We start from the raw sequence: 57,671 nt of genomic DNA, 5'->3' as shown, positions 1-57,671 counted from the left end.
CGCCGCCAGACCAGTGACCGCATCGCCCCACAGACCGCCGAGACCGGCCGCCAGAGGCCAGGCGGCAGGCGCGGCCAGGGCGGCCAGGGCGCTGGAGAGCAGCAGCACCCCGCCTGTCGCGGCGATGGCTTTCAGCGGCGAGGGCTTGAGCCTTTGCTGGATCGCATCGCCGACCGCGCGGGCCAGGCCGAAGGCGACCAGCAACAGGACGGCGGGCCAGGCGGCGAGGCCCAGCGACTGCATGAACAGATCGGCGAACAGGGCGCCGTTCGCCCCCAGCCAGTTGGTGGTCGGCAGGCTGGAGGCCGCATTCAGACTGGCGTCCGCCGGATTCCACGACACCAGGGCGACCAGCAGCAGGGTCGCCAGCAAGGCCTGCAACACCCCCCTGAACCGCACCACGAAGGGCGCGTCCCACAGGATGCGGGCGCTGATCCAGGCCTGACGGCCGATGACGAGGGCGGTGGACATGAAAGGCGTGACCTTCCGGGCGGCTGACGTTCGGCCGCCCTTGTCGCACTCTCAGGGTTAAGAGCGCATTTACCAGCTTGGCCTTGGGACCGCGAAGCGGTGGAGGGGCTCTTTAAGTCCCACAGCCGCCTGTGATGCGTTTCAGAACCCCTCCGTCACGGCGCTGAAGACGCGCCGCGCCACCTCCCTGCAAAGCAGGGAAGAGACAAACCGTCCTCTGGACCTTTGGTCTTTCCGGCGCGACAAGCCTGTCATGGCTGACACCGAACGCTACGACATCGTCATCGCCGGCGCAGGCCTGACCGGGGCGGCGTTCGCCCTGGCGGCGGCGCAGGGCGGGTTGAAGGTCGTCATGGTCGATCCCCAGCCGTTCAGCGCCCAGATGGCGCCGACCTTCGACGGGCGTTCAACGGCCGTGGCCTTTTCCACCTTCCGCATGCTGGATGCCCTGGGTCTGGGAGAGACCTTGCGTCCTCACGCCTGTCGGATGGACCATATTCTGGTGACGGATGGTCGTCGGCCGGGCGCCGCCAGCCGCAAGGCCTCGCCCGCCTTCTTGCGCTTCGACGCCGACGAGATCGGCGGCCGCACCGGGGGCGAGCCGCTGGGATATATGGTCGAGAACCGCCGCATCCGCGTCGCTTTAGCCGAGGCCGTCACGCGCGCGGGGATCGAGGTCCGGGCGCCGGCCACCGTCGCCAGCGTCGAGACCGATGCGGGCAAGGCGACCGTGACCTTGATCGACGGATCGACGCTGATCGCCCCGCTGGTCGTCGGCGCCGAGGGCCGGGGCTCGACCGTGCGCCGCGCCGCCGGGATCGAGACGGTTGGCTGGGGATATGGCCAGAGCGGCGTGGTGGCCACGGTCCGGCTGGGCCGCGACCACGGCAATATCGCCCACGAATATTTCCTGCCCAGCGGCCCCTTCGCCATCCTGCCCCTGACGGATCAGCGCGCCAGCCTGGTCTGGACCGAGACGACGCGGCGCGGCGAGGCCTTGCGCGACGCCTCGGACGAAGCCTTCCACGCCCATCTGATGCGCCGGTTCGGAGAGTTTCTGGCCACGCCTGAGCAATCAAGCGCGACGGTCGAGGGGCCGCGCTTCGTCTATCCTCTGGCCCTTAGCCTGGCCGAGAAACTGATCGCCCCGCGCATCGCCCTGATCGGCGACGCGGCGCACGGCGTCCACCCCGTCGCGGGCCAGGGGCTGAACATGGGGCTGAAGGACGCCGCCGCCCTGGCCGAGGTGCTGGCCGAGGCCGCGCGCCTGGGCGAAGACCTGGGCGCCGAGACGGTGCTTGAGCGCTACGCCCGCTGGCGCCGGTTCGACAATGCGGCCTTGGCGGCAGGCTTCGACGCCTTCGTGCGGCTGTTCTCCAACGATATCGCGCCGGTGCGTCTGGCGCGCGATCTGGGCATGGCGGCGGTCAACCGGATCGGCCCCCTGCGCCGCGCCTTCATGCAGGAAGCGGGCGGCGCGACGGGCGACCTGCCCCGCCTGCTGCGTGGCGAGGCGGTCGTCTAGTTCAACTGCATCCGCACGCGTTCGAACGTCGTGAACCGCCGCGCCTCCTCGACCCCGTCCAGGCCGTGGGCGCGCGACAGAGCCTGCAGCGAGCCGGCCAGCGCCCCCTGTTTCTCGCGCGCCGAGGCGACATCGAGCCAGGGCCGGTGGTCTTCGGGGTCCAACAGGGCGCGGCGCAGGGCCGAGCGTTCGGCGGCCTCATAGTCCCGGCCGCGAATGGCGCGGCTGAACAGTACGTTCTGCAACCGGATCAAAGACTGTCGATCCGTCACCGGCGCCATCAGGATGTCCAGCCGATCCGCGACGTGCGGCATCAGCCCGGCGCGAAGCGCACGGCGGGTCAGTTCGCTGGGCAGGATCAGCCGCCCCTGGCTAAACGGGTCCAGCGCCACCGGCCCCTCCGGCGTCTCGACACGGATCATGAAATGGCCGGGGAAGTCTACGCCCGCCGCCGTGATCCCGGCCTCCCGCGCGGCATGCAGATAGAAGACAGCCAGCGCGGCGGACAGGCCGCGCCGCCGCTCGGCCACCGCGATGATGTCGGTGTTTCCGGGATGATCGAAATGGATCAGGTCGCCGTTCAGCCGAAGGTCGGCGCACAGGGTCTCGGACAGGGCCTCGTCGGGGCCTTCGCCGCCGATCCGTTCCTTCAACCGCGCGCAGGCGTTGCGGGCGAGGGCGCGCACAGGTTCGGGATCGCGCAAGGGCTGGTCGTGGATGGCGCAGGCGATCGCAGCCTCCAGCAGGGGGAAGGCGTCGTCCTCGGCCTGACCGGCGGCGGTCAGGATGGCCTCGGCCTCCTCGCGCGTCATGCGATCCCTTCGTCAGCGCCTTTCGACGCCACGAAGATGACGTGGAACGCGCCAGGGAGCCAGCGCCACCATATCAATTCTCAAATCAAGACGTTGCAGGCCCGGCCGATTGCGCCGGATCGCCTCGCCCGCCGCGATCAGTCTGTCGTGCTGGGCCGGCTTCAACGCCAGCATCGCCGCCTCCATCGTCGCCCGGCGCTTGACCTCGACCACGGCCAGCACACGGCCGCGACAGACCAGCAGATCGATCTCGCCGGCCCGGCTCTTGAGCCGAAAGCCCAGCACGCGATACCCGCGCATCATCAGCCACAGGGCCGCGATCCATTCGGCGGCGTGCCCGGCCTTGAACGCCGCCCCGCCCTTCGCCTGACGCCACGCTGCCTTGGGGCGACGGATCGGCGCGGGGCGAGGCAGGCGTTTCACTTGCCCTTCAGCTCCAGCGCGCGGCGATAGAGGATCTTGCGGTTCAGCCCCAGGGCCTTGGCGACCTCCGAGGCGGCGTCGCCGGTCGACAGGGTCTGCAGGGCGTCGATCAGGGCGGCGTCCGCATCGGCCTCCGTCGCCTGAACCTCTTCGCCGGGGCCGACGACCACGACGATCTCGCCCTTGGGACCGTCCAGGCGCGGATCGACGGCTAGCGCATCCAGCGTGCCGCGCACGCACTCTTCATAAAGCTTGGTCAGCTCTCGGGCGACGGCGGCGGGGCGCGGCCCCAGCACGGCGGCCATGTCGGACAGGCTGTCCTTCAGGCGCGGCCCGCTTTCGAAGAAGACCAGGGTCTGGCGCTGGCCTTTCAGCGCTTCCAACGCGGCGGTGCGCCCGGCGGTCTTGGGCGGCAGGAAGCCGGCGAACAGCACCCGGTCGGCGGGCAGACCGGCAATGCACAGGGCCGCCAGCAGGCTGGACGGGCCGGGGATCGGATGGACGGGCAGGCCCTCGGCGATCACCGCACGCGCGACGACGAAGCCGGGATCGCTGACCAGGGGCGTGCCCGCGTCCGACACCAGGGCCACGACCTGGCCCTCGCGCAGGCGTTCGATGGCCTGTTCGGCGGCGCGACTGGACGCATGATCGTCACAGCGTTCCAGCTTGGCCTTCAGCCCATAGGCCGCCAGCAGTTTGGCGGTGACGCGGGTGTCCTCGGCCAGCACCAGGTCGGCGGCGGCCAGAACGTCCAGCGCCCTCAGCGTCATGTCGCGCAGGTTCCCGATCGGGGTGGCGACCAGATACAGGCCCGACTCCACCCGCCGGGGCGGCGGCGCGGCGGGTGGGAAGGGCGAAAGTTCGCTCAACGCTCGACCACGGCCGCCGGCGGGCGCGGCGCCGAGGTCAAACCCGAGCCCTGGAAGGCGGGGCCTGCGTCATAGGCGGCGAAGGTGGCGGCCGTGATGATTTCGCTGACCGATGCGCCCAGGGACACGATCTGAACCGGCTTCTCCAGACCGACCAGCAGCGGGCCGATCACGGTCGCGCCGCCCAGGGCCTGGACCAGCTTGGTCGAGATGGCGGCCGAATGGATGGCGGGCATGACCAGGATGTTGGCCGGCTTGGTCAGGCGGTTGAAGGCGTAGGCCGGATGACCCTTGGGATCCAGCGCGACTTCCGGCGGCATTTCGCCCTCGTATTCGAAGTCGACGCCCTTCTTGTCCAGGATGCGGATCGCCTCGCGGACCTTTTCGGCGCGGTCGCCGGGCGGGTTGCCGAAGGTGGAATAGCTGAGGAAGGCCACGCGCGGGTTGCGGCCCAGTTTGCGCACCGTCTCGGCCGCCTTGACGGCGATGTCGGCCAGTTCCTCGGCGTTGGGCAGTTCGTGGATGGTGGTGTCGGCGACGAACAGGGTCCGGCCCTTGGCCAGCAGGATCGACAGGCCGATCAGGGTGTCCTCGACGTCCAGAACGCGCCCGACCTCCTTCAGCGCCATGTTGAAGTTGCGGGTGACACCGGCGACCATGGCGTCGGCCCGGCCCTTGGCGACCAGGGTGGCGGCGAAATAGTTGCGGTCCTGATTGATCATCCGCGCCACGTCGCGGCGCAGATAGCCACGGCGTTGCAGCTTCTCGTACAGCCAGTCGGTGTCCTCGACATTGTGTTCGGAGACGCGGGCGTTGGTGATCTCGATGCCCAGTTCGTCGAAGTTCAGGCCCGCCTCGGCGGCGTTCTGACGGATCAGATCTTCGCGCCCGACCAGGATCGGCGTGCCCAGGTCGGCCTGTTTGAAGCCCCAGGCGGCGCGGATGACGGCGGGTTCTTCACCCTCGGCGAAGACGACGCGCTTGTTCGGCCCGCCGCGCACGGCCGAGCTGATCTTCTGCATCAGGGCGGCGGACGGATCGACGCGCGAGCGCAGGGCGTTGCGATAGGCGTCCATGTCCTCGATCTGGACGCGGGCCACGCCGGTATCCATCGCCGCCTGGGCGATGAAGGGCGGGATGTACCAGATCAGGCGCGGATCGAACGGGGTCGGAATGATGTAGTCCGGGCCGAACTTCAGCTTGCGCCCGCGATATGCGGCGGCGACCTCGTCCGGTACATCCTCACGTGCCAGGGCGGCCAGGGCCTGGGCGCAGGCGATCTTCATCTCGTGGTTCACGCGGCGCGCGCGCACGTCCAGCGCGCCCCGGAACAGATAGGGGAAGGCCAGGACGTTGTTGACCTGGTTCACATAGTCCGAGCGGCCTGTGGCGATGATGGCGTCCGACCGCACCGACTGGACATCCTCGGGCGTGATCTCGGGATCGGGGTTGGCCATGGCGAAGATGATCGGATTGGGGGCCATCGACGCCACCATCTCCTTGGTGATCGCGCCCTTGGCGGACAGGCCCAGCACCACGTCCGCGCCGACCATGGCCTCGGCCAGGGTGCGCAGCGGCGTGTCGGTCGCATGGGCGGCCTTCCACTGGTCCATGCCGTGTTCGCGGCCCTGATAGACCACGCCGTCGCGGTCGCAGATCACGGTGTTCTCGGCCTTGACGCCCGCCGCCTTCATCAGGGCGATGGACGACAGGCCCGCAGCGCCGGCGCCCGCCAGCACGACCTTGACCTCGTCCAGCTTCTTGCCCGCGACATGGCAGGCGTTGATCAGGCCGGCGGTCGAGATGATGGCCGTGCCGTGCTGGTCGTCATGGAAGACGGGGATGTCCAGCAGGTCCTGCAGCTCGCTTTCGATGACGAAACATTCCGGGGACTTGATGTCCTCCAGATTGATGCCGCCCCAGGTGTCGCCGATGTTCTTGACGACGGTGATGAACTCGTCCGGATCGGTGGTCTTCACCTCGACATCGAAGCTGTCGACGTCGGCGAACCGTTTGAACAGGACCGACTTGCCCTCCATCACCGGCTTGGAGGCCATGTGGCCCAGGTTGCCCAGGCCGAGGATGGCGGTGCCGTTCGAGATCACGGCGACCAGATTGCCCTTGGCCGTGTAATCATAGGCCTTGTCCGCATCGGCGGCGATGGCCAGCACCGGCACGGCCACACCCGGCGAATAGGCCAGCGACAGGTCGCGCTGGGTCGCCATCGGCTTGGTCGGCGCCATGGAGATCTTGCCCGGCGTCGGAATGCGGTGGAAGTCCAGGGCTTCCTGATCGGAGAAGGTCTGTTTTTCGGTTTGATCGGGCATCGGTCGTCCAGGGCGTCGTCGGGGCTGTAACCCTTCGTGTCCTAGAGTGTGGGAACGGCCGCGCCAACCCTTGACGCGGAGGAAGCCTGGCAATCATCCGGGAGGCTTGACGTTGGCGTCAGCGTCAATTCGTCAGATTTGGCCGTCAGATCGACAGCATGCCCGTGCGTTCGATCTCGACCGGCCCGGTCATCAGGACATGATCGGTCTTAGCGTCCCAGTCGATGACCAGTTCGCCGCCGTCCACGACCACGGTCGCCTTGCGGTCGGTCAGGCCGCGCCGGGCCGTAGCGACCAGGGCGGCACAGGCGCCCGTGCCGCACGCCTTGGTCAGGCCTGCCCCGCGCTCCCAGACCCGCAAACGGATGTGGTCGCGGTCCAGCACGTTTGCGAAGCCGACATTGACCCCTTGAGGGAACATGGGGTGATGCTCGACCAGCGACCCGGACCCCGTGACGAAAGCATCGTCCTGGCGGTCGGTGAAGAAGACCACGTGCGGATTGCCCATCGAGACGGCGCCCGGTGTGTGCAGGAGCGGCGCATCGATCGGGCCGACCTGAAGCTCGATCCCGCGCGTGTCCATCTCCTCGGCCAGCGGCACCTGGGTCCAGTCCAGCCGAGGTTTGCCCATGTCCACGGCCACGCGGTGGTCGCCGGCGCGCGTGGCGGTGGTCGGGCCGCCTGCCGTATCGATGACGACGTGATCCGCGCCGTTCGCCTGCATCAACAGCCAGCCGACACAGCGCAGGGCGTTGCCGCAGGTCTCGACCATCGACCCGTCGGCGTTCCAGACCCGCATAAAGGCGTCGGCCGTCTCGGACGGCTCGATTGAAATCAACTGGTCGAAGCCTTCGCCCGTCGCGCGGTCGCCCAGCGCGCGAATCTCATCTACGCCGGGAGCGAACGGCTGTTCCAGCGCATTGACGACGACGAAGTCATTGCCGGCGCCGTTCATCTTTACGAAAGGACGGGTCATACAGGCCATATAGGCCGCGCGCGCGTTTCGCGAAATCTCCCGCTCGGTTCGCCCATGTCGGAACCGTTGGACATGCCGAGCCGTAAGCGGTTGAGTGCCCGGTGCATCAAGCCCCGCTTCGCCGGGACGAGCGGAAGGTTGATTTGTCTCAGACCGACACCGAATCCCGGCAGGACGGCCTGCGCCTGCGGGCGCGGCTGCGCTATCTGTATCATGGCTCGCAGCCTCCGGCGGTGCGGTTCCGGCTGACGGTCATCGTGATCGACCTGGCCATCATCGCGTTCTTCCTGGCGGCGCCGATCCTGAAGAACATGGGTTGGGCCTTCTATGCGCTGGACTATCTGATCGCCACAGTGCTGGCGTTGGACCTCGCCGCGCGCGCCTATGCCTATGCCGACATCAAGGACTGGCTGAAGCGGCCCATCGTCTGGGTCGATCTGTTTGTGCTGGCGACCCTGTTATTCCCGGCCTGGCTGTTCAACCTGGGCTTCCTACGGATGCTGCGGCTGTGGACCTTGCTGAACTCGGATTTTTTCTGGCGAACCATCGGGGCTCGATTCGACGATACGCGGGTCGAGGGGATCGCGCGCGCCCTGGCCAACCTGATCACCTTCGTCTTCGTGGCGACCGGTTTCGTCTATGCGACGTTCAGAGGCCACGACGGCATTTCCGGCTACGTCGACGCCCTGTATTTCACCGTGGCGACCCTGACGACGACGGGCTTCGGAGATGTGACCCTGCCTGGCCCTTGGGGGCGACTGCTGTCGATCGCTGTCATGCTGGTGGGGATCACGCTGTTCCTGCGGCTCGCCCAGGCCCTGATCAAGCCGCACAAAGTGCGCTATCCTTGCGAGCGTTGCGGCCTGCAGACGCACGATCAGGACGCCGTCCACTGCAAGGCCTGCGGCAATCTGCTCTGTATCCCTGACGAAGGATCATGACAAAGCCGTAAGGTTCGGGCGGCGCGCTTGCCGCCCTAGGTCTCGCCGCTAAGGTGCCGGCGTCGTTTTTCGGGGACTGTCCATGATCCGCTTTTCCGCCGTCGCGCTCGCGGCCCTTCTCGCCTCCACCAGCCTGACTTCGGTATCCATGGCCCAGACTCCTGCCTCTTCTCCCGCCCCCGCTTCGGGCGGTTTCGCGACCACCGACGCGACCGATCCCTATCTGTGGCTGGAAGAGGTCGAGGGCGAGCGGGCGATGGAATGGGTCAAGGCCCACAACGACCGCACCTTCGCCGTGCTGCAGGGCGATGCGCGCTATGAGCCGCTGCACCAGCAGGCGCTGGAGATCGTCCAGGCCCAGGACCGCATCCCCTCGCCGGGCTTCACCCACGACGGCCATATCGACAACTTCTGGCAGGACGCCCAGCACGTGCGCGGCGTCTGGCGTCGGACCACGCTGGACAGCTATCGCACCGCGACGCCGGAATGGCAGACCATCCTGGACATCGACGCCCTGGCGGCGGCCGAGGGCCAGAACTGGGTCTACAAGGGCGCGACCTGCCTGGCGCCCGAAGAACGCTATTGCCTGCTCAGCCTTTCGAACGGCGGCAAGGACGCGGTGACCCTGCGCGAGTTCGACAGCGTCGAGCGCAAGTTCGTCGAAGGGGGCATCGTCCTGCCGGAGTCCAAGGGCGGCGCGTCGTGGATCGACAAGGACACCCTGTTGATCTCGCGCGACTTCGGTCCCGGCACCCTGACCGACTCGGGCTATCCGATGGTGGTCAAGCGCCTGAAGCGCGGCCAGGGCCTGGATCAGGCCGAGACCCTGTTCACGGGCAAGCCCACGGACGTCTCGGTGTCCGGCTATACGCTGCGGGACGCCGACGGGGTGGTTAAGGCGACCCTGATCAATCGTTCTGTGGACTTCTATTCGTCCGAGACCTGGCGGCTGACCGACGACGGCGCCCTGACCCAGCTTCAGCTGCCGACGAAGTCCGACATCACCGGTCTGGTGGACGGGCGGCTGCTGGTGTCGCTGAAGCAGGACTGGACCGCGCCGTCGGGCCAGGATTTCAAGACCGGCGACCTGATCGCCTGGCCGCTGGAGGCCTGGCTGGCCAACCAGGCGACCCCGGCCCAGCTGGTGCTGCGCCCGACCGAGCGCCAGGCGATCGAGGGCGTCAACGTCACGCGCAACCGGCTGGTCGTAGCCCTGTACGACAATGTGCGCGGCTCGGTGCGGGTCTATACCCCCGGTGACGGCGAGTGGGCGCACACGACCCTGGACCTGCCGCAGAACGTCTCGGTCGGCATCGGCTCGGCCTCCGAGAAGGACGACAAGGTCTTCGTCAGCGTCACCGGCTATCTGAACCCGTCCAGCCTGTGGCTGGCCGATGCGGCGACCGGCGCGGTCGATCAGGTCAAGTCGATGCCGGCAAAGTTCGATGCGGCCGGCATGACGGTGGACCAGCACGAGGCCCGCTCGGCCGACGGCACGATGATCCCCTATTTCGTGGTCCATAAGGCAGACATGCCGCTGGACGGCTCCAACCCCACCCTGCTGTACGGCTACGGCGGGTTCGAAAGCTCGCTGCTGCCCGGCTATTCGGCCACGGTCGGCAAGCTGTGGCTGGAGCGCGGCGGGGTCTATGTCATCGCCAATACGCGCGGCGGCGGCGAGTTCGGCCCCCGCTGGCACGAGGCGGCCCTGCAGCAGAACCGCCAGCGCGCGCACGAGGACTTCCAGGCCGTGGCCCTGGACCTGACCCAGCGCAACATCACCAGCCAGCCCAAGCTGGGCATCATGGGCGGCTCGCAGGGCGGCCTGTTCATGGGGGCGATGCTGACCCAGCGACCGGATCTGATCAACGCCGCCGTCATCCAGGTGCCCCTGTTCGACATGCTGCGCTTCCACAAGCTGCTGGCCGGCGCCAGCTGGATCGGGGAATACGGCAACCCCGACATCCCCGAACAGCGCGCCTGGATCGAGCGATATTCGCCGTATCAGAATCTGCGCGCCGGCCAGCCCTATCCGGAAGTCTTCATCCACACCTCGACCAAGGACGACCGCGTCCATCCGGGCCATGCCCGCAAGGCGGCGGCGCGGCTTGAGGAACTGGGCTATCCGGTGCTGTTCTACGAGAACGTCGATGGCGGCCATGCGGCCGGGGCCAATCTGCGCGAGACGGCGCGTCGCGTGGCGCTGGAATACACCTATCTGTCGCGCCGGCTGATGGACACGCCGGCGCAGGAATAGGACCTAATCCTCCCCCGTGAGCGCTTGCGAACGGGGGAGGGGGACCACGAAGTGGTGGAGGGGGCGACCTCATGCACCGCGCCTGGTTCCAGCCCCCTCCACCGCCTGCGGCGGTCCCCCTCCCCCGATGGGGGAGGATCAGATTTGCGGAGTTTTCCAATGCGTCACCTGATCCTATCCGCCGCCATTCCGGCCCTTTTGATGGGGGCGACGCCCGTGCTCGCACAGACCACGACGGCTCCGGCGTCGACCGCCGAACGGGCGCCTCCGCCCCACTTCCCCCATGACCTTACCCCCGCCGGCGTGGCGGCGGCGGACGATCATCTGGCGCTGGAACAGGTGGACGGGGCCGAGGCTATGGCCTTCGTCGCCGAGGAGAACCGCAAGTCCCTCGCCGTCCTGACCGCCGACCCGCGCTACGAGACCTTCCGCGCCGAAGCCGAAGCCATCCTGACCGCAACCGATCGCATTCCCACGCCCAGCTTCCTGGGCGACGGGGTCGGCAACTTCTGGCAGGACGCGACCAACCCCAAGGGCGTCTGGCGCCGGACTTCGCTGGACAGCTACCGCACCGCCACGCCCCAGTGGGAGACCCTGCTCGACATCGACGCCCTGTCCAAGGCCGAGGGCAAGGACTGGGTGTTCAAGGGCGCCGACTGCCTGGCGCCCGACGAGACCCGCTGCCTGATCAACCTGTCCGATGGCGGCAAGGATGCGGTGGTCGTGCGCGAGTTCGACCTGACGACCAAGCAGTTCGTGGACGCCGGGTTCAACCTGCCCGAGGGCAAGCATCGCATCGAATGGCTGGACCGTGACACGCTTCTGGTCGCCACCGACTTCGGCGCCGGGACCATGACCGAGTCCGGCTATCCCTTCATCGTCAAGACGTTGAAGCGCGGCCAGACCCTGGCCCAGGCGACCGAGGTGTATCGCGGCGAACAGGGCGACGGCGGCTACGGCGTCAGCCCCGCCGTCTATCGCGACAAGGACGGCAAGGTGACGGCGGTCATTATCAGCCGCCCGCTGGACACCTTCCGGTCGGAGACGTGGAGCCTGCGACATGATGGTAGAACGGCGAAGCTGGATCTCCCGGAACGCGTCAGCGTCTTCGGCGTGGTAGGCGATCAGCTTGTGTTTTCGAACGACGAGCAATGGCGTTGGCTCGCGCACGATTACAAGCCAGGGGCACTTCTCATCGTCGATCTGAGCGCATTGGCCGATGCCTCGACGCCTGGCGGCGTCCCGCCAGTACCGATGACGGGCGGACGCGATCCAAGCGGCATTTTCGTCCCTAACGCCCGCCAATCCCTTCAAGGCGTGGCGGTTCTCGACGACACCATCATCGCCGCTATTGCGGACAATGTTGCGGGCCGTCTGGTTCGTTTCCAACGAACGGGAGCTGACGGGCAGTATTCCTCTTGGGGCGCGACTGACATCGACGTCCCCGACAACCTCGCCGTCGGCCTGGGCGACTCGTCCAAGTCGCGCGGCGAGGTCTTCGTCTCGACCCAGGGCTTCCTGGTTCCGCCCACCCTCAGCCTGGCCGATGCGGATGCGGCGACCCTGACCCCGTTGAAGTCGGCGCCGGCCAAGTTCGACGCCTCGCGCGACGTGACCGAACAGTACGAGGCCACCTCGACCGACGGGACCAAAATCCCCTATTTCATCACCCGCCCGCGCGACATGAAGCTGGACGGGTCGAACCCGACCATCATGCTGGGTTACGGCGGGTTCCAGGTCAGCCTGAACCCGGCCTACAAGCCCGAGATGGGCAAGTTGTGGCTGGAGCGCGGCGGGGTCTTCGTCCAGGCCAATATCCGCGGCGGCGGCGAGTTCGGCCCGACTGGCACCAGGCGGCGCTGGACGGAAATCGCCAGAAGGCCTTCGACGACTTCGCCGCCGTGGCGCGCGACCTGGAACAGCGCGGCGTCACCAGCCCGCGCCGGCTAGGCATCTATGGCCGCTCGAACGGCGGCGTGCTGACCAGCGTGTCGATCACCCAGCACCCCGAACTGTTCAACGCGGCGGTGATCGAAAGCCCGCTGGTGGACATGCTGCGCTATCACGAACTGCCGGCGGGGGCGTCCTGGATCGGCGAATACGGCGACCCGCGCATTCCGGAAGAAGCCGCCTGGATCGCCCGATATTCGGCCTATCAGCAGCTGCGTCCCGACGTGGCCTATCCGCGCGTCTATCTGACCACCAACACCCGCGACGACCGGGTCCACCCCGGCCATGCGCGCAAGTTCGCCGCCCGCCTGGGCGACCAGGGCCACGACCACCTCTATTTCGAGGACACGGCCGGCGGTCACTCCAACGACGCCGACCCGGTGGCCAACGCCCGCCGCTGGGCCAGGCACTATGTCTATCTGTCGCAACAGCTGATGGACTGAGAGCTGAGGAAAGTGGGTCACGCGATTATGAGGCGTTCCGCATCGGGCCTGGGGTAAGAACGACGGCATGAACACCAAGGGCTGGATCATCGCGGGCACGGTCATGGCGGGCGCCCTCATGTCCGTCGCCTCAGCGGCCCAGCCGGTTGCGGGCCGTCTGCCGCTAGCGCCGCGTCACGCGACAGCCAACGGCCCGCCGGTGGTGGTCGAACTGTTCACCGCCCAAGGCTGTGGTGGATGCGTCGAGGCCAATGCGGCGGTCGAGAAGGCGGCGGCCCAGCCCGGCGTTATCGCCCTGACCTATGGCGTCGACTACTGGGACTATCTGGGCTGGACCGATACCTTCGCCCGCCCGGAGTTCGTCCAGCGCCAGCGCGCCTATCGCGTCGCCCTGCGCCAACGTGGCGTGTCCACGCCCCAGGTGGTGATCGACGGCCGTCGTCAGGTGTCGGGCGCCCGTAGCCTCGAACTTGAAACCGCCATTGATCAGGAAGCCGTTCGCCAGGTCTGGCCGCCCCAGATCGAGTTCCGCGAAAGCGGAAACGGCGTCGGCGTCGGCTCGGGCCGCGCCCCCGTCGGCGGCGCCGAGGTGGTGGCGGTGACCTATACGCCCGGCCCCCAGGTGGTCGAGGTTCGCCAGGGCGAGAACCGCGGCCAGTCGATGCGGCACATGAACGTCGTGCGCGGCGTGACCCGCCTGGGCGAATGGCGCGGCCGCCCCATGCTCTACACCCTGCCGCCCGCCCGTCCCGGCGAGGCGGTGGCTGTGCTGGTCCAGGGCAAGACCGACAAACGCATCCTGGGCGCCGCTGTCAGGGACTAGGCTCCGGCCTTCTTCGCGAAACCCCAGGCCGAGTCGCTGAGGGGGCCGACCTGGGCGGCCATGGTCTTGGCATGGGCGCTGGCGGCGGTGCCGTCGCGGACGCGGCCGGCGATGCCCTGGCAGATGGCCGCCAGGCGGAACAGGTTGTAGGCGTAGAGCCAGTCCAGATTGGCGGGCCGCATGCCCGTCGCGGCGGCGTAGCGTTCGACCGTCTCCTCGACGGACGGGATGCCCAGGGCCTCCAGATCGGCGCCGGCGAGGCCGTTGCGCAGGCTGGCCGGAATGGCCCAGGCGATCAGCAGATAGGAGAAGTCGGCCATCGGATCGCCCAAGGTCGACAGCTCCCAGTCCAGCACGGCCCGCACTTCCGCGCGCTCGGGCGCCAGGATCATGTTGTCGAGCCGGAAGTCACCATGGACGATGCGGCTTGGTCCCTCGGGCGGCAGGCTATCGGGCAGGAAGGCGATCAGCCGGTCCATGGCGGCGACGGGTTCGGTCTCCGAGGCGCGATACTGTTTGGTCCAGCGGCCGACCTGGCGCGCGAAATAGTTGCCGGCCTTGCCGTAGTCGCCCAGGCCGATGGCGGCGGGATCGAAGGCGTGCAGACGGGCCAGGGTGTCGGTCTGGGCCTCATAGACGGCGCGGCGTTCGGCAGGCGTCAGGCCGGGCAGTTTCAGGTCCCAGAAGATCCGCCCCTCGACCTTGTCCATCACATAGAAGATCGAGCCGATGACGGCTTCGTCCAGGCACAGGGCGTGGGGTTTCGCCACCGGGAAGCCTTGGGCGGCGAGGGCGGAAATGACCTGAAACTCGCGGTCCACGGCATGGGCGCTGGGCAACAGGACGCCGGGCGGCTTGCGGCGAAGCACATAGCGCTTGGCCGGCGTCGTCAGTTCGTAGGTCGGGTTCGACTGTCCCCCCTTGAACTGACGCACCGCCAGCGGGCCGGCGTAGTCCGCGACATGGGCAGTCATCCAGGCGTCGAGCGCCGTCTCGTCCAGCCGATAGCGGGGATCGACCTCGCGCGTGCCGGAAAAGGCGGCCTGGGCGTCCAGCGCGGGGGCGTCGAGTGAAGCGGCGTCGGTCATGGGCGGCCCAGTCGGTTCGTTTGGCGTTTCCTGGCGCCGCCCGGATCTTAGGCCCGGTCCGGCGCGGCGATGATGGCGGCCTTCACCGCGCGACGCCAGCTGGAAAGCAGACGCTCGCGTTCCTCGGTCTTCATGCGCGGCTTCCAGCAGGCCGGCGCCTCGGCGGGGCGGGCCTCCAGATCGGGCAGCAGGCCGACGCCCAGGGCCGCCAGACGCGCGGCGCCCAGGGCCGTCATCTCCTGAAAGGCCGGGCGTTCGACCTCGACCTCGCAGATGTCGGCGATGAACTGCATGGCGAAACTGTTGGCGGTGACGCCGCCGTCGACCTTCAGCGTCTTCAGCGGTGGGGCGCCGTCCTGGGCCAGGGCGTCCAGCAGGTCCCGCGTTTGATAGGCCAAGGCCTCAAGCGCGGCGCGCACGAAATGGGCAGGGCCGGAATCCCGCGTCAGCCCGACGACGGTCCCGCGCGCCTCCGGCTCCCACCACGGCGCGCCCAGGCCGGTGAAGCCCGGCACCATATAGACCCCGCCGTTGTCGGGAAGTTCCTGCGCCATCGCCTCCGACTGACGCGACTCCGAGATCAGCTTGACCCCGTCCCTCAGCCACTGGATCGCCGATCCGGCCGAGAAGATCGACCCCTCCAGGGCATAGGCGGTCTGGCCGTCGGCCTGATAGCCCAGCGTGCCCAGCAGACGCCGCGTCGAGGCCACCGGCTCGGCGCCGACATTGGCGACCAGGAAGGCGCCGGTGCCATAGGTGATCTTGGCGTCGCCGGCCTTCAGTGCGCCGTGTCCGACCAGGGCCGCCTGCTGATCGCCCGCCGAACCGGCGATGGGCAGGGCGCGGCCGAACAGCGCCGGGTCGCTTTCGCCGATCACGCCCGAGCAGGCCACGATCTCGGGCAGGGCTTCGCGCGGCACATGGAACAGGGCGCACAGATCGTCGCGCCATTCGACCGTCTTCAGATCCATCAGGGCCGTGCGTGATGCATTGGTCGCATCGGTGGCGTGGACCCGACCGCCGGTCAGTTTCCAGATCAGCCAGGCGTCGATCGTACCCAGTTTGACCTCGCCCTTCGCCGCCCGCTCGCGCGATCCCGGCACGGCGTCCAGCAGCCAGGCGAATTTCGTCGCCGAGAAATAGGGGTCCAGAATCAGGCCGGTCGTGGCCTGGACCATGGGCTCATGACCTTCGGCGATCAGGCGGGCTGTGACGTCGGCGGTGCGGCGGTCCTGCCAGACGACGGCGCGGTGCAGGGGCTCGCCGGTCGATGCATCCCAGATCACCGCCGTCTCGCGCTGGTTGGTGATGCCGATGGCGGCGAAACGGGCGACGCCCCCCGCCTTGCGCACGACCTCGCGGCAGGTCTGAAGGGTCGCGGTCCAGATCTCGGCTGCGTCGTGCTCGACCCAGCCGGACTTGGGGAAATGCTGGGCCAGCTCGATTTGGCTGACGGCGACGGGGCGCAAATCTCCCATTCTTTCGCCTACCGCGCTTCGCGCTGCTTGAGGCGCGATCTCGAAGGCGATGGCGCGAGTCGAGGTCGTGCCCTGGTCGATGGCGAGGATCAGGCTCATGCGTTTCTCTCCTTGCCGCGTCTTGGGCGCGCGTTGTGGTTCGCGCTAAGGGGAGCATATGACGACGCACCTGCCCAGCTATGAAGGCGTACTCGACGCCGCCCGCCAGATCGACGGCGTCGCCATCCGCACGCCGCTGATCGAGAGCCCTGCCCTGAACGCCGTCGTCGGCGGTCGGGTCCTGATGAAGGCGGAAAACCTGCAGCGCGCCGGGGCCTTCAAGTTTCGCGGGGCTTACAACCGCATCAGTCGGCTGACGGATGATGAGAAGACGCGCGGCGTCGTCGCCTTCTCGTCCGGCAACCATGCGCAAGGCGTGGCGGCAGCCGCCGCGATGGTCGGGACGCCTGCGATCATCGTCATGCCGTCGGACTCGCCCCAGGTGAAGGTCGAAGGGGTGATTGGTTTCGGCGGAGAAGTGCGTTTCTACGACCGCTGGACCGAGAGCCGCGAAGAGATCGGCGCCGCCATCGCGGCCGAGCGCGGCTCGATCCTGGTTCCGCCGTTCGACGATGCCTTCATTATCGAGGGGCAGGGAACGACGGCGCTGGAGATGCTCGACCAGGCCGATACGCCGTTCGACCAGCTGCTGTGCGGCGCCTCGGGCGGCGGGTTGATGGCCGGGGTCAATCTGGTCATGGCCGAACGCAGCCCTTCGACACAGGTATTCGTTGTCGAACCCGAGGCCTTCGACGATACGGCCCGGTCGCTGGCGACGGGCGAGCGGGTCGGGCATCCGCAAGGCGCACCCTCGATCTGCGACGCCCTGATGTCGCCCATGCCGGGCGTTCTGACCTGGCCGATCAACCGGCGACTGGCCGGTGCGATCACCGTGTCGGACGCCGAGGTGGCCGAGGCGATGCGCTTCGCCTTCCGCCATTTGAAGCTGGTCATCGAGCCCGGCGGCGCGGTGTCGCTGGCTGCTCTGCTTGCCGTAAAGATCGGGACGGAAGGGCTGACGACGGCGATCATCCTGTCGGGCGGCAATGTCGATCCGACGCTCTACGCCGAGATCATCGAGGGCAGGTTCGGCGGCTGAGGGTCTTTCCTTCATCGCGCCGGTCGGCCAACCTCGCCTCAAAGCATAAAGAGGGAGGACGCGATGACCAAAGCCAGTGAACTTCAGGGACTGATCGGCCAGGAGGTCGGGGTGTCGAAATGGTTCGACGTCACCCAGGCCCGGATCGACGCCTTCGCCGACTGCACCGAGGATCACCAGTTCATCCATGTCGATCCCGAGGCGGCCAGGATGACGCCGTTCGGCGGAACCATAGCGCATGGTTTTCTGACACTGAGCCTGGCGTCCGCCATGAGCTACGGCGCGGTCGCGCCGTTGGATGGTGTGACGATGGGTGTCAACTACGGCTTCGACAAGCTGAGGTTCCTGGCGCCGGTTCCGGCAGGGTCACGCATCCGAGGCCGGTTCAAACTCCTGTCCGCCGAAGACAAGGGCGGCGGTCGCTGGTTGTTGAAGCATGAGCTGACCGTCGAGATTCATGGTGGCGACAAGCCGGCGCTCATCGCCGAATGGCTGGGTATGCAGGTCATGGCGGTATGATCCAGCAATCCTGGGTACAGGTTGGCTGCTCGGACAGGTTGGATGGGTGCTCTTTTTGAGATTGTGGCGTTCTACCGGCCGGAAATTAACAAAACATCGACAGACCGATAAATTTACCTGTAGCATCAACGCCACGGTGGGCGCTGCACAGTTGATATTGGTCACGTTTCCGCCTCGACCTTCTACAGCAAGGCTGGTAAGACCGGCCTAGGCGGTAGACCCGCCCCTACTATAACAGAGGCGGAGGGCTACCCCCTATGCGTATGAAGACTTTCGTGCTGGCCTCCAGCGCAGCGGCCGCCTTGGCCCTGTCGGCTGGTGCTGCGTCGGCAGAACCGAATGGTTGGTATGGCGCGATCGACGCCGGTTACCACATGATCGACGACATCAACGCCGAGTCGTCGACGACCGGCGCGTCGTGGAACTATGAAGTGAACGACGGCTGGGCGGCGTTCGCGCGTCTCGGCTATCGCTTCAATCCCAACTGGCGCGTTGAACTCGAAGGCGGCTACCGCTCGGGCGACATCGGCACGGTTCGCGCCGTTTCGGGCACGCAAGGCCTTTGCAATCTGACTCCGGCGACGGGCGGCTGCTTCTCGCCTGAAGGCGACATCGAATCGACGACTCTGATGGCGAACGTCATCTATGACTTCGGTTATGAAGCCTGGGGCATCCGTCCCTTCGTCGGCCTGGGCGCTGGTGTGAACCACGTCTCCACCGACACAATCGGCAACCTGCGCGCCAACCGCGGCGCGACCTTCACTGCTGACGACACCTCGACCAAGTTCGCCGCTCAGGCGATCGCGGGTCTGGCCTGGGCCGTGGGCGACCGCGCCAACATCGACCTGACCTACCGTTACCTGACGGGCGACGCCTCGTTCGCCTCGACCACGGTCGGCACGGGTCCGGGCGCCACGCAGTTCGGCGAATGGGATGGCGACTACGATCAGTCGCACACCGTGACCCTGGGTCTGCGCTACAGCTTCGGTGCGGAAGAAATGGCTCCTCCGCCTCCTCCCCCGCCCCCGCCGCCCCCGCCGCCTCCTCCGCCCCCGCCGCCGGCTCCGGTCGCTCCGCCGGCTCCGGTCGCTCGCCAGTTCGTGGTCTACTTCGACTGGGATCGCTCGGACCTGACGGCGGAAGCCCGTTCGGTGGTGACGCAGGCCGCCAACTACGCCAAGTCGGGTCGTCCGACGCGCGTCGTGATCGTCGGCTACACCGATACCTCGGGTTCGGCCGCCTATAACCTGGGTCTGTCAAACCGCCGTTCGCGCACCGTCGCGGACTCGCTGGTTGCTGCAGGCGTCAACGGCGGCGTCATCGCCCTCGACGGCAAGGGCGAAACCAACCTGGCCAAGCCGACCGCCGACGGTGTGCGCGAACCGCTCAACCGCCGCGCGACCATCGACATCAACTTCTAAGACCTCTGGGGGATCGATCCGGACTTATCTCCGGGTCGATCTTCGGATCTCGAAGTCGTCGAAAAACAGAACGCCGCTTCCGAAAGGAGGCGGCGTTTTTTCTGTGCCGGAGAGGTCTCAAGGATCAGGAGATCAGGATCAGTCGTAAGATGCGTGCGAGACGACGGTTGCTTCCAGCCTGATGACCGGTTCGGAGCCGCGCAAAAGCGACTGGCCGGCGCCGATGACGAGGGTCGCCGTCAAGACGGCGCTGATCACCGCGATTGCGGTCAGCTTCAGACTTTGTCCGAACTCCCGATCCTCAGGCGCCACTGCATTACCCCCCATGATCCGAAGCGATCGAGAACCATGGTGTGCCAGTGCGCGCAAATCACGAAGCCTGTGATTGAATAACGAAAAAGGGCGACGCCTTGCGACGCCGCCCTTCTCCAGGTCTTGAGATGAAGCCGTCGATCAGCCGGTGAACGGACGGATCAGGATTTCCACGCGGCGGTTCTGCGCCTTGCCTTCGGGGGTGGCGTTCGACGCAATGGGATTGCGCGCGCTGTTGCCGGCGACATAGAGCCGCTGGGCGATGACGCCGCGACGCACCAGTTCCGAGGCGACGCTGCCAGCGCGGCGTTCCGACAGGGGCTGGTTGATTGCATCGCCGCCCGAGGAATCGGTGTGACCGATCACGTCCACCGTCGATTGGTCGTACTGCTGCAGCACGCGCGCCACGTCGTCGAGGACGGGCAGGAAGCGCGGATCGATCGAGGACTGGTTGGTGGCGAAGGTCACGTCCGACGGCATGCGCAGAACCAGCACGTCGCCCTGGCGCGCCACGCCGACGCCGGAACCGGACAGTTCGGCCTCCATGGCGCGTTGCTGGCGGTCCATATATTGGCCCACGGCCGCACCGCCCAGGGCGCCGACGCCAGCGCCGATCAGGGCGTTCTTGCGGCCCTGCTCGCCGTTCGAGGTGTTGGTCAGATAGCCCAGAAGCGCGCCGCCCAGAGCGCCGGCGATGGCGCCGGTTCCGGTGTTGTTGCGCACGGGACCCGAGCGATAGGGGTCGGTCGTGGTGCAGGCGGCGGCGCCCAGCAGGGCGGCGATCGAGACGCTGGCGACGATGATCTTGGCGCGCATGGAATGGTCCTTTGGTGAATGGGTCTGGCGCGGAAACGTATGCTTACTGTGAAGGTTCCAAGCTGTATGGCGCGTGAACGGCCTTGGCGACCCCGTTCGACGATGAACTGACAAGGGCGTGGATTAGGCGTATGGGAACCGCCGCACATTCCCAGATCGAGGACGTCCGTGAGCACGACCCTGAACGACAGCCCCGCCGACCGCGCCATCACGCCGGTCTCGATGACCCAGTATGACGCCGATTTTCAGGCGTTCAGCGACGCCCTGGGCGCCTCCTTCTCGCGATACGGCTTTGCTGTGGTGGCCGACCACGGTCTGGACGAGGCGCGCATCACCGCGGCCATCGACGACGCCAAAGCCTTCTTCGCCCTGCCGGAAGAGATGAAGCGCCAGTATCACCAACCGGGCACGGGCGGTGCGCGCGGCCTGACGCCGTTCGGGGTCGAGGCGGCAAAAGGAGCCAATGCCGTTGACCTGAAAGAGTTCTGGCACGTCGGCCGCGAACTGCCTGAAGGGCATCCCTATCGCCGCTACATGCGCGACAACGTCTGGCCGACCGAGGTCGAAGGCTTCAAGCCGCACCTCTATGGCATGTTCGAGGATCTGGACGCCCTGGGCGCCAAGATCCTGCGCGCCATCGCCCGCTATCTGAAGCTGGACGACGATTTCTTCGCGGACAAGGTCGAGATGGGCAACAGCGTCCTGCGCATGCTGCACTATCCGCCGGTTCCGGCCGATGCGCCCGGCGTGCGGGCCGGCGCCCATGAAGACATCAACGTCATCACCCTGCTGCTGGGCGCGGAGGAGGCCGGCCTACAGCTCAAGGAAAAGGACGGCAGCTGGCTGGACATCGCGCCGCCGCCCGGCGCCCTGGTCGTCAATATCGGCGACATGCTGCAGCGCCTGACGAACCACGTCCTGCCCTCGACAACCCACCGCGTGGTCAATCCAGCGCCCGAGCGTCGCGGCTTCGCCCGCTATTCGACGCCCTTCTTCCTGCACTTCAACCCGGACTTCCCCATCGAGACCCTGCCCAGCGCCATCACGCCGGACAATCCCGACCGCTATGCGGGCAAGACCATCTTGGCCGAGGACTATCTGACAGAACGCCTGCGGGAAATCCGCCTGCTGTAAGATGTCAGCGGGAGATCCGAAGTCGGGTGATGTCGCGGCCGATGGCCTGGAAATTGTTGGACAGGTCCGCGCCCGATTGCGGCAGGAAGGCCTTGTCCTTGTCGGTAGCGCAAGTGCTCAGGATCGTCGCGGCCTCGCTGCCGGGCGTGATCGAGAAACCGACCGTATAGACGATGATGCCCTTGGCTTTCATGCTGGTGCAGAGCTGGGCCGCCTGATCGAACGGGTCGCCATTGGTCGCGTCGCAGGCGATCTTGTCATAGAGGTTGCCCGAGCCGGAACCCGCGTCGCGACCGATTACCCCGCCGCAGTAAGGGGTGTTGAACTCGCCGTCCGTCATCAGGATCACGGCCTTCAGCACCTTGTTCGGCGCATAGGCGGCGGCGGTATTGGACGACCACAGGCCGTTGAACTGGTCCGAAACCGTGTACCAGCCCCAAGCTAGGCCGATCTGACCGGCCGTCGATCCGGTGACGTTCAGGCTGTTGACCAGTCCGGTCAGGGTGTCGATGTTTGACGTCAGCGGTTGGATAGTCGCGCCAGGGCAGGGATTGCGCGGTGAGGCGTAGTTGCGACCCACATAGGACGAGCCCGGCGCGGTGTCGGTATAGGCGGACGATCCCGTCCGTTCGCTGACGCAGGACGTGTTGTCGAAGACGGTTAGGCGATTGTACTGCGCATCTCGAAACACCCGTTTGGCGCATCCATCACGCCCGCACTGGACTGTTCCGCTGTTGGTGTAGTCGGCATAGGCGGCGCCGGCGACAGGCAGGACGAAGGCGTCGTTGGAGGTTTTCTCGAAGACTTCGTAGAGGCCGCCGTTCGTGGTGTTCAGCGCCGTCATGCCGTTGACGCCGGCGATCTGGACGCCCTCGTCTTCGGACAGGCCGTGGTTTCGCGAGGTGACGGTGACGAAACAGTCCGACCGCGTGCATTTGCGAATCTGACCACCCGAGCTGTAGCTGCTGTAGCCATTGCCGCTGGTCGTGTTCAGCGTAAGCCAGGTGCCGCCCGACTGGTATTGCAGGGACACCCGGTTCGCGTCGATGTAGACCACGCGATACACGCGGTTGTTGATCTGGGTCATGCCGTTGACGCTGCTGATCCAGACGTAGTCGTTGCTCGCCAGTCCGTGACCGTTTGCGGTGACGACGCCGGGCGAGGCGCGGGTGATGCCGCCGATCGACTTCGCCGCAGCCGCCGCCCAGGAGGCGCCGGTTATGGCCGTGGTTCCCACTGACGCGCCTCTGGCGCCGTCGGCCCAGGATCCCACATTCACGCCGATCGAATAGGGGACGATGGCCATGCGTGAATAGTAGGGGGTCTGTTTGGCGGCCGGCTGGACCACCAGCTTGATCAGCTGGTTCGCCGCATTCTTCAGGTCGCCGATGCGGTTGTTGCTGGCCATCGAGCCGGTGATGTCGAGCACCAGCGAGACCTCGATGTCCTTGGAAGACCGATTGACCTCGGAATGGACGCTGACCGGCAGGGTATCATCCAGAATTTTGCCGTAGGGCGGCAGGAAGACGTTGGCGACCAGGGTCTTCACCTGAACCTGCATGTCGGCGACGATCAGCTGGTCCTTGGTCAGGACGATCTTGACCGCATCGTCGGCGAAAGGCTCGACCGAGGCGTTTCGCAGATTGGCCCGCAAGGCCACCACGGCCACCGCCTGCAGGTCATCAGGATCGGTATAGGACGACCGTGCGGCGGCCAAGGCGGCGGCGTCCAGGGCGTCCTGAACGCGGGCCTTGACCGTGGTGATGCGGTTGATGTCGATCCCGCCCAGCGTGATCATCACGAGGGCCGGCATGACCAGGGCGAAGATCATCACGACGTTTCCGCCCCGGTCGGACGACAGGCGCGCCGCCAGACTGCGCAGGCCCTGAACCGCTTCGCCGATCCGTGTGAAAGCCTTCACGATGATCATCCCCGAGGGCGCAGATCGCCCGAATAGCGCTCAATGTGCCATCGGGCGGTTAAGGGAAGCCTCAAGGGGAAGGGTTAACCAGGCTTTGGCGTCAGTCCCGGCCGACGACGCAGGCGTTCAGCCCTTCGTTGCGCACCGTGCCCATGGCCGCCTGGACGCGCGACGCCCTTCGGCGGACATAGGGACCGGGCGCCGCCGCCTGGTAACGGCGCGGGGCGGGCAGGATGGCGGCCAGACGCGCCGCCTCGCGCGGGCTCAGGTCGCGGGCGTCCTTGCCGAACCAGTGGCGCGAGGCGGCCTGGGCGCCATAGACGCCGGGCGCCCATTCCACCACATTTAGATAGACCTCCATGATCCGGCGCTTGGACCAGACCGTCTCGATCAGGACGGTGTAGCCCGCCTCCAGCCCCTTGCGGACCCAGTCGCGGCCCGGCCACAGGAAGACGTTCTTGGCCGTCTGCTGGCTGATGGTGGAACCGCCCCGAATGCGTCCGCCCTCGGCGTTATGATCCAGCGCCTTCTGGATCGCCTCCATGTCGAAGCCGTGGTGGCTGCAGAAGCGAGCGTCCTCGGCGGCGATGGCGGCATTGACCAGGTTGGGGGAAATCTGGTTCAGGCCGCGCCACTGGTAATCCATGCCCTCGCCGCGGGCGAGCTGGCGTAGCATCAGTATGGTCGGCGGCGGCGGCACGGCGGCGACGATCAGCACCCCGGCGACCGGGAACAGGGCCAGGATCAGAAGGGCGGTCAGCACGACCCGACGCCAGCTCTTGCGACCCTTGGCCATCAGAGAATGATCACGCCGGCGGCGCCGTCCTCGTCGGCCCAGGCGACCTTGTCGATGGCAGGGCTGAGCGACAGGGCGACGATGGCCGGCCCCTTCTCGGCCTTGACGAAGTTCAGCCCTTGGGCGGCTGGATGCGCCACCCAGACCCGACCGTCGGTCAGGCCGGCAGCCAGCAGCCCCTGATCGGCGCGGGCCGAGACCAGATTGACCAGGGTCGTGTCGTCATAGCCGATCTCGGTCGCCTCGCGGCCCATCGGTCCGTTCGATCCGATGAAAGGCCACAGCACCGCGCCCTGTGCGCCCGAGGTCGCCATCAGCTGACCATTGGCCAGGAAGGCCATCGAACGCACCTTGCCCGGATAGCCGCCCATGCGCAGGTTCTTGGCGTCCTTGATGCGCCAGCCGTGCATCTGGTTGTCCCGCATGGTGGTGACGACGAAGGCGCCGTCAGGCGAGAAGGCGACGCCGGTGTGCGATCCGGCCCAGGCCAGCTTAACCGGCTGCTGCTTTTCGATCCGCGCATACCACAGCGCCGCCCCGCCGTAGGTCGAGGTCGCGATGCGCCGGCCCTTGGGCTCGAAGGCGACGCCGGAGACGGTGCGCTCGTGCTCGAAGTCGCGGCGGAAACCGACATCGTTGGGATCGATCACCGACAGGGTGCGGCCGAAGGAGAAGGCGATCAGGCCCGAGGCCGGCGAGGCGTCGATGGCGTCGATCCACTGGTTTTTAGCTGTGGCCAGGACGACCGGATCCTCGTCGCGGCGGCTCCAGACGACCTTGCCGTCGTCTCCGCCGGTGACGATCCCGTGGCCGGACGGATGGACGCAGGCGCACAGCACGGCGCCGTCATGGGCCTCGACCCGCGTCCGGTCCTCGAACCGAACGGAGCCGTCGCCGAGGGCGAAGACGGCGCCGGCGTTGTCGAACAGGGCGGCGGTGACCTGGGCGTCGAAATCGAAGTTCATGGCGCAGGCGTTAGCGGGTTGCGAAGGCGGGGGCAAATGGGGCGGGGATCGCGCTGGCTTCTCCCTCCCCGTTCCGGGGAGGGTTGTCGCGCAGCGACGGGGTGGGGCGGCCCGGCAGGGACGCACGGGCTTTGAGGCAAGACAAATCTGTGGCGCGTTGCCCTGCCGGCCCCACCCGGTCTCGCCTTCGGCTCGACCACCCTCCCCCGCAGGGGGAGGGAGAAAGTCAGTGCTTTGCCCCTAGACCGGGTCGGTCGGCTTGGGTTCCACCGGTGCGGGCGCGGCCTGGGCCTTGGCGGGTTCGTCGGGCAGGGGGATGAACTCCAGGTCGTCGGCGTGGGGCAGGCTCATGCGGCCGGCCTTCCAGTCGGCCTTGGCCTGGTCGATGCGAGCCTGGCTGGAGGCGACGAAGTTCCACCAGATCAGCCGTTCGCCTACCGGTTCTCCGCCCAGCACCATGACGGTTGATTGGACCAGGGCCTTGACGGTCGGTTCGGCCGTCAGCTCCAGCACGATCATCTGACCCTCGTGGAAGGTGCGGTCGCCGACCTCGATGGCGCCCTTGGCCACATAGAGGGCGCGCTCGCTCATGCCGCCCGCCCCCTTGCCGGACGGCGGGGCGGTGCGGACGCCGGGCTGAAGCTCCCAGTGGATGTAGAACAACGGCGACGACACCGGCACGGCCGCCTTGGCGCCATACGCCTCGCCCGCCACCAGACGTGCGAACAGGCCGCCGTTCTCGTATGCGGGTTGTGCGTCCTCGCCCAGGTGGTGGAAGGCCGGATCGATCTCTTCGGCATCGTCGGGCAGGGCGACCCAGGCCTGCATCCCGTGCATCGGCCCGCCGGTGCTCTTTCTCAGCGGATCGGTGCGTTCGGAATGGACGATGCCCTTGCCGGCCGTCATCCAGTTGACCTCGCCCGGTCGGATCGCCTGATCGTAGCCGAGGTTGTCGTGGTGCATGATCTCGCCCTCGAACAGATAGGTCAGGGTCGACAGGCCGATATGCGGATGCGGCCGCACGTCGATGGCCGTGGCGCCTGGCGCGAATTCGACAGGCCCCATCTGGTCCAGGAAGATGAACGGCCCGACCATCCGGCGTGAATGGAAGGGCAGGACGCGCCCGACTTCGAACCCACCCAGGTCCTTGCGGCGCGCGTCGATCACCAGTTCGATCATGACTTTGGTCCCTTGGCGAACGCAGTCGCCTGAGACCTCTTATCCGACGTGAGGCGTGATGATGCCAAGAGGCAGGGCGGTCACATTCTTCACGCCGCGCGTGACGATGTGGCTTTCGCAGTCCGAGACGATGCCCAGGGCCAGCAGCTTCTCGCGCAGGAACAGGTCGAAGGCGTGCATGTCCGAAGTAATGATGCGCAGCACATAATCCTCGCGCCCCGTGATGGTGGCGCACTGGACCACCTCCGGCCATTTGGCCACGGCGGCTTCGAACAGGTTCAGATTGTCGGCGGAAGGCAGCATCAGCTTGACGATGGCGTAGACCTCGAAGTCCAGGCCCAGCAGCTGCGCGTTCAGCAGGGTGACCCGCTTGGTGATCAGGCCGGAATCTTCCAGCCGCTTGATCCGCCGCCAGCAGGGCGAGGCCGACAGTCCGACGCGATCCGCGACCTCCGCGACCGACAGCCCGGCGTCTTGCTGCAGGATATCCAGGATGCGGGCGTCGATGGGGTCGAGTTCGTCGGCCAATGCGTTTCTCCGATTATGATTATCGCGAAATAAAATACCCGATATCGGGATTGTGCAAGGTCAATTTGAGCGAGCACCTGCTTAGGGGCCGTGTTATCACACGTCCAGAGGAAACACGGACGGACCCCGAATGGATATGGACGCCCGCATGAACGACGAAAACGTGAAAAAGAACAGTCAGCCCCTGTCATTGCGCGTGCCGGAACCGTCCGGCCGACCCGGCGATGCGCCGGACTTCAGCCACCTGCTGATGGACCCCGCTGGCGTGGTCGAACGGCCCGAGGTCGGATCGACGCCGTACGAGATGCGCGATCTCGCCTTCCGCCTGATTCGGGTGTTGGACGACGAAGGAAACGCCGTCGGGCCGTGGAACCCGCGCCTGGACGCCGAGACGCTGCGTCGCGGTCTCAAGGCCATGATCCTGACCCGCGCCTTCGACGACCGGATGCACCGCGCCCACCGCCAGGGCAAGACTAGCTTCTATATGAAGTGCACCGGCGAAGAGGCCATCGCGGTCGCCCAGGGCATGATCCTGAGCCGCGAGGACATGGGCTTTCCGACCTATCGCCAGCAGGGTCTGCTGATCGCGCGCGGCTATCCGTTGGTCGAGATGATGAACCAGATCTATTCGAACGCGGCGGACCCGATCAAAGGCCGCCAGCTGCCGATCATGTATTCGGCCAAGGACTATGGCTTCTTCACCATCAGCGGCAATCTGGGCACGCAGGTGCCCCAGGCCGTCGGCTGGGCCATGGCCAGCGCCTATAAGGGCGACGACAAGATCGCCATCAGCTGGATCGGCGACGGCGCCACGGCCGAGGGCGACTTCCACAACGCCCTGACCTTCGCCTCCGTCTATCGCGCCCCAGTCATCCTGAACGTCGTCAATAACCAGTGGGCCATTTCGTCCTTCCAGGGCATCGCCGGCGGGCTGGAGACCACCTTCGCCTCCAAGGCTATCGGCTATGGCCTGCCGGCCCTGCGCGTGGACGGAAACGACTTCCTGGCGGTCTGGGCGGCGACCCAGTGGGCCGAGGAACGCGCGCGCTCGAACCAGGGGGCGACGGTGATCGAACTGTTCACCTATCGCGGCGCACCGCACTCGACCTCCGACGATCCCAGCCGCTATCGCCCCGGCGACGAGCACGAGAAATGGCCGCTGGGCGATCCGCTGGAACGGCTGCGTCAGCACCTGACCGTAATCGGCGAATGGGACGACGAACGTCATGCCACGGCCCTGCGCGAGGCGGTCGAACAGGTCCGCGCTGCCGGCAAAGAATCCGAGGCCATCGGCACCCTGGGTCAGTCGCGCCCCAGCGTGAAGACGATGTTCGAAGAGGTCTATGCGACCGAAGACTGGCGGCTGATCGAACAGCGCCGCGAGGTGGGGGTCTGACCATGGCTGAGCAAACCACCTTCACCGACGCCGATCGCAACGACGGCGTCGAGCCGGACATGGTCGACCAGAACGCAGCCCCCGCCTCGCAGGCGACGGGCTCGGGCGTCGTGCCGATGAACATGATCCAGGCCCTGAACTCGGCCATCGACGTCAAGATGAGCGAGGATTCCAACGTCCTGTCGTTCGGCGAGGACGCGGGCTATTTCGGCGGGGTCTTCCGCGTCACCGACAAGCTGCAGCAGAAGCACGGCCTGACCCGCAGCTTCGATGCCCCGATCAGCGAATGCGGCATCGTCGCCGCCGCCATCGGCATGGGCGCCTATGGTCTGCGCCCCGTCGTCGAGATCCAGTTCGCCGACTACATCTATCCCGCCTACGACCAGATCGTCTCCGAAGCGGCCAAGATGCGCTATCGCTCGGGCGGTCAGTTCACCAGCCCCATCGTGGTGCGTTCGCCCTATGGCGGCGGCATCTTCGGCGGCCAGACCCACAGTCAGTCGCCGGAAAGCCTGTTCACCCATATCGCAGGCCTGAAGGTCATCATTCCCAGCAATCCCTATGACGCCAAGGGCCTGCTGACGGCGGCCATCGAGGACGACGATCCGGTCGTCTTCTTCGAGCCCAAACGCCTCTACAACGGCCCGTTCGACGGCTGGCACGAGAAGCCGGTCTCGCCGTGGAAGGCCCAGGACCTGGCCCAGGTCCCGACCGGCAAATATGTCGAGCCTATCGGCAAGGCGCGCATCATGCGCGAAGGCGCCGACGTCACCATCCTGGCCTATGGCACCATGGTCTGGGTCGCTCTGGCCGGCGCCGAACATGCGGGCGTGGACGCCGAGGTCATCGACCTGCGCACCCTGGTGCCGCTGGACATCGAGACCATTGAGGCCAGCGTGAAGAAGACCGGCCGCTGCGTCATCGTGCACGAGGCGCCCAAGACTTCGGGCTTCGGCGGCGAACTGTCGGCCCTGGTTCAGGAGCGCTGCTTCTATCATCTGGAGGCGCCGATCGCTCGTGTGACCGGCTGGGACACGCCCTATCCCCATGCTTTCGAATGGGAATATTTCCCCGGGCCGCAACGGGTCGCAGACGCCTTGAAGAGCGTCATGACGGGAGGTCGTTAAGATGGGTCGTTTCGTCTTCAAACTGCCCGACGTGGGCGAAGGCACCGCCGAGGCTGAACTGGTCGGCTGGCACGTCAAGGTCGGCGACATGGTCGCCGAAGACCAGATCGTCGCCGACATCATGACTGACAAGGCCACGGTCGAGATCACAGCCCCGGTCAGCGGCAAGGTCGTCGCTCTGCATGGCGAACCCGGCGCGATGGTGCCGGTGCGCGGACCCCTGGTGGAGTTCGAGGTCGAGGGGGCGGGGAATGCGGATGAAGCGCAAAACCCCTCCGTCTCTTCGCTGCGCTCCGAGCCACCTCCCCCCGCTTCGCGGGGGGAGGAGACAGTGGCGGCATCGTCTCCTCCCCACGTCAGTGGGGAGGGGGACCGCGCGAAGCGGGGTGGAGGGGCTCTTGACGCCCCCCAGACCCCGACCGGCAACTACATCTTCAAACTGCCTGACGTCGGCGAAGGCACGGCCGAGGCCGAACTGGTCGGTTGGCACGTCAAGGTCGGGGATACGGTCGAGGAAGACCAGATCATCGCAGACATCATGACCGACAAGGCGACCGTCGAGATCACCTCGCCGGTCGCCGGAACGGTCGTCGCCATCTACGGCGAAGCGGGCAAGTCGGTGCCGGTCGGCGGGCCTCTGGTCGCGTTCGATGTCGAGGGCCGGGGCAATGTCTCGACGCCCGTCGCGGCGTCGAAACCGGCTCCAAAACCGGCAGAGAATTCGACGACGGTTTCCGCTGCGACTTCGACGACTCGGGGTGCGATTTCGACGACTTCGACGACGACACCGTCCAAGCCTGTCCCCGCCCTGACCGGCCGCACCCCCGGCGAGCGGCCGTCCGCCTCGCCGGCCGTTCGCAACCGCGCCCGCGACCTGGGCGTGGACCTGACCTTCGTGCCCGGATCCGGCCCGGCCGGGCGGATCACGCACGAGGATCTGGACGGCTTCATTGCGCGCGGTGGTTCGCAGCCGGCGTCGGCCCCGTCCGGCGGCGGCTCGACCTACGCCAAGGCCGAAGGAACCACCGAGGTCCGCATCATCGGCCTGCGCCGCAAGATCGCGGAGAAGATGGCCGAGAGCGTGCGCCGCATCCCCCACATCACCTATGTGGAGGAGATCGACGTCACGGCGCTGGAGGAGCTTCGCGCCCACCTGAACGCGACGAAGCAAAAGGACCAGCCCAAGCTGAACCTGCTGCCCTTCATCGCTCGCGCCATCGTCGTCGCCCTGCGCGACCAGCCGCAGATCAACGCCACCTATGACGACGAGGCGGGCGTCCTGACCCAGCACGCTCCGGTCCATCTGGGCATCGCCGCCCAGACGCCGAACGGCCTGATGGTGCCGGTGGTCCGCCACGCCGAGGCGCGCGATCCTTACGATACGGCGCTGGAGATCGCCCGCGTCTCGGGCGCGGCCAAGGACGGTTCGGCCAAGCGCGAGGAACTGTCGGGCTCGACCATCACCATCACCTCGCTGGGCACGTTGGGCGGGGTGGTCCACACCCCGATCATCAACCACCCCGAGGTCGCCATCGTCGGCCCCAACAAGATCGCCGAAAGGGTCGTGGTCCGCGACGGCCAGATGGTCGTGCGCAAGATGATGAACCTGTCGTCCAGCTTCGATCACCGTATCGTCGATGGCCACGATGCGGCGGTGTTCGTGCAGCGGATCAAGGGCCTGCTGGAACACCCCGCGACCTTGTGGATAGGCTAGACGACGCCCTTCTCCCGTTGGGAGAAGGTGGCCCGAAGGGCCGGATGAGGGTTCTGCCGGTGGGCCAGTCCGCACCGTCCGACCCTCACCCTTTCGCGCAAGAACGACGCCGGGGCGTCGTGCGCTCAAGCCCTCTCCCAATGGGAGAGGGTCGGCAGGATGAGACGGAACGAACGATGCAACAGCTCAAGACCAAAGTCCTGATCATCGGCGCGGGCACGGGCGGCTATGTCGCCGGCATCCGGTGCGGCCAGTTGGGCCTGGACACCGTGCTGGTGGACGGCGGCGACGGTCTCGGCGGCACCTGCCTGAACGTCGGCTGCATTCCGTCCAAGGCCATCATCCATGCGGCGGGTAAGTTCGAGACGGTGGCCAAGGCGGCCGGCGGCGGGACGCTGGGGATCACGGCGGCGGCGCCCGCCATCGACCTGAAGCAGACGGTCGAGTGGAAGGACGGCATCGTCCGTAAGCTGAACGCCGGGGTCGCGGCCCTGCTGAAGAAGGCCAAGGTGAAGGTCATCAAGGGCTGGGCCGAGTTCGCCGACGCCAAGACCTGCGTGGTGAAGACCGATGACGGCGAGATCCGCATCACCGCCGAACACGTCATCCTGGCTACCGGCTCAGAGCCGGTCGAACTGCCCTTCCTGCCGTTCGGCGGGGACGTGATTTCCTCGACCGAGGCGCTGAGCCTGTCGGAGGTGCCCAAGAAGCTGGTCGTGGTCGGCGGCGGCTATATCGGGCTGGAACTGGGCATCGCCTTCAGGAAGCTGGGCGCCGAGGTGGCCATCGTCGAAATGGCCGAGCGGATTCTGCCGCTCTACGACAAGGCCCTGACCGATCCGGTCGCCAAATGGCTGGAGAAGCATGGGGTCGAGCTGCACCTGGGCGCACGCGCCGGAGGGTTTGGCGACGGCAAACTGTCGATCACGACCAGGGACGGCGAGCCGCTGCAACTAAACGCCGACAAGGTGCTGGTCACCGTCGGCCGCCGTCCGCGCACCCAGGGTTGGGGTCTGGACAACATGGGCGTGGCCATGGCGGGGCCGTTCGTGAAGATCGACCAGCGCTGCGCCACCAGCATGAAGAATGTCTGGGCCGTCGGCGACCTGACCGGCGAACCGATGCTGGCCCACAAGGGCTCGGCCCAGGGCGAGGTGGTCGCGGAGATCATCGCCGGCCATGACCGCGTGTTCGATCCGGTCACCATCGCCGCCGTCTGCTTTACCGAGCCGGAAATCGTCTCGGCCGGTCTGGGGCCGAACGATGTCGCGGGCCGCGACGACGTGATCCAGTCCGTCTTCCCCTTCGCCGCCATCGGCCGCGCCCTGGCCATCGAGGCGGGCGAGGACGGCGGCTTCGTCCGTGTGCTCGCATCCAAGTCCGATCACCGAATCCTGGGCATCCAGGCGGTGGGCCAGCATGTGTCGGAACTGTCCAACAGCTTCGCCCAGATGATGGAGATGGGGGCGGTGCTGGAGGATGTGGCGGGAACGATCCACGTCCACCCGACCCTGGGCGAGGCCTTCCACGAGGCGTCGCTGCGCGCGTTGGGGCACGCGATTCATATTTGACATTGACCGTCACCCTCGGGCTTGTCCCGAGGGCCCACAGCTGACTAGTCACTAGCCGTTGTGGGTGTGCGACATTCCAAAAACTGTGGGACGGAAAAGTGGGTCCTCGGGACAAGCCCGAGGATGACGGGGATGGGGGTCTACAGCCGCTCCAGCCGCTTCGCGTGGTTAGCCACCATGCGTAGCGCCAGGCTGTCCGGCAGGAAGCGGGCCAGGCCGGCCATGATGTTGTTCATGACGCCGGGCGTGACGCTGGGGCGGTTCGCCTCGCAGGCGTCGTAGCCGATCTGCGCCACGCGCGCGGCGTCCATCCACATCCAGGCCGGATAGGCGCTGGACACCTGGTTTCGCGAACCGTTGACGTCGTGGAACTCGGTCAGGGTGTAGCCGGGGTTCAGGACCGTGACGTGGACGCCGGTCCCCAGCGTTTCCAGATACAGCCCCTGCGACGCCTTGATCAGGAAGCTCTTGATCGGCCCATACAGGGTGTCGCCGCCGGTCGCCGGCATCTGGCCGGCGAGAGACGCCACGTTCAGCACGCGGCCAAAGCCGCGCTGGATCATGCCGGGCAGCAGCAGGCGAGACAGCTCGACCGGCGCGGTCAGCATGACCTGGATCATGGCCCGGTGGGCGCCGAGGTCCGTGTCGAGAAAGCCGGTGACGCGGCTGAAGCCGGCATTGTTGACCAGGCCGTCAACGGTCAGGCCGTGGTCTGCGATGGTCGCGACCAGCCGTTCGGGCGCCGCAGGATCGGACAGGTCTTCGGGGATGACAGTCGCGGTCGCGCCGTGCGCGGCGGTCAGTTCGTCGGCCAGAGCCTGAAGCGGGCCTTCACGACGCGCGGTCAGGATCAGGTTCCAGCCCTCGGCCGCATAGGTTCGAGCGAGAGCCGCGCCGATGCCGGCCGAGGCGCCGGTGATCAGGGCGGTTCGGCTCATCCGATCGTCAAGCCGCGACGGGGCACGACTTGTGCGGCGTAAAGGCCGCCAGAGAAATCGGGTTCTCGGCCAACAGGTCCGCGATGGTGATCTTGGACAGGGCCTCGGTCGCGGCCTCGTCGGCGGCGGTCAGGGCCTTGGCCACCTGGCGCGGGATATGTTCGCTGATCGGGCAGCCCTTGGCCCCGGCCGGGGGCGAGCCGATGTGGGCGCAGCCGTTCACGGCCTTCAGCACTTCGTCCAGCCGGATGTCCTCGGGCCGGCGCAGCAGCCACGACCCGCCGGTCGCGCCCGGACGGGTGGCGATCAGCCCGGCCTTGGCCAGCAGAGCCGTCACGCGACGGACCACGACGGGGTTGGTCGGGATCGAGGACGCCAACACCCCGCTGGGTGCGGCCTGCGCAGGTCCATAGGCGCCCTTGTGGGCCATATAGGCCAGGGCGTGGGCGGCGACGGGGAAGCGCTGGCTGTCTGACATGGTTTTGTTCCTGATGTGAAAATAGGCGCTCATGGCCCGAATCACAAATCGATCCGCAGAACGCCGAAACCGAATCCCCCTCGTCACGATTGAAGACCGCGCGGAATGAGCCTAAAGGCTCGCCGCTTTGAAGGGACCGACGCAGCGTCGGAGACCCGGAGGATACGCATGGCCGGGGATACTCCCCACGACGCGAGCGCTCCCTCGCCCGCGTCGAACACGCCGGACACGCCTACCCACGCCACGGGACCCGAGTCCCACGCTCCAGGAGGCCAGGTCGCCAAGCACGGCGGCATGTTTGCCTTGACCCTGGGCGCGATCGGCGTGGTGTTCGGCGATATCGGCACCAGCCCGCTGTACGCCCTGCGCGAAGCGATCGGCCATGCTCAACGCGGCGTAGGCGGGGATCTGGCCGTGGTCGGCGTGGTGTCGCTGGCCTTCTGGGCGCTGATGGTCGTCGTGACGTTCAAATACGTCTTCTTCCTGATGCGCGCCGACAACAAGGGCGAAGGCGGCACCCTGTCTTTGATGGCCCTGGCGCAGTTCGCCGTCGGTCGGCGCAGCGCCTGGATCTTCATCCTGGGCGTCTGCGGCGCGGCGCTGTTTTATGGCGACGGCATCATCACGCCCGCCATTTCGGTGCTGTCGGCGGTCGAGGGGCTACAGGACGCGCCGGGCCTGGCGGGCAAGCTGGACGCCTTCATCGTGCCGATCTCCGCCGGCATCCTCATCGCCCTTTTCATGGTCCAGTCGCGCGGCACGGCCAGCCTGGCCAAATATTTCGGCCCGATCACGGCCGTCTGGTTCCTCAGCCTGGGCGCCCTGGGCCTGGTCCATATCTTCGACGACATCAGCATCCTGCGCGCCCTGTCGCCCTATTACGGCGTCAGCCTGCTGCTGCACGACGGCTTTCTGGGTTTCATCATCCTGGGCAGCGTCTTTTTGGCGGTGACGGGGGCCGAGGCCCTCTATGCCGACATGGGCCATTTCGGAAAGGCGCCGATCCGCATGGGTTGGCTGGCCTTCGTCCTGCCGTGCCTGACGCTGAACTATCTGGGTCAGGGCGCCCTGATCCTGGATAACCCCGCCGCAGCCGAAAATCCGTTCTGGAACATGGTGCCGCAGTTCGCCTATTGGCCCATGCTGATCCTGGCGACGATCTCGACGGTCGTGGCCTCGCAGGCCGTGATCACCGGCGCCTTCTCGGTGACCCAGCAGGCGGTGCAACTGGGCCTTCTGCCTCGCATCGACATCAGGAACACGTCCGAGACCCAGGCCGGCCAGATCTTCGTGCCGGCGGTGAACACCTTCCTGATGATCGGTGTTCTGGTGCTGCTGTTCGTGTTCCAGAGCTCGCACAACCTGACCGCCGCCTATGGCGTTGCGGTGACGGGGACCATGCTGGTCAATACGCTGATGGCCTACTCCGTCATCCGCAAGGGCTGGAAATGGCCGATGTGGGCGGTGGCCGGGACGCTCATCCCGTTCGCCTTCATCGACAGCGTCTTCCTGACTTCCAACCTGCTGAAGATCCCCGACGGGGCCTGGATGCCGCTGGTGCTGGGCGCCTGTCTGGTGGTGATCATGTGGACCTGGGTGCGGGGCACCCAGATCCTGACCGCCAAGACGCGCAAGGACAGCCTGCCGCTGAACGATTTGATCGAGATGCTTCAGGCCCGCCCGCCGCACCGCGCGCCCGGCATGGCGATCTTCCTGACCAGCGACCCCGACGTCGCCCCCGTCGCCCTGATGCACAATCTCAAGCACAACAAGGTGCTGCACGAGAAGAACGTCATCCTGACCGTGCGCACCTCCGAGCGGCCGCGCGTCAAGGAGGCCGACCGGGTCAAGATGGAGCCGATCAACGACGACTTCAAAAAGGTCACGGTCACCTACGGCTTCATGGAGACGCCGAACGTGCCGCGCGCTCTGGGTCTGTGCCGCAAGCAGGGGCTGAAGTTCGACATCATGTCGACCAGCTTCTTCCTGGGCCGGCGCTCGCTGATCCCCTCGGCGCGACAGGGCATGCCGTTGTGGCAGGACCGGCTGTTCATCTTCCTGATGCGCAACGCCGCCAATCCGACCGACTTCTTCCATATTCCCCCCGGCCGCGTGGTCGAGCTGGGCGCGCAGGTGGCCGTATGAGTGCTGAGGGACGAGGCGGACAGAGTTCGCAGGCGCGTGGGCGCCGCATGGCCGTCAAGGGTCGCCCGCGCCCCGCTCCGGCCGTGGACGCCGCCGCCGCCCCGTCCCAGGACGACATCGGCGTCGAGGCCCGCGTGGTCGCCGGCCTCCTGCTGAACGCGGCGCTTGAGAAGCGCAACGGCCTGGACGAGGCCCTGTCCCAGCCCGCCGCCCGCGCGCTGGAGCCCGTGGACCGCGCCTTCGCCCGCGCCGTGGCCATGGCGGCCCTGCGCCGCCTGGGCGAGATCGACCAGATCCTGAACCGCCGCCTCAAGAAGTCGCCGCCCGAGGCCGTCCGCACCCTGATGCGCATCGCCCTGGCCCAGACCCTGGTGCTGGAAACCCCCGCCTTCGCCGCCGTCTCCACGGCGGTGAAACTGGCCGAGCGCGATCCCAAGACCCGGCCCTACAAGAACCTGGTCAACGCCGTGCTGCGCGGCGTGGGCCGTGAAGGCCCCGGTCTGACGACGGCCGAGAGCAATCTGCCCGACTGGATCGCCGCCCGCTGGAAGGCGACCTATGGCGAGGCTGCGCTGGCCGGTCTGGCCCTGGCCGCGCGTGAAGAGCCGGCGACCGATCTCAGCCTGAAGCCCGGCGTCGATCCCGCAGCCGTGGCCGCTGCAGTGGAGGGTGAAGCTCTGGCCGGTGGAACCGTGCGCACCGGCCGTCGTGGCGATGTCGCGTCCTGGCCCGGCTTCGACGACGGGGACTGGTGGGTGCAGGACGCCGCCGCCGCCGTGCCCGGTCGCCTGCTGGACGTGAAATCCGGCGAAACCGCACTGGACATGTGCGCCGCGCCCGGCGGCAAGACCTTGCAACTGGCCGCCGCCGGCGCATCGGTCGTCGCCCTGGACCGTTCGGCCCCGCGCCTGAAGCGCCTGACCCAGAACCTGGAACGCACCGGCCTGACCGCCGAGGTGATCGCCATCCCGGCTGAGGACTGGGAGGACGCCCGCACCTTCGACGCCGTCCTGCTGGACGCCCCCTGCACCGCCACCGGCACCTTCCGCCGCAACCCGGAAGTCCTGCGCGCCACCAAGCCCGCCGAGGTCGCCAAACTGGCCGATGTCCAGCACCGCCTGCTCGACGTCGCCGCCGAACGGGTCAAGCCGGGCGGGCGGATGGTCTATTGCACCTGTTCGCTGGAGCGCGAGGAGGGCGAGACCCAGATCATCGCCTTCCTGCGCCGCAACCCAGCCTTCCGCACCGTCGCCGCCGACCCGGCCGCCCTTGGCGCCCCGCCCGAAGCCCTGACCCCCGAAGGCTGGCTGCGCATCCTGCCCTCCATGTGGGCCGAACACGGCGGTCTCGACGGCTTCTTCGCCGCCAGGCTGGAACGGATCGCCTAGGTTTTTCGAGGTGTGCGTTTCGACGCGGACAGAGCGTCGGCGGCCTTTCGTAGGTCGGCGTACTCCTGCTCAACACTCGCCTTTTCAAGCGATCGTCGTTGGGCGTCGAAAGACTTGTAAGCCGCCTTCGCATGGCGGTCGGCGTCGTCCTTGGACACACGACCGCCGTGTGAAAGAACCACGCGGCCCAACCCTTTCAACTGGGCGTCCAGAAGTTCGGAAGCTTGCGCCATCGTCGTCAGGCGGCCGGTTTCCAACTGGTCTTCAAAGATGGTCAGCAGCAGGTCAGTCAGACGGTTCAACTCGCGGACTTCCGCCGGCGCCAGGAAGTTCTTGGCCACGGTCACGTCGGCCGAAACTATTCGCTCACCCTTCCAGGATCGAAGGCCCATGTCGGCTTCCGCCGCGTCGGCGCGCGTCATCAGCATCTCGGCGGGCGTGTGACTGGTCACCGCGTAGCAGAGCTTGGCCTGGGTGTTCCGGTAGAAGGTGCGCCAGGCGTCCGACCTGGGATCGTAATCCTGGCACAGGCTGCAGATCTGACGGATTTCCGCATAGAGGTTGGCTTCCTCGCTGCGGATGTCGCGAATGATGTCGCGCAGTTCGCGGATGCGATCCTGCTCGCCGCCCGCCTTCATCCGCTCCACATCGATCACGAAGCCGCGCGTGGCGAACCGGATCAGCACGGCGGTGGCCCAGCGACGAAACAGGGTCGCCTGCGCCGAACTGACCCGGTAGCCGACCGAGATCACCATATCGAGGCTGTAGAGGACGCCTGGCCGGCCCCGACCATTTGTTTGCATTTTCTGCAAAGAAATCGACTCGTCGAGTTCGCCCTCCTCCAGAATGCTGCTGATGTGGCGTGAAATCACGGACAAGTCCCGGCCGAACAGGCTCGCGATCTGCGCCTGGCTCATCCACAGCGCATCGCCGTCGAAGCGGATTTCGACCCTGGCTCCGTCATGGGCGCCATAGATCAGGAAGCGGTCGCCGGAGCCGTCCTCGAACACGCGCACGGGCTCGGCGGCAGACGGGTCTTGCATCGACATCAGGACTTCCTGCGCAAGTTTGGCGTGAACAAGAGTAGAACATGTCGGGGCTTCCTCGCCAAGCCGGTTGCTCCCGTCGGCGCCGCGCCTTATCCCGAGGCCATGGCCCTCACCCCTCTGATCTGTCCGTCGATCCTCGCCAGCGATTTCGCGCGGCTGGGTGAAGAAGTCCGCGCGCTGGAGGCGGCGGGCGCCGACTGGATCCACGTCGATGTGATGGACGGGCATTTCGTGCCGAACATCACCCTGGGCCCCGACATCGTGAAGGCGATCCGGCCGCATACGCGCCTGCCGTTCGACGTGCACCTGATGGTCGCGCCGGTCGATCCGTGGCTGGAGGCGTTCCGCGAAGCCGGCGCCGATGTCCTGACCGTCCATCCCGAGAGCGGGCCGCACCTGCACCGCACCCTGGGCCGCATTCGCCAGCTGGGCGCCAAGGCGGGCGTGGTTTTCAATCCGGCGACGCCGCTGTCGATCCTGGAAGAGGTCGTCGATCTGGTCGATCTGGTGCTGATCATGTCGGTCAATCCGGGCTTTGGCGGCCAGAAGTTCATCGACAGTTCGCTGAAGAAGATCGCCGGCGCGCGGGCCATTCTGGACCGGGCCGGTTCGGCGGCGCATCTGCAGGTGGACGGCGGCGTGACCTCGGCCAACGCCGCAGCCTGCGTCGCCGCCGGGGCCGATGCTCTGGTCGCCGGGTCGTTCGTGTTCAAGGGCGATTACGCGACCAATATCGCCGCCCTGAAAGCCGCCCCGGCCACCCCTCAGAACGTGCTGTGAGCCCGCTCGGCCCCTTCGCCCCGCGCGGGCAGGAAACCACGCTGGACGTCGCCTCGGGCCAGATCCCCGGCCTGCCCGGCGCCCCGGTGCGCACGCCGGTGCGCTCGGGCGACACGATCGCGGGGCCAGGCCTGTGGCCCGCCATCGCCGGGCGGGTGGCGACGCGACAGCTGTGGATCGAGCTCTATGGTCTGCCGGGCTATGGACTGACCTTGGGTGGCGGCAAGGTGACGGCCTTCGCCGCCACGCCGCGCGACTTCCGCCCCCACGATCCGGCGCCGGGCCGCAATGTCCTGGCCGGACGCTTCATGCTGGCGGGGGCCTCGATGGAGGTCGAGGCGCCGTCTGATCCGTGGAACCGGCCCAGCCCCTCGCGGCCGTTCGCCGTCGAACTTCACGCCTTCGCCTGGCTGCCGGGCTTGATGGCCCAGGGAGAGCGAGGTGCGCGCGAGGCGCTGCGTCTGACCCTGGCCTGGGCCGACGCCTTCGCGCGGTGGTCGCCTTTCGCCTGGGGGCCGGAAATCTTGGGGCGGCGGGTGGTCAATCTGGCGTGCGGCGCGCGTCGGATGGGCGCCGTCGCCACCGAGGCCGAACGGCTTAAACTGGCCGACAGCCTGGCGCGCCAGACGCGTCAGCTGCTGCGTCCGCCCGGCGGGCTGGCCAGCCGGGCGGAACGGCTGACGGCGGCGGCCATCGGCGGCTGCGTCCTGGCGGGCGCGCCGGGACAGGCCTTGCGTCGTCGCGCGCTGGGGCGGCTGGACGGCGCCTTGAAGGCCACGGTCCAGGACGACGGCGGTCACGCCACGCGCAGTCCCGAGGCGGGGCTTGAGCTTCTGCTCGACTTGCTGACGCTGGACGACGCCCTGTCGCAACTGTCCGAACCGACGCCGGACGGCGTTTCAGCCGCCATCGCGCGGCTGACGCAGGGCTTGCGCCTGCTGACCCTGCCTGACGGCCGTCTGGCCAGCTACCAGGGCGGCGGACCCTCCAGCGCCGAACGCGTCGCGGCGGCCCGCGCCCATGACGACGAGGCCGCCCCGGCCAAGGGCGATCCCGCCCATTCGCCCGCCGGCACGGTCGCCGGCCTGACGCGTATCGCCAGCCCCCTGCTGACCATCATGGCGGATGCGGCCCCGCCGGCGCGCGGCGCGTGGGGCGCGGCCGCCTGCGCCCAGCCGATGGCGCTGGAGATCGCCTGCGGCAAGGACCGACTGGTCACCGGCTCGGGCTGGACCCCGGCTTCGACGGATCGCCAAGCCCTTCGCCTGACGCCCGCCCATTCGACCCTGACCCTGGGCGAACGGTCGCTGAACGAGCCGCTGGGCGGCTGGAAGGGCGACCTGCTGGGCCCGCGCCTGGTCGGGCCGCCGATCCATGTGACCACGGACCTGCGCGACGGCGACGGCGCCGTCTGGCTGGAGATGGAGCACGACGGCTGGAACGAACTGTTCGGCCTGAACCATCAGCGGCGGCTGTATCTCGACCAGCGGCTGGATGAGCTGCGGGCCGAGGAGAAGCTGTTCCCGACGCCGGGCCGCAAGGAGATGGTGCGCCAGATCGCGGCCCCCTACGCCATCCGTTTTCATCTGGAGCCGGGGGTTCAGGCCTCGCTGGCGCGCGACCGCCGCTCGATCCTGCTGCGCGGCGCCTCGGGCCGGGGCTGGTGGTTCAGGACCGACGGCCCCGACGTAGCCATTGAGCCCAGCGTCCACATCGACGCCGGCCTGACGCGCCGCAGCTTGCAGATCGTGGTGCGCGGCTCGGCCCGGACCGACAGCGAGAGCAAGATCCGCTGGAAGCTGAGCCCAGCCGGCGCGAGCGGCGATCCGAGCTGAAACCGTCCGTGGGGTGACGGGGCGACGGATTGGCGCTAGAGGGCGCGCCATCCTCCCCCAGCCTTCACGGACGCCGCCTCATGCCCGCCGCTCCCGACTTTCCGCCCGCGCCCGATCAGGTGAAGCCGCAACGCGCCCTGATCTCCCTGTCCGACAAGGCGGGGCTGGAGGATGCGGCCCGTACCCTGCATGACCTGGGCGTCGAACTGGTCTCGACCGGCGGCACGCGTGCGGCGATCGAGAAACTGGGTCTGCCCGTCAAGGATGTGGCCGACCTTACCGGCTTCCCCGAGATGATGGACGGCCGGGTCAAGACCCTGCACCCCATCGTCCACGGCGGCCTGCTCGGCGTGCGCGATGCGGCCGACCATGCCCAGGCCATGACCGACCACGGCATCGGCGCCATCGATATCGTCTGGATCGACCTCTATCCGTTCGAATCCACCGTCGCGGCTGGCGGATCGTTCGAGGCGGCGGTCGAGAACATCGACATCGGCGGGCCGGCCATGATCCGGTCCGGCTCGAAGAACCACGGCTATGTGTCGGTCGCCGTCGATAGCGAAAGCATCGGCCTGATTCTGGAGGCGCTGAAGGCCGTGGGCTCGACCGACCTCAACTTGCGCAAGCGCCTGGCCGCCCGCGCCTTCGCCCGCACCGCCGCCTATGACGCCGCCGTCTCGGGCTGGTTCGCGAGCCAGGTCGAGGACGTCGCCCCCGCCCGCAAGTCCATCGCCGGGTCGTTGGCCCAGACCCTGCGCTATGGCGAGAACCCGCACCAGACCGGCGCCTTTTATCGCACCGGCGAACGCCGTCCGGGCGTGGCCTATGCGACCCAGGTCCAGGGCAAGGAGCTGGGCTACAACAATATCGCCGACGCCGACGCCGCCTATGAGCTGGTCGCGGAGTTCGAGGCCCCGGCCGTGGTCATCGTCAAACACGCCAACCCCTGCGGCGTCGCCGTGGGCAAGGACCTGTCGGAAGCCTACGCCCGCGCGCTGGAATGCGACGCCGTCTCCGCTTTTGGGGGCGTGATCGCGGTCAACCGCCCGCTGAACGGCGACGACGCCCGCGCCATCACCGGCATTTTCACCGAAGTGGTCATCGCCCCCGGCGCCGACGACGAGGCCAAGGAAGTCTTTGCTTCGAAGAAGAACCTGCGCCTGCTGATCACCGACGGCCTGCCCGATCCGCACGGGCCGGGCGAGGTGTTCCGCTCGGTCGCCGGCGGCTTCCTGATCCAATCTCGCGACCGTTCGCTGATCAAGCCGTCGGACCTGAAGATCGTCACCAAGCGCCAGCCGACGCCGACCGAGATCCAGGACATGCTGTTCGCCTTCACCGTGGCCAAACACGTCAAGTCCAACGCCATCGTCTACGCCAAGGACGGCCAGACCGCCGGCATCGGCGCCGGCCAGATGAACCGCCGCGACAGCGCGCGCATCGCCGCGATCCGCGCCAAGGAGGCGGGCGAGGCCAAGGGTCTGACCCAGTCGCTGGCGGAAGGTTCGGCCTGTGCGTCCGAAGCCTTCTTCCCATTTGCCGACGGTCTGCTGGAAGCGGTCTCGGCCGGCGCCACGGCGGTGATCCAGCCGGGCGGTTCGATGCGCGACGCCGAGGTTATCGCCGCCGCAGACGAGAAGGGCATCGCCATGGCCTTCACTGGCGTGCGGGTCTTCAGGCACTGATGCTGGGAATGAAGCGCGCTACCGCTCGCGACGCGGTCGCTCGCTGCTTGAGCGCTCTTCATTCCGCGTCTTCGTGACTGGACGCGGATAACGGCTGGGGCCACTGTCGATCATCTGACAGATGACCGGAGCCCCCGCCGATGACCGTCCTGATCCGTCCCGAAGGCCAGACCGCCGACGATCTCAAGCTGAGCCGACGAAGCCTGGGGGCGCTTGGGGGGCTGTTGTTCTCCGGATACGCCGTGGCGGCCCTAGCCAAGGAGGCCAAGCCGATCACGACGGACGCGGACGGACTGGCGACCGAGACGGTGACCTATGCCGCGCCCGACGGCTTCGAACTCCCGGCCTATGTGGCGCGGCCGGCAGGCGAGGGGCCCTTCCCGGTCGTCGTCGTGGTGTCCGAGATCTTCGGCGTCCACGAATATATCCGCGACATCTGCCGCCGCCTGGCCAAGCAGGGCTATGCCGCCATCGCACCCGCCTTCTTCAACCGGGTCGAGGATCCCGCGCCCCTGTCGGACATGCAGCGGATCATGCAGATCGTCGGGGCCGCCAACTACGAGCAGGTGATGGGCGACCTGTCGGTGACGCTGGAGTGGGCCAGCCAGCAGTCGTGGGCCAAGGACGGCAAGGTCGGGATCACCGGCTATTGCTGGGGCGGCAAGGTGGTGTGGCAGGCGGCGGCCCGCTTCGCCGCCATCGGCGCCGGCGTGGCTTGGTATGGCCGTCTGGCCCCCGCCGCCGATGCGACGCCGGTGCAGATCTCGTCGGGTCAGCCGTGGCCGGTCGATATCACCGATGACCTCAAGGCGCCGGTGCTGGGCCTGTATGGCGGCAAGGACCAGGGCATTCCGCTGGCCAGCGTGGAGCGTATGCGCGAGGCCCTGGCCCGCGCGGGTCAGACCGGCAGTCAGATCGTCGTCTACCCAGACGCCCAGCACGGTTTCCACGCCGACTACCGCGCCAGCTATTCCGAGACCGACGCCAGGGACGGTTGGTCCAAACTGCTGGCGACCTTCGATAAAGCGTTAAAGAATTAGGGCGTTACTGATGTGAAGGCTGCTGAGGGCGGCCTGAGTGGAGGGTTGGACATGAACGGATTGCGGCGTCGCGGGGCGGTCGTTCTGGGCCTGAGCCTGTTGTTCCTTCCGCTGGCCGCGTGCGGCGGCGGGGGAGGCGGCGGTGGTGGTGGCGGCACGATCACGCCCCCTGTTCCGCCCCCTCCTCCGCCACCTCCTCCTCCTCCTCCTCCGCCACCACCGCCCCCGCCGCCCCCGCCCTCGGTGACATCAAGCGAATATCTGCGGAACTACGGCCTGGCCAATATGAAGGCCCAGGTCGCCTGGCAGGCCGGTGCGACCGGGTCGGGCGTCACCGTGGCCGTCGTCGATTCCGGCATCGCCAACACCCTGCCCGAGCTTGAAGGGCGGATTTCCAGCGCCTCGACCGATGTGGTCGCGGGCCGCAACACCCCCTATGTCGCCTCAAGCAGCCACGGCACACGCGTGTCGGGCGTCATCGCCTCGAACTTCAACGGTTTCGGCACGATCGGCGTGGCCTATCAGTCGACGATCCTGTCGATCCGCACCGACATCTCGGACTGCACGGACAAGAATACCGAGGTCTGTTTCAGCAGTTCGGACCTGGTGCGCGCCCTGGACTACGCCGTCGCCAACGGGGTCAAGATCATCAACATGTCGCTGGGCGGCGACGGGCGGTTGGGCTCGGCGTTCGAGGCGGCGCTGCTGCGCGCCGTCAACGCGGGCGCAGTGATCGTGGCGTCATCCGGCAACGACGGCGAGGCCAATCCCGGCTGGCCTGCGCGCTACGCCATCGACCCCCGGTTCGCTGGCAGCGTGATCGCAGTCGGTTCGCATGGCGCCACCGATTTGATGTCCAGCTTCTCGAACCGGGCGGGCGATACGGCGGCCGGTTATATTTCAGCGCCCGGCGAGGACGTCATCACGGGCTGCGAGGGCACGTCTTGCTGGCGGGTCAATGGGACTTCGTTCTCGGCGCCGCATGTCTCGGGCGCCCTGGCCCTGCTGATGCAGGCCTTCCCCAATCTGACTGCGCGGGCGGCCCTGGCTATTCTGGTCGATACGGCGCGTGATGCAGGTGATCCGGGAACCGACATCGTCTATGGGCGCGGCCTGCTGGACATGGCCGGCGCCTTCCGCCCGGTCGGTACGACCTCCACCCCGATGGCGGACGGAAGCTCCATCGTCACCCTCAGCGAGCCGGGCAGCTTCGTCGGCGCGGCCTTCGGCGACGCCTTCCTGCGTCAGAGTGCGCTGAACACGGTGCTGTACGACGCCTATGACCGGATGTTCGCGGTGCAGTTAGGCGGGGCCTATCCGACGGCGCCCAGCCGATCCTATCAGGCCGCACCGTTCGAACAGAACACCACCGCCACCACCACCCTGGACCTGCCGGGCGGCGGACGGCTGAACCTGATCGCGGCCCAGCCCAGCGCGACGCCCGAACCCGTGGCGCCGCGTCACGACCTCTATGATGCGCCGTGGATGGGCGATGAGCCGCGCCAGGAGGCGATGCTGGACCTGGAAACGGGCCGGATGAACTTCTCGGTCTGGCAGGGCAAGGGCGGGGCTGCTTCGCCGTTCGAAGGCGCGGCCGGCGACGGCTTCGCGTCCCTGGCCCAGGCCGACCATGCGGTGCGCGGGGCTATGCGGTTCGGCGCCGTGACCGTTTCGGCGGAAAGCGGCGGCGGCGACCGCCGCATGCCCCTGCGCCGGGTCGAGGAGGATGCCTCAACCTATAGCCGAGCGGCGATCGGATGGCGAGGCGCGGAAGGCGGTCTGTCATTCAGCGTAGGCGCCCTGGATGAACGTCTTGGGCCCTTGGGCGCCTTCCTGCCCGGCGGGTCGGACTTCGCCTTGCCATCGCGCACCAGCTTCTATGCCGTGGGCGGCGACTGGACGCTGAGGCGGGGTCTGCGACTGATCGGCGAAGCGGGCATGGGTTCGACCCGGATCGAGGGCCGATTCCTGTCGATGGATCAGGCGGCCATCAGCTCGAACTGGCGGCTGGGCCTGCTGACCGGCTGTTCGATGCTGTGCGACCGGATCAGCTTCACCCTGTCGCAGCCGCTGCGGATCGAGAGCGGAACCTTCTCGGCGCTGCTGGCCGATGTGCCGGTCGAATATTTCGATCCCCTGACCTACTCGCGGCGCAGCTTCTCAGCGACGCCCAGCGGTCGTCAGATCGACTTCATCCTGGGCGGCGAGCGCCGGCTCTGGGACGGCTCCAGCATGACGCTTCAGGCCGTGGCCAGCCGCGAGCCGCGCCATGTGGCGGATGCACAGCCCGAGTTCGCCCTGATCGGGGCGTGGCGGCGTCAGTTCTGACCGACGCCGCCCGCTGACCCCTGGATCAGGCCTTGCCGTCGAAGGCCTGACCCTCGGGCGCCTGCGCGGCGCCGTAGGGGTTCTGGGCTTGCGCGCCGGAGCCCTTGGCGGCGACGATGACCATGGCGGGACGGACGGTGCGGCCGAACAGTTCGAAGCCGGACTGCATGGTCTGAAGCACCGATCCGCCGGGCACCGTCTCCGACGGCTGTTCCATCATCGCCTGATGCAGATGCGGGTTGAAGGCCTCGCCGGCTTCTGGCGCGACACGCTTCAGGCCGTTGCTGTCGAAGGCTTGCAGCAGGGCCTTCTGGGTCAGTTCCAGCCCGGTCACCAGGCCGGCGGTGGCGCCCTCTGCGTCCTTGGGCGCGGCCATCAGGGCGCGTTCCAGATTGTCGGCCACGCCCAGCAGGTCCTTGGCGAAGCGCTGGATGGCGAAGGCGCGGGCGTCGTTCTGCTGCGTCTCCGAACGGCGCTTCAGGTTCTCCATCTCGGCGGCGACGCGCAGGGCGCGGTCCTTCCACTCGTCGCGCTCGGCGATGACGGCGTCGAGGGGCGTCAGGTCGTCCCCCCGATTTTCAGAAGGATGGGCGTCCAGGCCGTGTTCGGCGTCGGTCTCGGCCGCATCCAGGGCGTCGAATTCGTCGTTAAGGGGTTTGTCGCTCACTTGTCGTTCCCGTCCAGCATCCGGCCCAGCACCCGGGCGGTATAGTCCACCAACGGAATGACACGGGCGTAGTTCAGTCTTGCAGGCCCTATGACGCCGATGGCGCCCAGAACCCTTTGTCGGCCGCTCATATAGGGCGCCGCGATCACGGCGGAACCCGAAAGTGAAAACAACCGTGTTTCCGCGCCGATGAAAATGCGCACGCCCTGGGCCGCATCGACGCCGTCCAGCAGGCCGATCAGCTGTTCCTTCTGCTCCAGATCGTCGAACAGGACGCGCACCCGTTCTAGGTCCGCCAGTCCCTCGCCGTCCTGTAGCAGGTTGGCGCGGCCGCGCACGATCAGGGCGCGCTCGCGGTCGGGGCCCCCTGACCAGGCGGCGAATCCGTCCTCGACCAGGCGGGCCGCGGTCTGGTCCAGTTCGCGTCGGGCGATTTCCAGCTCATGCGTCATCTCGCGCTTGGCGTCGGCGAAGGGGCGGCCGCGCAGGCGCGCGTTGAGGAAGTTGGAGGCCTCGACCAGGGTGGAGGGTGTGACGCCCGCCGACAGGGCCATGATCCGGTTCTCGACCGTGCCGTCGTCGGCGACGATCACCGCCAGGGCCTGATCCCCGCCCAGGGCGACGAACTCCACATGTTTGACGCCGGAATCGCGCACGGGGCTGGACACCACGCCCGCGCCGCCCGCCAAGCCGGACAAGAGGTTGGACGCCTCGTCCAGAGCGGATTCGAAGTTCCGGCCCCGTCCGGCCAGACGCCCGTCGATCTCGCGTCGCTCCTCCTTGGTCAGGTCGCCGACTTCCAAGAGGCCGTCGACGAACAGACGCAGGCCGGCGTGGGTCGGAATACGGCCTGCTGAGGTATGGGGTGCGGCCAGCAGTCCCGCCAGGGTCAGGTCCTGCATGGTGTTGCGGATCGAGGCGGGTGACAGGGCGATGCCCCCCAGCGACAGGGTGCGCGACCCGACCGGCTCGCCCGTCTCCAGATAGCTCTCGACGATGCGGCGGAAGATATGGCGGGCGCGTGCGTCCAGCCCTGCCAGTCCCGCGAGAGACTGGGCGCCATCGAACGGCGGGGTTTTGGGGGCATACAGGCTCACGGTTTCAGGATAAGCACCGCCGCCTCGGCTTCCAAGGCCAGACTTCCAAGGAGTGCTCTCAATGCGCCATTCGCAACGCACCGACGACCAACTGCGTCCCGTGACCATCGAGACCGGCGTCAACCGCTATGCCGAGGGTTCGTGCCTGATCACCTTCGGCAACACCAAGGTGCTGGTGACCGCCTCGATCGAGGAGAAGGTGCCGGGCTGGATGCGCAACACGGGCCAGGGCTGGGTGACGGCGGAATACGGCATGCTGCCGCGCGCCACCCACACGCGCGGCCGTCGCGAGGCCGCCGCGGGCAAACAGTCGGGTCGCACGCAAGAGATTCAGCGGCTGATCGGCCGCTCCTTACGCGCCGTGGTGGACCTCAAGGCGCTGGGCGAACGTCAGGTGCTGATCGACTGCGACGTCATCCAGGCCGACGGCGGCACGCGCACGGCCTCGATCACCGGCGCCTGGGTCGCCATGAGCCTGGCGCTCAACTATCTGCGCGACGAGGGCGTGCTCAAGGCCGATCCGATCACGGATCAGGTGGCGGCCGTTTCGTGCGGCATCTGCAACGGCGTGCCCGTTCTGGACCTGGATTACGAAGAGGACTCGGAGGCGGAAGCCGATTCCAACTTCGTCCTGACCGGCGCGGGCCAGATCGTCGAGGTCCAGGCCACCGGCGAGAAGCGCGGCTTCTCGCGCGCCGAGTTCGACCGGCTGTTCTCGCTGGCCGAGGTCGGCTGCACCGAACTGTTCGCCTTGCAGAAGGCGGCGCTGGCGGCGGTGAAGCGATAGGGGGTTTCGCCCTCGGCCGCAGGCGGGCATTCTTGTCCGGTTGGTTCTGACCGGAGACAAGTCGATGCGTCGATCCCAATGGCTTTCGCTTGCCGCCTGCGCCGTGCTGATGGCCGGCTGTCAACGCGCCGGCCCGGCGGACTCGCCTGCGTCCGGGGATGCGGCGGCGAACAGCGACGTCATCGATGCGGTTCCGCTGGCGCCTGACGCTCCGCCGCCTGCCGCGCCCGCCAAGCCGGCCGTTGCGGAGAAGGAAACGACCCCGCCGGCCGAGGACCCCGAGGCCAAAATCCCCGAGGGCCCGGACATGCCCGCTCAGCCGGTTCCCGTCAGCGAGGTTCCCTGCCGCGAAGCCATCGGCACCACCGCCTCGGCTCGCCTGGTCGAACGCTGCATCCAGGTCAGCCCGGCGACGCGCCCGCCCTGCAACGCCGCCAACCCTTGCGACCTGATCCAGGGCGAGATCGACCGGTCCTGCAAACTGTGGGAACGCGACGGCGACCCGCCGGCGGCGTGCAAGCCTTAGAGGCCGATCCTCAGCCGGCGGCGCGCACCGCGCCGGCGACATCGGCCACCACCCGTTTCACCAAGGCCTCGTCGTCGCCCTCGGCCATCACGCGGATCAGCTTTTCCGTGCCCGACGGTCGCACCAGCAGGCGGCCCTGACCGTTCAGCGACGCCTCGGCCTCGGCGATGGCGGTCTTGACCGCAGCGGTCTCCAGCGGTTTTTCGGCGGTGAAGCGGACGTTCTCCAGCTTTTGCGGCACGGGATCGAATTGACGGGCCAGTTCGCTCATCGGCTTGCCGGATTCGACCAGCACCGCCAGCACCTGCAGCGCCGCCATCAGGCCGTCGCCGGTGGTGGCGTGGTCGTGCAGGATGATGTGGCCCGACTGTTCGCCGCCGATGTTGAAGCCGCCCTCGCGCATCCGCTCCATCACATAGCGGTCGCCGACCTTGGTCCGCTCCAGCGTCAGGCCCTCGGCCGTCAGCCGGCGCTCCAGCCCTAGGTTGGACATAACCGTGGCGACGATGCCGCCGCCGGTCAGGAGGCCGCGTCTGGCCCAGTCCAGCCCGACCAGGGCCATGATCTGATCCCCGTCCACGACCTGGCCCTTTTCGTCGCAGATGATCAGCCGGTCGGCGTCGCCGTCCAGGGCGATGCCGATGTCGGCGCGGTAGCGTTTGACCGCATCGACCAGGGTCGCCGGATGGGTCGAGCCGCACTCGGCGTTGATGTTGGTCCCGTTCGGCGTCACCCCGACGGGGAAGACCTCGGCCCCCAGTTCGAACAGGGTGGTGGGCGCGACCTTGTAGCCGGCGCCGTTGGCGCAATCGACGGCGATGCGCAGCCCTTGCAGCGTCAGCCGTTTGGGGAAGGCCTGTTTGGCGATCTCGATATAGCGGGCCTGGGCGTCGTCGATCCGCTTGACCCGACCCAGCTTGTTCGACGGCGCCAGGCCCTGGTCCAGGCCTTGGTCCATCATGGCCTCGATCTTCAGCTCGATCTCGTCCGACAGCTTGTAGCCGTCCGGCCCGAACAGTTTGATCCCGTTGTCGGCATAGTCGTTGTGCGAGGCCGAGATCATCACGCCCAGGTCAGCCCGCATCGAGCGGGTCAGCATGGCCACGCCCGGCGTCGGCACCGGGCCGAAGGTGCGCACGTCCATGCCCACCGAAGCGAAACCGGCGACCAGCGCCGGCTCGATCGTATAGCCGGACAGGCGGGTGTCCTTGCCGATCACCACCAGATGACGGCGGTCGTCGTCGGTGCGGAACAGTTTTCCAGCGGCCAAACCGACGCGCAGCGCGACCTCGGCCGTCATCGGATAGGTGTTGGCGCGCCCGCGAATCCCGTCGGTGCCGAAATATTTTCTGTCGCCCAAGGCCTGGTCCTTTGTTTCGGGTAACGTTCCGAAACCCCTTTTTTGATGCGGCCCGCCTTAAGATTGCATAGACGGCCGGTGGGGCTTGATGTGTGGCTTAGCCCCGGATCGCCGCCAGTGCAAAGCGGCGCCCCTTTCCCTGACCTCTCGGAGCCTTCGCTTATGTGCGGCATCATCGGCGTCACCGGCAACGGACCTGTCGTTCCCCGGCTGATCGACAGCCTGAAACGGCTGGAATACCGCGGCTATGACTCGGCCGGCGTCGCAGCGGTCGTGGACGGCTCAGTTGAACGCCGCCGCGCCAAGGGCAAGATCCGCAATCTGGAAGCCGTTCTGGTCGAGGAGCCGATGACGGCGACGGTCGGCATCGGCCATACCCGCTGGGCCACGCACGGCGCCCCCACGACGGCTAACGCCCACCCGCACAAGGCCGGCCGCGTCACCCTGGTCCACAACGGCATCATCGAGAATTTCGCCGAGCTGAAGGCCGAACTGGCCGCCGAGGGCCACGTCTTTGAAAGCCAAACCGACACCGAGGTCATCGCCCACCTGCTGGATGCCGAACTGAATACGGGTCGTGCGCCGCTTGAGGCGTTCAAGATCACCTTGGATCGCCTGACCGGCGCCTATGCGCTGGCTGTGCTGATCGACGGGACGGACGACCTGATCCTGGGCGCGCGTCGCGGCAGCCCGCTGGTCGTCGGCTGGGGCGAGGACGAGATGTATCTGGGCTCGGACGCGCTCGCGGTCGGTCCCTTCACGCAGAAGATTTCCTACCTGGAAGAGGGCGATTACGTCGCCGTGACCAAGGCCGGCGCCCAGATGTTCGACGTGGCGGGCAAGCCGGTCGAACGCGCCATCGTCCAGGTCTCGGCGTCCTCGGCCATGGTCGAGAAGGGCGAGTATCGTCACTTCATGGAAAAGGAGATCCATGAACAGCCCGACAGCGTCCAGCACACCCTGTCGGAATATCTCGACCTGGTGACCGGCACGGCCAAGACGAACACCGTCGATTTCGCCGCCATCGACCGAATTCAGATCGTGGCCTGCGGCACCGCCTTCTACGCCGGTCAGATCGGCCGTTATGCGTTCGAGAAGCTGGCGGGCCTGCCCTGCGACGTCGAGATCGCGTCCGAGTTCCGCTACCGCTCGCCGGCGGTGTCGCAAAAAACCCTGGCGGTCGCCGTCAGCCAGTCGGGCGAGACCGCCGACACCCTGGCCAGCCTGACCTGGTGCAAGGCGCAAGGGTTGAACACCGCCGCGGTCGTCAACGTCCATTCCTCGTCCATGGCGCGCGAGGCCGCGGTGTTGTGGCCCACCCATGCCGGGCCGGAAATCGGCGTCGCCTCGACCAAGGCTTTCACCGCCCAGGTCGCGGCCCTGCTGGCGCTGGCCGTCGCGGCCGGCGTGGCGCGCGGCCGGATCGATGCGGCCCAAGAGGCCGAACTGGTCAAGGCCCTGTTCGAAAGCCCCCGCCTGATCGCCGAGGCCCTGACGATGGGCGACAGCATCCGCGCCGTCGTTCAGGACCTGGCCAAGGCCGACGATGTCCTGTTCCTGGGTCGGGGCGCCATGTTCCCGCTGGCCATGGAAGGGGCGCTGAAGCTGAAGGAGATCAGCTATATCCATGCGGAAGGCTATGCCGCTGGCGAGTTGAAGCACGGTCCCATCGCCCTGATCGACGAGGAGACCCCGACCATCGCCCTGGCCCCGCTGGACGATGTGTTCGAGAAGACCGCATCCAACCTTCAGGAAGTGGCGGCCCGCGGCGGCCCGGTCATCATGATCGCGCCGGAGAGCGCACCCGACCTTCACGGCGCCGGAATCCGGCGTATACACGCTCCCGATTGCCACCCGTTGATCGCACCCCTGGTCTATGCCGTGCCGGTGCAACTGCTGGCCTATTACACCGCCGTCCAGAAGGGCACCGACGTGGATCAGCCGAGGAACCTCGCCAAGTCCGTCACGGTGGAGTGAGGCGCGGCCGCCGTCTCGCGCAGGGCCTCGACATCGGCGATCTGGATCGCGCCACGCCTTAAGCGCAGCGCGCCCGCCGCGCACAGTTCGGTGCAGGCTGTCGAGACGCTGGCGCGCCGCACCGACATCAGGTCGGCCAAGTCGCTCTGACGCAGGGATACAGTGTCGCCGCCGCCCTGGTCGTGAACGTCAAGGATGAGCGTTGCCAGACGCTGGCTGACCTTGAGGGCCGCGTGACGTCCTAGCTCAGCTTGAAGCGCGGCGTTGCGGCGGCGCAGGTCGGTCAAGGTCGCCTCGATCAGGGTCTCGCGGTCGATCCGCTGGGCCAGCCGTCGCGCCGGCACGGTCAGGAACCGTCCCGCCGTCAGCCACAGGGCGACTTCCTTCTCGCCGCATTCCGTCACGGCGTCGAAATTGATCAAGTCGTCGCGGGAGGCCAGGCCGCGCGACAGGGTTTCATCCGGGCCGAGACGGGCGGCGACTCCATCAAGAATGAAGGTGACCTGGGGTTCGCCATCACGCGTCAGGGCGGTGCGTTCGCCGGGCGCAGCATTGAAGGCATCGCCCTCGTCCAAGCCTTGAACGGCCAGTAGGGAGAGCAGCGACCGTGCGAGGTTCGACGTGGACATGCGCCGTGTAGACCGCCAAACGGCGTTCTGCGCGATAACATGCGTTAAGGGGTCAGACGGGGTCGCTCTGAAGCCTCAGATAGGTCGGGTCGAACTCGGCGATCTCGGCCAGGCGGCGCCAGTCGAGGATGTCGATCCGACCGCCTGACCAGTTGACCACGCCCTCGCCGCGCAGTTCCGAGATCAAACGGCTGACATGGACCGTAGACAGGCCCAGAGCGTCGCCCAGAACGGCCTGCGTCAGCGGCAGGTCGAAGCTCAGGTCACCGGTCTGGCCGACGGCCTGAAGACGCAGATATAGCTCGCAGACCAGATGCGCGAGATGACCCAGACCGCTGCGCCGACCCATGGCGACCAGCCATTGGCGATGGATGGCGGCGTCGATGATGGTGTCCAGCCACAGCAGACGTGTCAGGTGCGGATGGCGTTCTGTGATGTCGATCAGGCCGCTATGGGGCGCCTCGGCGATGACGCACTCCGTCAGGGCGACTACCCCATGATCCATCTGCTTCATCAACAGGCTGTGCAGGTCGATGAAGTCACCGGCCACATTGATCTCGGTGATCTGGCGCGCGCCGTCTTCCAACGTGGAGTAGCGGGCCGAAAAGCCGGAGATCAGCAGCGTGCTGTGCAATGGCCGCGTATGTTCGCGCACGATGTCAGAACCTGCGGCGACGGTCTTGGGCGACTCCAGCGCCTTTTGCAGAGCCTCGATCTCGTCCGGCGAGATGCGGTCGCGCAGAGACAGCTTCTCGACCAGCGTGGTGATCTTGGGTGCGGCGCGAGGTCTGCTCATGACGCTGTTTCCACCAGGCTCCATCCGTCAGGCGCGTCGTCCGAGGCGGCTGCGGTGACGCTGACGACCGTCTGACCGTCCGCATCCGTGACGATGACGCTGAACGCCCCCGTATTCCAGAAGGACGACCCGCGATAACGCAAAATCTCGCCCAGAACGGCGACGGCCTCCTCCCTGGCGGCGTCGACGCTCTTCAGCTCCTCGCCCTGGTCGTCGCGGATGCAGTCGCCGTTCTGGGTATGGAAAAAGTAGCGCGGCAATCGTTCCTCCTGACAGCAGGCAAGGGAGGTAGCGGCCACGGAGCCGATTGGTTCAGCCTTCTGTGATCTTTCAGATTTCCTGGTTAAAGGCGCCGATTTCCGGATAGGCGGCCAGACGAGGCTTGATTTCCTTGCGGAAGAGATCACGCATGTCGTCTTCCGACCACATGCTTTCGACCACGACCACCAGTTCCGGCTTGTTCGACGAGGCGCGGACCAGGACCCAGGATCCGTCGTCCAGGTGAACCCGAACGCCGTTGACGGTGATGGCCTCCAGGATCTTGCGGCCTAGGATTTCGCCGCCGGCCTCAGCCAGATCTGAGTATTCCTTCACGATCCGCTCCAGCACGCCGTACTTCAGCTCGTCGTCGCAATGGGGCGACATGGTCAGGCTGGTCCAGGCGTCGGGCAGGGCCGACTTTAGCTCGCTCAGTTTCTTGCCCGGATTGCGGTCCAGCATGGCCAGGACGGCCCCGGCCGCGACCAGGCCGTCGTCATACCCATGCCCCAGATCGCCGGCCATGAAGAAATGGCCCGACTTCTCGAACCCGGCCAGGGCGCCCAGTTCGGCGGTCTTGCGTTTGATGTAGGAATGGCCCGTCTTCCAATAGACCACCTCGGCGCCGTTGGCCTTGAGGATCTCGTCGGTCTTGTAGAGGCCGGTCGATTTCACATCGACGACGAAGGTGCTGTCCGGATAGACCTTGGACAGGTCGCGGGCCAGCATCAGACCGATCTTGTCGGCGAAGATCTCCTCGCCCGTGTCGTCCACCACGCCGCAGCGGTCGCCGTCGCCGTCGAAGCCCAGGGCCAGATCGGCGCCGGTCTCGCGCACCCGCTGGGCCATCTGCACCAGCATGGCGTGATCTTCCGGGTTCGGATTGTATTTGGGGAAGGTGTAGTCGAGGTCGGTGTCCATCTCGATCACCTCGACCCCCATGCGGCGCAAAGCGTCTGGGGCGAAGGCGCCGGCCGTGCCGTTGCCGCAGGCGCAGACGACCTTCAGCGGCCGCTTGATCTGAACCTTGGAGGCCACATCGGCGACATAGGTCTCGCGGAAGTCCTCGACCCGGACCAGCTTGCCGCCCGGGCGGGTCACGCCCTCGCCGTTCAGCACGATCTCTTTCAGTCGGCCCATCTCCTCGGGGCCGAAGGTCAGGGGCTTGTTCGCCCCCATCTTCACGCCAGTCCAGCCGTTCTCATTATGGCTGGCGGTGACCATAGCCACGCAGGGCGCGTCCAGTTCGAACTGGCCGAAATAGGCCATGGGAGACAGGGCCAGGCCGACGTCCAGAACCTCCATCCCGCCTTCCAGCAGGCCCAGGATCAGGGCCTGTTTGACGCTGAGGCTGTAGCTGCGAAAATCATGGCCGGTGACGATCTTCGGCGGTACGCCGATTTCGTGGACATAGGTGGCCAAGCCCAGACCTAGCGCCTGGATGCCGAGGAGATTGATCTCTTTTTCCAGGATCCAGCGTGCATCGTATTCGCGGAAACCGGTGTGCTTAACCAGCGCCTGGGTTTCGTAGGCGGCCGTGTTCGGCTTCAGATCCTGACGGGGCTTCAGCATGGTGGTCCTTGGTTGTGGACGGCCGGCCAATCAGGCTGCGGCGCGCTTGCGAATACGGGCTATGCGGCGCAGGCGGCGCCAGAAACGGCCGCGCTCCGGCTCGGGATAGGGCTGCAGGTTCTCGACGAACTGATCGGCCGAGGCCCGCCAGCTGAACTTTTCCGCATAGGCGCGGACGACCTTGCGGTCGAGTTCGAGGCATTCCAGGCAGGCGGTCCTGAGATCCTTATCGATAGCCCCGGCGTTCGAGCCGGGGATGATGTCGATAGGGCCATGCGCCGGATAGGCGGCGACCGGCGTGCCGGCGGCCATGGCTTCCAAAATCACCAGGCCGAAGGTGTCGGTCCAACTGGGGAAGACGAAGACATCGGCGTCGCGGAAGCAGCGGGCCAGATCGTCGCCGAACCGGGCGCCCAGGAACTTGGCCTCGGGATATTTCTCCTGCAACTCCGCGCGGGCGGGTCCGTCGCCGACGACGATCTTGGTGCCGGGTAGATCGAGCTGAAGGAAGGATTCGATGTTCTTCTCGACCGCTACGCGGCCGACGTTCAGGAAGAAGGGGCGGGGCCAGTCCTTGCCCCCCAACTCATCGTAGATGCGCTCCAGGTCGGGGTTGAACACGTCCGTGTCCACGCCGCGCGACCAGGGAGAAACGTTCTTGAACCCATGCTCGACCAGTTCGTCGCGCAAAGTCGGCGTCGCCACCATCAGCCGGCCAGACGGCTTGTGGAACCACTTCATATAGGCGTAGCCGACCTGGACCGGGATCGGGAAACGGGCCGAGACATATTCGGGGAATTTGGTGTGGTAGCTGGTCGTGAACGGCAGTTTCCATTCCACGCAGATGCGGCGTGTGGCGATGCCGATCGGACCCTCGGTGGCGATATGCACGGCCTCCGGCTCGAAGGCTCGCAGCATCTCACGGATCTCTTCTTCCGCCCCTAGCGCCAGCCGGATTTCCGGATAGGTGGGGCACGGAATGGTCTTGAACAGGCTGGGCTCGATGACCTCGACCTCATGGCCCATGCTGCGGCATTCCGCGACCGTACGGGTCAGGGTGCGGACGACGCCATTGACCTGAGGTTCCCAGGCGTCGGTGGCCAGAACGATGCGCATTGAGGCGGGCGGACCCTGAGCCGTTGGTAAGGGCGGAACTTCTAGACGGTTCGAATGACGAAGGCGAGACGGTTGCAGTTGTTTGGTCAATACCAATAGGATAAGCGGCGGTCTGCTTGGCAGGCGCGCATTGGCTCTGCTGCGGCAGTGACCGTCGTGGATTCGGAAAGCGTTATGAAAAACTGGTCGAAATCGGTTTCCAAGTTGTGGAGACCGAAAAAAGACGTTGCGCGTAACGATATGCCCGAGCGGCCATATTTCTATCTAGGCGATGGCTTGGCTCTTACGAAGCTCAAAAGC

The 57,671-nt window shown here is 67.1% G+C and carries 49 protein-coding genes and 1 pseudogene (2 of these 50 running past the window's edge); 24 read left to right on the top strand and 26 right to left on the bottom strand.

All coding sequences use genetic code 11. The features are described from left to right. Positions 1-471 carry the 5' portion of a DNA translocase FtsK 4TM domain-containing protein gene (locus ACQY72_RS09740; RefSeq protein ID WP_428153276.1) on the bottom strand. 1,935 nt of this gene lie to the left of the window's left edge, so only the first 471 of its 2,406 coding nucleotides appear in the window; its start codon is at positions 469-471; its stop codon lies off the left edge, out of view. A 253-nt stretch (positions 472-724) separates the two neighbouring features. On the opposite strand from ACQY72_RS09740, the gene ACQY72_RS09735 reads away from it, so the two are divergent. Beyond that, a complete protein-coding gene (locus ACQY72_RS09735) occupies positions 725-1,996 on the top strand; it encodes a UbiH/UbiF/VisC/COQ6 family ubiquinone biosynthesis hydroxylase (RefSeq protein ID WP_428153275.1) in 1,272 nt (423 codons plus the stop codon). Here the strand turns inward: ACQY72_RS09735 and ACQY72_RS09730 are convergent. The 5 genes from ACQY72_RS09730 to dapF all read right to left on the bottom strand — a co-directional run bounded on the left by ACQY72_RS09730 (position 1,993) and on the right by dapF (position 7,403). Next, positions 1,993-2,808 (bottom strand): SirB1 family protein, encoded by an 816-nt coding sequence (locus tag ACQY72_RS09730; protein WP_426019372.1) that lies wholly within the window; start codon positions 2,806-2,808, stop codon positions 1,993-1,995. The two genes, ACQY72_RS09735 and ACQY72_RS09730, sit on opposite strands and share 4 nt — an antisense overlap. Before the next feature lie 12 nt (positions 2,809-2,820). Continuing rightward, positions 2,821-3,231: a YraN family protein gene (locus ACQY72_RS09725; RefSeq protein WP_428153273.1), complete on the bottom strand. Its 411-nt coding sequence runs from the start codon at positions 3,229-3,231 to the stop codon at positions 2,821-2,823. Beyond that, on the bottom strand, positions 3,228-4,100 hold the full coding sequence (gene rsmI / locus ACQY72_RS09720; protein WP_428153271.1) for a 16S rRNA (cytidine(1402)-2'-O)-methyltransferase: 873 nt from the start codon (positions 4,098-4,100) through the stop codon (positions 3,228-3,230). The genes ACQY72_RS09725 and rsmI overlap by 4 nt, the downstream gene beginning before the upstream one ends. After that, a complete protein-coding gene (locus ACQY72_RS09715) occupies positions 4,097-6,427 on the bottom strand; it encodes an NADP-dependent malic enzyme (protein WP_428153270.1) in 2,331 nt (776 codons plus the stop codon). The genes rsmI and ACQY72_RS09715 overlap by 4 nt, the downstream gene beginning before the upstream one ends. A 145-nt stretch (positions 6,428-6,572) precedes the next feature. Then, positions 6,573-7,403 (bottom strand): diaminopimelate epimerase, encoded by an 831-nt coding sequence (gene dapF / locus ACQY72_RS09710; protein ID WP_428153269.1) that lies wholly within the window; start codon positions 7,401-7,403, stop codon positions 6,573-6,575. A gap of 143 nt (positions 7,404-7,546) precedes the next feature. Here dapF and ACQY72_RS09705 point away from each other — a divergent pair, with 143 nt between their 5' ends. The 4 genes and pseudogenes from ACQY72_RS09705 to ACQY72_RS09690 all read left to right on the top strand — a co-directional run bounded on the left by ACQY72_RS09705 (position 7,547) and on the right by ACQY72_RS09690 (position 13,817). Continuing rightward, positions 7,547-8,344 carry a potassium channel family protein gene (locus tag ACQY72_RS09705; protein ID WP_135194245.1) on the top strand — a complete coding sequence of 266 codons (798 nt, stop codon included), beginning with the start codon at positions 7,547-7,549 and terminating at the stop codon, positions 8,342-8,344. Positions 8,345-8,426: 82 nt separating this feature from the next. Beyond that, positions 8,427-10,601 (top strand): prolyl oligopeptidase family serine peptidase, encoded by a 2,175-nt coding sequence (locus ACQY72_RS09700; protein ID WP_428153267.1) that lies wholly within the window; start codon positions 8,427-8,429, stop codon positions 10,599-10,601. Positions 10,602-10,760: 159 nt separating this feature from the next. Beyond that, positions 10,761-12,994, top strand: a pseudogene (locus ACQY72_RS09695) (prolyl oligopeptidase family serine peptidase). Positions 12,995-13,061: 67 nt separating this feature from the next. Beyond that, positions 13,062-13,817 carry a DUF1223 domain-containing protein gene (locus ACQY72_RS09690; RefSeq protein WP_428153266.1) on the top strand — a complete coding sequence of 252 codons (756 nt, stop codon included), beginning with the start codon at positions 13,062-13,064 and terminating at the stop codon, positions 13,815-13,817. On the opposite strand, the gene ACQY72_RS09685 is transcribed toward ACQY72_RS09690, so the two are convergent. Both ACQY72_RS09685 and glpK read right to left on the bottom strand, forming a co-directional pair. After that, on the bottom strand, positions 13,814-14,905 hold the full coding sequence (locus ACQY72_RS09685; protein ID WP_428153264.1) for a phosphotransferase family protein: 1,092 nt from the start codon (positions 14,903-14,905) through the stop codon (positions 13,814-13,816). The two genes, ACQY72_RS09690 and ACQY72_RS09685, sit on opposite strands and share 4 nt — an antisense overlap. Before the next feature lie 47 nt (positions 14,906-14,952). Then, a complete protein-coding gene (gene glpK / locus ACQY72_RS09680) occupies positions 14,953-16,482 on the bottom strand; it encodes a glycerol kinase GlpK (protein WP_428153262.1) in 1,530 nt (509 codons plus the stop codon). A 58-nt stretch (positions 16,483-16,540) separates the two neighbouring features. On the opposite strand from glpK, the gene ACQY72_RS09675 reads away from it, so the two are divergent. From ACQY72_RS09675 to ACQY72_RS09665, 3 genes are all read left to right on the top strand, one after another. Continuing rightward, on the top strand, positions 16,541-17,521 hold the full coding sequence (locus ACQY72_RS09675) for a threonine ammonia-lyase (RefSeq protein WP_428153260.1): 981 nt from the start codon (positions 16,541-16,543) through the stop codon (positions 17,519-17,521). 63 nt (positions 17,522-17,584) lie between these two features. Beyond that, positions 17,585-18,040 (top strand): MaoC family dehydratase, encoded by a 456-nt coding sequence (locus ACQY72_RS09670; protein ID WP_428153259.1) that lies wholly within the window; start codon positions 17,585-17,587, stop codon positions 18,038-18,040. A gap of 263 nt (positions 18,041-18,303) precedes the next feature. After that, the gene (locus tag ACQY72_RS09665; protein WP_428156695.1) at positions 18,304-19,461 is read left to right on the top strand and encodes an OmpA family protein; all 1,158 of its coding nucleotides are present in this window, start codon (positions 18,304-18,306) and stop codon (positions 19,459-19,461) included. Positions 19,462-19,599: 138 nt separating this feature from the next. Here the strand turns inward: ACQY72_RS09665 and ACQY72_RS09660 are convergent, their stop codons facing one another. Together ACQY72_RS09660 and ACQY72_RS09655 are read right to left on the bottom strand one after the other, a co-directional pair. Further along, positions 19,600-19,788, bottom strand: coding sequence for a hypothetical protein (locus ACQY72_RS09660; RefSeq protein ID WP_428153257.1), 189 nt, complete (start codon positions 19,786-19,788; stop codon positions 19,600-19,602). Between the two features lie 126 nt (positions 19,789-19,914). Beyond that, the gene (locus tag ACQY72_RS09655; RefSeq protein WP_428153256.1) at positions 19,915-20,589 is read right to left on the bottom strand and encodes an OmpA family protein; all 675 of its coding nucleotides are present in this window, start codon (positions 20,587-20,589) and stop codon (positions 19,915-19,917) included. Positions 20,590-20,811: 222 nt separating this feature from the next. On the opposite strand from ACQY72_RS09655, the gene ACQY72_RS09650 reads away from it, so the two are divergent. Next, positions 20,812-21,723 (top strand): isopenicillin N synthase family dioxygenase, encoded by a 912-nt coding sequence (locus ACQY72_RS09650; protein ID WP_428156694.1) that lies wholly within the window; start codon positions 20,812-20,814, stop codon positions 21,721-21,723. 4 nt (positions 21,724-21,727) lie between these two features. Here ACQY72_RS09650 and ACQY72_RS09645 read toward each other — a convergent pair whose 3' ends face one another. The 5 genes from ACQY72_RS09645 to ACQY72_RS09625 all read right to left on the bottom strand — a co-directional run bounded on the left by ACQY72_RS09645 (position 21,728) and on the right by ACQY72_RS09625 (position 27,112). Continuing rightward, entirely contained in the window at positions 21,728-23,644 is a 1,917-nt protein-coding gene (locus ACQY72_RS09645) for a pilus assembly protein TadG-related protein (RefSeq protein ID WP_428153255.1), read from the bottom strand. A 100-nt stretch (positions 23,645-23,744) separates the two neighbouring features. After that, positions 23,745-24,440, bottom strand: a complete 696-nt coding sequence (gene mtgA, locus ACQY72_RS09640; RefSeq protein WP_428153254.1) for a monofunctional biosynthetic peptidoglycan transglycosylase — start codon at positions 24,438-24,440, stop codon at positions 23,745-23,747. Continuing rightward, positions 24,440-25,405, bottom strand: a complete 966-nt coding sequence (locus ACQY72_RS09635) for a WD40 repeat domain-containing protein (protein ID WP_428153252.1) — start codon at positions 25,403-25,405, stop codon at positions 24,440-24,442. The genes mtgA and ACQY72_RS09635 overlap by 1 nt, the downstream gene beginning before the upstream one ends. A 240-nt stretch (positions 25,406-25,645) precedes the next feature. Next, positions 25,646-26,584: a pirin family protein gene (locus ACQY72_RS09630; protein WP_428153250.1), complete on the bottom strand. Its 939-nt coding sequence runs from the start codon at positions 26,582-26,584 to the stop codon at positions 25,646-25,648. 39 nt (positions 26,585-26,623) lie between these two features. Further along, on the bottom strand, positions 26,624-27,112 hold the full coding sequence (locus ACQY72_RS09625; RefSeq protein WP_135194232.1) for an Lrp/AsnC family transcriptional regulator: 489 nt from the start codon (positions 27,110-27,112) through the stop codon (positions 26,624-26,626). A 148-nt stretch (positions 27,113-27,260) separates the two neighbouring features. On the opposite strand from ACQY72_RS09625, the gene ACQY72_RS09620 reads away from it, so the two are divergent. From ACQY72_RS09620 to lpdA, 4 genes are all read left to right on the top strand, one after another. After that, entirely contained in the window at positions 27,261-28,508 is a 1,248-nt protein-coding gene (locus ACQY72_RS09620; protein WP_428153248.1) for a thiamine pyrophosphate-dependent enzyme, read from the top strand. Positions 28,509-28,510: 2 nt separating this feature from the next. Further along, on the top strand, positions 28,511-29,635 hold the full coding sequence (locus ACQY72_RS09615) for an alpha-ketoacid dehydrogenase subunit beta (RefSeq protein WP_428153247.1): 1,125 nt from the start codon (positions 28,511-28,513) through the stop codon (positions 29,633-29,635). 1 nt (position 29,636) lies between these two features. Further along, positions 29,637-31,349: a 2-oxo acid dehydrogenase subunit E2 gene (locus tag ACQY72_RS09610; RefSeq protein WP_428153245.1), complete on the top strand. Its 1,713-nt coding sequence runs from the start codon at positions 29,637-29,639 to the stop codon at positions 31,347-31,349. A 176-nt stretch (positions 31,350-31,525) separates the two neighbouring features. Further along, positions 31,526-32,920, top strand: coding sequence for a dihydrolipoyl dehydrogenase (gene lpdA, locus ACQY72_RS09605; protein WP_428153244.1), 1,395 nt, complete (start codon positions 31,526-31,528; stop codon positions 32,918-32,920). Positions 32,921-33,060: 140 nt separating this feature from the next. Here lpdA and ACQY72_RS09600 read toward each other — a convergent pair whose 3' ends face one another. Then, positions 33,061-33,858: an SDR family NAD(P)-dependent oxidoreductase gene (locus tag ACQY72_RS09600; RefSeq protein WP_428153243.1), complete on the bottom strand. Its 798-nt coding sequence runs from the start codon at positions 33,856-33,858 to the stop codon at positions 33,061-33,063. 7 nt (positions 33,859-33,865) lie between these two features. After that, positions 33,866-34,336 carry an Rrf2 family transcriptional regulator gene (locus tag ACQY72_RS09595; protein ID WP_428153242.1) on the bottom strand — a complete coding sequence of 157 codons (471 nt, stop codon included), beginning with the start codon at positions 34,334-34,336 and terminating at the stop codon, positions 33,866-33,868. 168 nt (positions 34,337-34,504) lie between these two features. Between ACQY72_RS09595 and ACQY72_RS09590 the strand changes: the two genes are divergently transcribed. Then, entirely contained in the window at positions 34,505-36,481 is a 1,977-nt protein-coding gene (locus ACQY72_RS09590) for a potassium transporter Kup (protein WP_428153241.1), read from the top strand. Between the two features lie 47 nt (positions 36,482-36,528). After that, positions 36,529-37,869 carry an RsmB/NOP family class I SAM-dependent RNA methyltransferase gene (locus ACQY72_RS09585; protein ID WP_428153239.1) on the top strand — a complete coding sequence of 447 codons (1,341 nt, stop codon included), beginning with the start codon at positions 36,529-36,531 and terminating at the stop codon, positions 37,867-37,869. On the opposite strand, the gene rhuM is transcribed toward ACQY72_RS09585, so the two are convergent. After that, positions 37,866-38,918 carry a RhuM family protein gene (rhuM, locus tag ACQY72_RS09580; RefSeq protein WP_428153238.1) on the bottom strand — a complete coding sequence of 351 codons (1,053 nt, stop codon included), beginning with the start codon at positions 38,916-38,918 and terminating at the stop codon, positions 37,866-37,868. The genes ACQY72_RS09585 and rhuM overlap by 4 nt on opposite strands. Before the next feature lie 102 nt (positions 38,919-39,020). On the opposite strand from rhuM, the gene rpe reads away from it, so the two are divergent. From rpe to ACQY72_RS09555, 5 genes are all read left to right on the top strand, one after another. Then, on the top strand, positions 39,021-39,698 hold the full coding sequence (gene rpe / locus ACQY72_RS09575) for a ribulose-phosphate 3-epimerase (protein WP_428153237.1): 678 nt from the start codon (positions 39,021-39,023) through the stop codon (positions 39,696-39,698). Continuing rightward, a complete protein-coding gene (locus ACQY72_RS09570) occupies positions 39,695-41,533 on the top strand; it encodes a heparinase II/III family protein (protein ID WP_428153236.1) in 1,839 nt (612 codons plus the stop codon). The genes rpe and ACQY72_RS09570 overlap by 4 nt, the downstream gene beginning before the upstream one ends. Positions 41,534-41,613: 80 nt before the next feature. Next, on the top strand, positions 41,614-43,218 hold the full coding sequence (gene purH / locus ACQY72_RS09565) for a bifunctional phosphoribosylaminoimidazolecarboxamide formyltransferase/IMP cyclohydrolase (RefSeq protein ID WP_428153235.1): 1,605 nt from the start codon (positions 41,614-41,616) through the stop codon (positions 43,216-43,218). A 140-nt stretch (positions 43,219-43,358) separates the two neighbouring features. After that, positions 43,359-44,258 carry a dienelactone hydrolase family protein gene (locus ACQY72_RS09560; RefSeq protein ID WP_428153234.1) on the top strand — a complete coding sequence of 300 codons (900 nt, stop codon included), beginning with the start codon at positions 43,359-43,361 and terminating at the stop codon, positions 44,256-44,258. A gap of 243 nt (positions 44,259-44,501) precedes the next feature. Next, complete coding sequence (locus ACQY72_RS09555) at positions 44,502-46,586, top strand: S8 family peptidase (protein ID WP_428153233.1); 2,085 nt, start codon at positions 44,502-44,504, stop codon at positions 46,584-46,586. 25 nt (positions 46,587-46,611) lie between these two features. Here the strand turns inward: ACQY72_RS09555 and grpE are convergent, their stop codons facing one another. Both grpE and hrcA read right to left on the bottom strand, forming a co-directional pair. Then, positions 46,612-47,184 carry a nucleotide exchange factor GrpE gene (gene grpE / locus ACQY72_RS09550; RefSeq protein WP_428156693.1) on the bottom strand — a complete coding sequence of 191 codons (573 nt, stop codon included), beginning with the start codon at positions 47,182-47,184 and terminating at the stop codon, positions 46,612-46,614. 65 nt (positions 47,185-47,249) lie between these two features. Further along, positions 47,250-48,344 carry a heat-inducible transcriptional repressor HrcA gene (gene hrcA / locus ACQY72_RS09545; RefSeq protein WP_428156692.1) on the bottom strand — a complete coding sequence of 365 codons (1,095 nt, stop codon included), beginning with the start codon at positions 48,342-48,344 and terminating at the stop codon, positions 47,250-47,252. Positions 48,345-48,411: 67 nt separating this feature from the next. Here hrcA and rph point away from each other — a divergent pair, with 67 nt between their 5' ends. Continuing rightward, positions 48,412-49,137 (top strand): ribonuclease PH, encoded by a 726-nt coding sequence (rph, locus tag ACQY72_RS09540; RefSeq protein WP_372691551.1) that lies wholly within the window; start codon positions 48,412-48,414, stop codon positions 49,135-49,137. 64 nt (positions 49,138-49,201) lie between these two features. Continuing rightward, a complete protein-coding gene (locus tag ACQY72_RS09535; protein WP_428153232.1) occupies positions 49,202-49,663 on the top strand; it encodes a hypothetical protein in 462 nt (153 codons plus the stop codon). A gap of 10 nt (positions 49,664-49,673) precedes the next feature. Here the strand turns inward: ACQY72_RS09535 and glmM are convergent, their stop codons facing one another. Then, positions 49,674-51,023, bottom strand: coding sequence for a phosphoglucosamine mutase (glmM, locus tag ACQY72_RS09530; protein ID WP_428153230.1), 1,350 nt, complete (start codon positions 51,021-51,023; stop codon positions 49,674-49,676). Positions 51,024-51,185: 162 nt separating this feature from the next. Between glmM and glmS the strand changes: the two genes are divergently transcribed. Further along, a complete protein-coding gene (gene glmS, locus ACQY72_RS09525) occupies positions 51,186-53,000 on the top strand; it encodes a glutamine--fructose-6-phosphate transaminase (isomerizing) (protein WP_428153229.1) in 1,815 nt (604 codons plus the stop codon). Here glmS and ACQY72_RS09520 read toward each other — a convergent pair. The 5 genes from ACQY72_RS09520 to ACQY72_RS09500 all read right to left on the bottom strand — a co-directional run bounded on the left by ACQY72_RS09520 (position 52,961) and on the right by ACQY72_RS09500 (position 57,371). Further along, positions 52,961-53,629 (bottom strand): Crp/Fnr family transcriptional regulator, encoded by a 669-nt coding sequence (locus ACQY72_RS09520; RefSeq protein WP_428153228.1) that lies wholly within the window; start codon positions 53,627-53,629, stop codon positions 52,961-52,963. The genes glmS and ACQY72_RS09520 overlap by 40 nt on opposite strands. Positions 53,630-53,681: 52 nt before the next feature. Beyond that, complete coding sequence (locus ACQY72_RS09515) at positions 53,682-54,425, bottom strand: Crp/Fnr family transcriptional regulator (protein ID WP_428153226.1); 744 nt, start codon at positions 54,423-54,425, stop codon at positions 53,682-53,684. After that, positions 54,422-54,685, bottom strand: a complete 264-nt coding sequence (locus ACQY72_RS09510; protein ID WP_428153225.1) for a DUF6894 family protein — start codon at positions 54,683-54,685, stop codon at positions 54,422-54,424. Before ACQY72_RS09510 ends, ACQY72_RS09515 begins: the two co-directional genes overlap by 4 nt. 70 nt (positions 54,686-54,755) lie before the next feature. Next, the gene (locus tag ACQY72_RS09505) at positions 54,756-56,255 is read right to left on the bottom strand and encodes a phosphomannomutase/phosphoglucomutase (RefSeq protein ID WP_428153223.1); all 1,500 of its coding nucleotides are present in this window, start codon (positions 56,253-56,255) and stop codon (positions 54,756-54,758) included. 30 nt (positions 56,256-56,285) lie between these two features. Continuing rightward, positions 56,286-57,371: a glycosyltransferase family 4 protein gene (locus tag ACQY72_RS09500; protein ID WP_159848062.1), complete on the bottom strand. Its 1,086-nt coding sequence runs from the start codon at positions 57,369-57,371 to the stop codon at positions 56,286-56,288. 174 nt (positions 57,372-57,545) lie between these two features. On the opposite strand from ACQY72_RS09500, the gene ACQY72_RS09495 reads away from it, so the two are divergent. After that, positions 57,546-57,671, top strand: partial view of an FkbM family methyltransferase gene (locus ACQY72_RS09495; RefSeq protein ID WP_428153221.1) — the 5' end (the start) only. The gene runs 729 nt beyond the window's last position; only the first 126 of its 855 coding nucleotides appear in the window; the start codon lies at positions 57,546-57,548; its stop codon lies beyond the right edge, outside the window.

The sequence above is a fragment of the Brevundimonas sp. genome (assembly GCF_965279155.1).
GTDB lineage: Bacteria > Pseudomonadota > Alphaproteobacteria > Caulobacterales > Caulobacteraceae > Brevundimonas.
Note: the sequence above shows the minus strand (reverse complement) of the source record. Positions and strands in the feature narration are given on the sequence as shown.

Coding starts and splice junctions, on each gene's coding strand:
- ACQY72_RS09735 (WP_428153275.1), top strand. CDS start 725: ATGGCTGACACCGAACGCTACGACATCGTCATCGCCGGCGCAGGCCTG.
- ACQY72_RS09730 (WP_426019372.1), bottom strand. CDS start 2,808: ATGACGCGCGAGGAGGCCGAGGCCATCCTGACCGCCGCCGGTCAGGCC.
- ACQY72_RS09715 (WP_428153270.1), bottom strand. CDS start 6,427: ATGCCCGATCAAACCGAAAAACAGACCTTCTCCGATCAGGAAGCCCTG.
- dapF (WP_428153269.1), bottom strand. CDS start 7,403: ATGACCCGTCCTTTCGTAAAGATGAACGGCGCCGGCAATGACTTCGTC.
- ACQY72_RS09700 (WP_428153267.1), top strand. CDS start 8,427: ATGATCCGCTTTTCCGCCGTCGCGCTCGCGGCCCTTCTCGCCTCCACC.
- ACQY72_RS09690 (WP_428153266.1), top strand. CDS start 13,062: ATGAACACCAAGGGCTGGATCATCGCGGGCACGGTCATGGCGGGCGCC.
- ACQY72_RS09685 (WP_428153264.1), bottom strand. CDS start 14,905: ATGACCGACGCCGCTTCACTCGACGCCCCCGCGCTGGACGCCCAGGCC.
- glpK (WP_428153262.1), bottom strand. CDS start 16,482: ATGAGCCTGATCCTCGCCATCGACCAGGGCACGACCTCGACTCGCGCC.
- ACQY72_RS09675 (WP_428153260.1), top strand. CDS start 16,541: ATGACGACGCACCTGCCCAGCTATGAAGGCGTACTCGACGCCGCCCGC.
- ACQY72_RS09670 (WP_428153259.1), top strand. CDS start 17,585: ATGACCAAAGCCAGTGAACTTCAGGGACTGATCGGCCAGGAGGTCGGG.
- ACQY72_RS09665 (WP_428156695.1), top strand. CDS start 18,304: ATGAAGACTTTCGTGCTGGCCTCCAGCGCAGCGGCCGCCTTGGCCCTG.
- ACQY72_RS09660 (WP_428153257.1), bottom strand. CDS start 19,788: ATGGGGGGTAATGCAGTGGCGCCTGAGGATCGGGAGTTCGGACAAAGT.
- ACQY72_RS09655 (WP_428153256.1), bottom strand. CDS start 20,589: ATGCGCGCCAAGATCATCGTCGCCAGCGTCTCGATCGCCGCCCTGCTG.
- ACQY72_RS09650 (WP_428156694.1), top strand. CDS start 20,812: ATGACCCAGTATGACGCCGATTTTCAGGCGTTCAGCGACGCCCTGGGC.
- mtgA (WP_428153254.1), bottom strand. CDS start 24,440: ATGGCCAAGGGTCGCAAGAGCTGGCGTCGGGTCGTGCTGACCGCCCTT.
- ACQY72_RS09635 (WP_428153252.1), bottom strand. CDS start 25,405: ATGAACTTCGATTTCGACGCCCAGGTCACCGCCGCCCTGTTCGACAAC.
- ACQY72_RS09630 (WP_428153250.1), bottom strand. CDS start 26,584: ATGATCGAACTGGTGATCGACGCGCGCCGCAAGGACCTGGGTGGGTTC.
- ACQY72_RS09620 (WP_428153248.1), top strand. CDS start 27,261: ATGAACGACGAAAACGTGAAAAAGAACAGTCAGCCCCTGTCATTGCGC.
- ACQY72_RS09615 (WP_428153247.1), top strand. CDS start 28,511: ATGGCTGAGCAAACCACCTTCACCGACGCCGATCGCAACGACGGCGTC.
- ACQY72_RS09610 (WP_428153245.1), top strand. CDS start 29,637: ATGGGTCGTTTCGTCTTCAAACTGCCCGACGTGGGCGAAGGCACCGCC.
- lpdA (WP_428153244.1), top strand. CDS start 31,526: ATGCAACAGCTCAAGACCAAAGTCCTGATCATCGGCGCGGGCACGGGC.
- ACQY72_RS09600 (WP_428153243.1), bottom strand. CDS start 33,858: ATGAGCCGAACCGCCCTGATCACCGGCGCCTCGGCCGGCATCGGCGCG.
- ACQY72_RS09595 (WP_428153242.1), bottom strand. CDS start 34,336: ATGTCAGACAGCCAGCGCTTCCCCGTCGCCGCCCACGCCCTGGCCTAT.
- ACQY72_RS09590 (WP_428153241.1), top strand. CDS start 34,505: ATGGCCGGGGATACTCCCCACGACGCGAGCGCTCCCTCGCCCGCGTCG.
- ACQY72_RS09585 (WP_428153239.1), top strand. CDS start 36,529: ATGGCCGTCAAGGGTCGCCCGCGCCCCGCTCCGGCCGTGGACGCCGCC.
- rhuM (WP_428153238.1), bottom strand. CDS start 38,918: ATGTCGATGCAAGACCCGTCTGCCGCCGAGCCCGTGCGCGTGTTCGAG.
- rpe (WP_428153237.1), top strand. CDS start 39,021: ATGGCCCTCACCCCTCTGATCTGTCCGTCGATCCTCGCCAGCGATTTC.
- purH (WP_428153235.1), top strand. CDS start 41,614: ATGCCCGCCGCTCCCGACTTTCCGCCCGCGCCCGATCAGGTGAAGCCG.
- ACQY72_RS09560 (WP_428153234.1), top strand. CDS start 43,359: ATGACCGTCCTGATCCGTCCCGAAGGCCAGACCGCCGACGATCTCAAG.
- rph (WP_372691551.1), top strand. CDS start 48,412: ATGCGCCATTCGCAACGCACCGACGACCAACTGCGTCCCGTGACCATC.
- ACQY72_RS09535 (WP_428153232.1), top strand. CDS start 49,202: ATGCGTCGATCCCAATGGCTTTCGCTTGCCGCCTGCGCCGTGCTGATG.
- glmS (WP_428153229.1), top strand. CDS start 51,186: ATGTGCGGCATCATCGGCGTCACCGGCAACGGACCTGTCGTTCCCCGG.
- ACQY72_RS09520 (WP_428153228.1), bottom strand. CDS start 53,629: ATGTCCACGTCGAACCTCGCACGGTCGCTGCTCTCCCTACTGGCCGTT.
- ACQY72_RS09515 (WP_428153226.1), bottom strand. CDS start 54,425: ATGAGCAGACCTCGCGCCGCACCCAAGATCACCACGCTGGTCGAGAAG.
- ACQY72_RS09505 (WP_428153223.1), bottom strand. CDS start 56,255: ATGCTGAAGCCCCGTCAGGATCTGAAGCCGAACACGGCCGCCTACGAA.
- ACQY72_RS09500 (WP_159848062.1), bottom strand. CDS start 57,371: ATGCGCATCGTTCTGGCCACCGACGCCTGGGAACCTCAGGTCAATGGC.